54 protein-coding genes and 1 pseudogene (1 of these 55 running past the window's edge) are annotated in these 55,445 nt (G+C 71.3%); 33 read left to right on the forward strand and 22 right to left on the reverse strand.

Features of this window, described 5'->3' with window-relative positions; translation table 11 throughout:
• The 5 genes from ACMGFG_RS14005 to ACMGFG_RS14025 form a co-directional block, all read left to right on the forward strand.
• The coding region (locus tag ACMGFG_RS14005) for a DUF7519 family protein (RefSeq protein ID WP_436930948.1) at positions 1-436 on the forward strand (436 nt) is incomplete at its 5' end.
• A gap of 663 nt (positions 437-1,099) precedes the next feature.
• On the forward strand, positions 1,100-1,363 hold the full coding sequence (locus ACMGFG_RS14010) for an AbrB/MazE/SpoVT family DNA-binding domain-containing protein (protein WP_436930949.1): 264 nt from the start codon (positions 1,100-1,102) through the stop codon (positions 1,361-1,363).
• Positions 1,364-1,816 carry a type II toxin-antitoxin system VapC family toxin gene (locus tag ACMGFG_RS14015; protein ID WP_436930950.1) on the forward strand — a complete coding sequence of 151 codons (453 nt, stop codon included), beginning with the start codon at positions 1,364-1,366 and terminating at the stop codon, positions 1,814-1,816.
• Between the two features lie 55 nt (positions 1,817-1,871).
• Positions 1,872-2,453 (forward strand): hypothetical protein, encoded by a 582-nt coding sequence (locus tag ACMGFG_RS14020; protein WP_436930951.1) that lies wholly within the window; start codon positions 1,872-1,874, stop codon positions 2,451-2,453.
• A 1-nt stretch (position 2,454) separates the two neighbouring features.
• On the forward strand, positions 2,455-3,108 hold the full coding sequence (locus ACMGFG_RS14025) for a DUF2238 domain-containing protein (RefSeq protein WP_436930952.1): 654 nt from the start codon (positions 2,455-2,457) through the stop codon (positions 3,106-3,108).
• A 1-nt stretch (position 3,109) separates the two neighbouring features.
• On the opposite strand, the gene ACMGFG_RS14030 is transcribed toward ACMGFG_RS14025, so the two are convergent.
• Positions 3,110-4,693, reverse strand: a complete 1,584-nt coding sequence (locus tag ACMGFG_RS14030) for a cryptochrome/photolyase family protein (RefSeq protein WP_436930953.1) — start codon at positions 4,691-4,693, stop codon at positions 3,110-3,112.
• A 148-nt stretch (positions 4,694-4,841) separates the two neighbouring features.
• On the opposite strand from ACMGFG_RS14030, the gene ACMGFG_RS14035 reads away from it, so the two are divergent.
• Positions 4,842-5,714: an amidohydrolase family protein gene (locus ACMGFG_RS14035; RefSeq protein WP_436930954.1), complete on the forward strand. Its 873-nt coding sequence runs from the start codon at positions 4,842-4,844 to the stop codon at positions 5,712-5,714.
• 59 nt (positions 5,715-5,773) lie between these two features.
• On the opposite strand, the gene ACMGFG_RS14040 is transcribed toward ACMGFG_RS14035, so the two are convergent.
• Positions 5,774-6,844: a hypothetical protein gene (locus tag ACMGFG_RS14040; RefSeq protein WP_436930955.1), complete on the reverse strand. Its 1,071-nt coding sequence runs from the start codon at positions 6,842-6,844 to the stop codon at positions 5,774-5,776.
• 160 nt (positions 6,845-7,004) lie between these two features.
• Here ACMGFG_RS14040 and ACMGFG_RS14045 point away from each other — a divergent pair, with 160 nt between their 5' ends.
• From ACMGFG_RS14045 to ACMGFG_RS14070, 6 genes are all read left to right on the forward strand, one after another.
• The gene (locus ACMGFG_RS14045) at positions 7,005-9,020 is read left to right on the forward strand and encodes a hydantoinase/oxoprolinase family protein (RefSeq protein WP_436930956.1); all 2,016 of its coding nucleotides are present in this window, start codon (positions 7,005-7,007) and stop codon (positions 9,018-9,020) included.
• A gap of 337 nt (positions 9,021-9,357) precedes the next feature.
• On the forward strand, positions 9,358-10,989 hold the full coding sequence (locus ACMGFG_RS14050; RefSeq protein ID WP_436930957.1) for a hydantoinase B/oxoprolinase family protein: 1,632 nt from the start codon (positions 9,358-9,360) through the stop codon (positions 10,987-10,989).
• A gap of 831 nt (positions 10,990-11,820) precedes the next feature.
• A complete protein-coding gene (locus tag ACMGFG_RS14055; RefSeq protein ID WP_436930958.1) occupies positions 11,821-12,279 on the forward strand; it encodes a DUF7109 family protein in 459 nt (152 codons plus the stop codon).
• A gap of 166 nt (positions 12,280-12,445) precedes the next feature.
• On the forward strand, positions 12,446-13,432 hold the full coding sequence (locus ACMGFG_RS14060) for a nucleoside hydrolase (protein ID WP_436930959.1): 987 nt from the start codon (positions 12,446-12,448) through the stop codon (positions 13,430-13,432).
• Positions 13,433-13,543: 111 nt separating this feature from the next.
• Positions 13,544-14,182: an NUDIX hydrolase gene (locus ACMGFG_RS14065; protein ID WP_436930960.1), complete on the forward strand. Its 639-nt coding sequence runs from the start codon at positions 13,544-13,546 to the stop codon at positions 14,180-14,182.
• A 95-nt stretch (positions 14,183-14,277) separates the two neighbouring features.
• Positions 14,278-14,739, forward strand: a complete 462-nt coding sequence (locus ACMGFG_RS14070) for an MGMT family protein (RefSeq protein ID WP_436930961.1) — start codon at positions 14,278-14,280, stop codon at positions 14,737-14,739.
• Here the strand turns inward: ACMGFG_RS14070 and ACMGFG_RS14075 are convergent, their stop codons facing one another.
• From ACMGFG_RS14075 to lonB, 3 genes are all read right to left on the reverse strand, one after another.
• Entirely contained in the window at positions 14,740-15,156 is a 417-nt protein-coding gene (locus ACMGFG_RS14075; protein WP_436930962.1) for a hypothetical protein, read from the reverse strand.
• Between the two features lie 43 nt (positions 15,157-15,199).
• On the reverse strand, positions 15,200-16,258 hold the full coding sequence (locus ACMGFG_RS14080) for a CPBP family intramembrane glutamic endopeptidase (RefSeq protein WP_436930963.1): 1,059 nt from the start codon (positions 16,256-16,258) through the stop codon (positions 15,200-15,202).
• An 86-nt stretch (positions 16,259-16,344) separates the two neighbouring features.
• Positions 16,345-18,507, reverse strand: a complete 2,163-nt coding sequence (gene lonB, locus ACMGFG_RS14085) for an ATP-dependent protease LonB (protein ID WP_436930964.1) — start codon at positions 18,505-18,507, stop codon at positions 16,345-16,347.
• A gap of 290 nt (positions 18,508-18,797) precedes the next feature.
• On the opposite strand from lonB, the gene ACMGFG_RS14090 reads away from it, so the two are divergent.
• Positions 18,798-19,337, forward strand: coding sequence for a nicotinamide-nucleotide adenylyltransferase (locus ACMGFG_RS14090; protein ID WP_436930965.1), 540 nt, complete (start codon positions 18,798-18,800; stop codon positions 19,335-19,337).
• A gap of 27 nt (positions 19,338-19,364) precedes the next feature.
• Here the strand turns inward: ACMGFG_RS14090 and ACMGFG_RS14095 are convergent, their stop codons facing one another.
• From ACMGFG_RS14095 to ACMGFG_RS14105, 3 genes are all read right to left on the reverse strand, one after another.
• Positions 19,365-20,711 (reverse strand): APC family permease, encoded by a 1,347-nt coding sequence (locus tag ACMGFG_RS14095; RefSeq protein WP_436930966.1) that lies wholly within the window; start codon positions 20,709-20,711, stop codon positions 19,365-19,367.
• Between the two features lie 211 nt (positions 20,712-20,922).
• Positions 20,923-22,479, reverse strand: coding sequence for a thermosome subunit alpha (gene thsA, locus ACMGFG_RS14100; RefSeq protein ID WP_436930967.1), 1,557 nt, complete (start codon positions 22,477-22,479; stop codon positions 20,923-20,925).
• Between the two features lie 233 nt (positions 22,480-22,712).
• Positions 22,713-23,015 (reverse strand): hypothetical protein, encoded by a 303-nt coding sequence (locus ACMGFG_RS14105; protein WP_436930968.1) that lies wholly within the window; start codon positions 23,013-23,015, stop codon positions 22,713-22,715.
• Positions 23,016-23,202: 187 nt separating this feature from the next.
• Here ACMGFG_RS14105 and ACMGFG_RS14110 point away from each other — a divergent pair, with 187 nt between their 5' ends.
• Positions 23,203-24,024 (forward strand): amidohydrolase family protein, encoded by an 822-nt coding sequence (locus ACMGFG_RS14110; RefSeq protein WP_436930969.1) that lies wholly within the window; start codon positions 23,203-23,205, stop codon positions 24,022-24,024.
• A gap of 500 nt (positions 24,025-24,524) precedes the next feature.
• Here ACMGFG_RS14110 and ACMGFG_RS14115 read toward each other — a convergent pair whose 3' ends face one another.
• From ACMGFG_RS14115 to ACMGFG_RS14125, 3 genes are all read right to left on the reverse strand, one after another.
• On the reverse strand, positions 24,525-25,427 hold the full coding sequence (locus ACMGFG_RS14115) for a glycosyltransferase family 2 protein (RefSeq protein ID WP_436930970.1): 903 nt from the start codon (positions 25,425-25,427) through the stop codon (positions 24,525-24,527).
• 81 nt (positions 25,428-25,508) lie between these two features.
• Complete coding sequence (locus ACMGFG_RS14120) at positions 25,509-26,219, reverse strand: class I SAM-dependent methyltransferase (RefSeq protein WP_436930971.1); 711 nt, start codon at positions 26,217-26,219, stop codon at positions 25,509-25,511.
• A 107-nt stretch (positions 26,220-26,326) separates the two neighbouring features.
• Complete coding sequence (locus tag ACMGFG_RS14125) at positions 26,327-26,737, reverse strand: pyridoxamine 5'-phosphate oxidase family protein (protein WP_436930972.1); 411 nt, start codon at positions 26,735-26,737, stop codon at positions 26,327-26,329.
• Between the two features lie 204 nt (positions 26,738-26,941).
• On the opposite strand from ACMGFG_RS14125, the gene ACMGFG_RS14130 reads away from it, so the two are divergent.
• Positions 26,942-27,214, forward strand: coding sequence for a MarR family transcriptional regulator (locus ACMGFG_RS14130; RefSeq protein WP_436909491.1), 273 nt, complete (start codon positions 26,942-26,944; stop codon positions 27,212-27,214).
• A gap of 66 nt (positions 27,215-27,280) precedes the next feature.
• On the opposite strand, the gene psmB is transcribed toward ACMGFG_RS14130, so the two are convergent.
• The 3 genes from psmB to pth2 form a co-directional block, all read right to left on the reverse strand.
• Positions 27,281-28,042, reverse strand: a complete 762-nt coding sequence (psmB, locus tag ACMGFG_RS14135) for an archaeal proteasome endopeptidase complex subunit beta (protein WP_436930973.1) — start codon at positions 28,040-28,042, stop codon at positions 27,281-27,283.
• Entirely contained in the window at positions 28,035-28,781 is a 747-nt protein-coding gene (psmA, locus tag ACMGFG_RS14140; protein WP_436930974.1) for an archaeal proteasome endopeptidase complex subunit alpha, read from the reverse strand. Before psmA ends, psmB begins: the two co-directional genes overlap by 8 nt.
• Before the next feature lie 110 nt (positions 28,782-28,891).
• Positions 28,892-29,230: a peptidyl-tRNA hydrolase Pth2 gene (gene pth2 / locus ACMGFG_RS14145; protein ID WP_436930975.1), complete on the reverse strand. Its 339-nt coding sequence runs from the start codon at positions 29,228-29,230 to the stop codon at positions 28,892-28,894.
• Between the two features lie 108 nt (positions 29,231-29,338).
• Here pth2 and ACMGFG_RS14150 point away from each other — a divergent pair, with 108 nt between their 5' ends.
• From ACMGFG_RS14150 to ACMGFG_RS14170, 5 genes and pseudogenes are all read left to right on the forward strand, one after another.
• A complete protein-coding gene (locus ACMGFG_RS14150) occupies positions 29,339-30,868 on the forward strand; it encodes a glycoside hydrolase family 43 protein (protein WP_436930976.1) in 1,530 nt (509 codons plus the stop codon).
• Positions 30,869-31,000: 132 nt separating this feature from the next.
• Positions 31,001-31,354 (forward strand): annotated as a pseudogene (gene dcd, locus ACMGFG_RS14155) (dCTP deaminase); the annotation flags it as partial.
• Positions 31,343-33,025 (forward strand): dCTP deaminase domain-containing protein, encoded by a 1,683-nt coding sequence (locus tag ACMGFG_RS14160; protein WP_436931112.1) that lies wholly within the window; start codon positions 31,343-31,345, stop codon positions 33,023-33,025. The pseudogene dcd and the gene ACMGFG_RS14160, both read left to right, overlap by 12 nt.
• A gap of 95 nt (positions 33,026-33,120) precedes the next feature.
• Positions 33,121-34,017 (forward strand): thiamine-phosphate synthase family protein, encoded by an 897-nt coding sequence (locus tag ACMGFG_RS14165; RefSeq protein ID WP_436930977.1) that lies wholly within the window; start codon positions 33,121-33,123, stop codon positions 34,015-34,017.
• Entirely contained in the window at positions 34,017-34,679 is a 663-nt protein-coding gene (locus tag ACMGFG_RS14170) for a class I SAM-dependent methyltransferase (RefSeq protein ID WP_436930978.1), read from the forward strand. The genes ACMGFG_RS14165 and ACMGFG_RS14170 overlap by 1 nt, the downstream gene beginning before the upstream one ends.
• Before the next feature lie 10 nt (positions 34,680-34,689).
• On the opposite strand, the gene ACMGFG_RS14175 is transcribed toward ACMGFG_RS14170, so the two are convergent.
• Entirely contained in the window at positions 34,690-35,952 is a 1,263-nt protein-coding gene (locus tag ACMGFG_RS14175) for a glycosyltransferase family 87 protein (protein WP_436930979.1), read from the reverse strand.
• 152 nt (positions 35,953-36,104) lie between these two features.
• On the opposite strand from ACMGFG_RS14175, the gene ACMGFG_RS14180 reads away from it, so the two are divergent.
• On the forward strand, positions 36,105-36,386 hold the full coding sequence (locus ACMGFG_RS14180; RefSeq protein WP_436930980.1) for a hypothetical protein: 282 nt from the start codon (positions 36,105-36,107) through the stop codon (positions 36,384-36,386).
• 81 nt (positions 36,387-36,467) lie between these two features.
• Here the strand turns inward: ACMGFG_RS14180 and ACMGFG_RS14185 are convergent, their stop codons facing one another.
• Together ACMGFG_RS14185 and ACMGFG_RS14190 are read right to left on the reverse strand one after the other, a co-directional pair.
• Positions 36,468-37,058 (reverse strand): hypothetical protein, encoded by a 591-nt coding sequence (locus ACMGFG_RS14185; protein WP_436930981.1) that lies wholly within the window; start codon positions 37,056-37,058, stop codon positions 36,468-36,470.
• A gap of 155 nt (positions 37,059-37,213) precedes the next feature.
• Positions 37,214-37,903, reverse strand: a complete 690-nt coding sequence (locus ACMGFG_RS14190) for a helix-turn-helix transcriptional regulator (RefSeq protein ID WP_436930982.1) — start codon at positions 37,901-37,903, stop codon at positions 37,214-37,216.
• A gap of 148 nt (positions 37,904-38,051) precedes the next feature.
• Here ACMGFG_RS14190 and ACMGFG_RS14195 point away from each other — a divergent pair, with 148 nt between their 5' ends.
• A complete protein-coding gene (locus ACMGFG_RS14195; protein ID WP_436930983.1) occupies positions 38,052-38,720 on the forward strand; it encodes a hypothetical protein in 669 nt (222 codons plus the stop codon).
• A 75-nt stretch (positions 38,721-38,795) separates the two neighbouring features.
• Here ACMGFG_RS14195 and ACMGFG_RS14200 read toward each other — a convergent pair whose 3' ends face one another.
• A complete protein-coding gene (locus ACMGFG_RS14200) occupies positions 38,796-39,578 on the reverse strand; it encodes a DUF7001 family protein (protein ID WP_436930984.1) in 783 nt (260 codons plus the stop codon).
• Between the two features lie 50 nt (positions 39,579-39,628).
• Positions 39,629-39,775, reverse strand: a complete 147-nt coding sequence (locus ACMGFG_RS14205; protein WP_167837336.1) for a hypothetical protein — start codon at positions 39,773-39,775, stop codon at positions 39,629-39,631.
• Between the two features lie 121 nt (positions 39,776-39,896).
• On the opposite strand from ACMGFG_RS14205, the gene ACMGFG_RS14210 reads away from it, so the two are divergent.
• Entirely contained in the window at positions 39,897-40,592 is a 696-nt protein-coding gene (locus ACMGFG_RS14210; RefSeq protein WP_436930985.1) for a class I SAM-dependent methyltransferase, read from the forward strand.
• A gap of 50 nt (positions 40,593-40,642) precedes the next feature.
• On the opposite strand, the gene crtID is transcribed toward ACMGFG_RS14210, so the two are convergent.
• Entirely contained in the window at positions 40,643-42,247 is a 1,605-nt protein-coding gene (gene crtID, locus ACMGFG_RS14215) for a bifunctional phytoene desaturase/3,4-desaturase (protein ID WP_436930986.1), read from the reverse strand.
• A gap of 102 nt (positions 42,248-42,349) precedes the next feature.
• Between crtID and ACMGFG_RS14220 the strand changes: the two genes are divergently transcribed.
• Both ACMGFG_RS14220 and ACMGFG_RS14225 read left to right on the forward strand, forming a co-directional pair.
• Entirely contained in the window at positions 42,350-43,369 is a 1,020-nt protein-coding gene (locus ACMGFG_RS14220) for a Brp/Blh family beta-carotene 15,15'-dioxygenase (protein WP_436930987.1), read from the forward strand.
• A gap of 99 nt (positions 43,370-43,468) precedes the next feature.
• Positions 43,469-45,013, forward strand: coding sequence for a SagB/ThcOx family dehydrogenase (locus ACMGFG_RS14225; RefSeq protein WP_436930988.1), 1,545 nt, complete (start codon positions 43,469-43,471; stop codon positions 45,011-45,013).
• Positions 45,014-45,070: 57 nt separating this feature from the next.
• On the opposite strand, the gene ACMGFG_RS14230 is transcribed toward ACMGFG_RS14225, so the two are convergent.
• Complete coding sequence (locus ACMGFG_RS14230) at positions 45,071-45,826, reverse strand: hypothetical protein (RefSeq protein ID WP_436930989.1); 756 nt, start codon at positions 45,824-45,826, stop codon at positions 45,071-45,073.
• A gap of 422 nt (positions 45,827-46,248) precedes the next feature.
• Here ACMGFG_RS14230 and ACMGFG_RS14235 point away from each other — a divergent pair, with 422 nt between their 5' ends.
• Entirely contained in the window at positions 46,249-46,371 is a 123-nt protein-coding gene (locus ACMGFG_RS14235; RefSeq protein WP_436930990.1) for a hypothetical protein, read from the forward strand.
• A 373-nt stretch (positions 46,372-46,744) separates the two neighbouring features.
• On the opposite strand, the gene ACMGFG_RS14240 is transcribed toward ACMGFG_RS14235, so the two are convergent.
• Positions 46,745-47,677, reverse strand: coding sequence for a sulfide-dependent adenosine diphosphate thiazole synthase (locus ACMGFG_RS14240; protein ID WP_135363983.1), 933 nt, complete (start codon positions 47,675-47,677; stop codon positions 46,745-46,747).
• Positions 47,678-47,830: 153 nt separating this feature from the next.
• Between ACMGFG_RS14240 and ACMGFG_RS14245 the strand changes: the two genes are divergently transcribed.
• The 7 genes from ACMGFG_RS14245 to hutH form a co-directional block, all read left to right on the forward strand.
• Positions 47,831-48,757 (forward strand): thiamine-phosphate synthase family protein, encoded by a 927-nt coding sequence (locus ACMGFG_RS14245; RefSeq protein WP_436930991.1) that lies wholly within the window; start codon positions 47,831-47,833, stop codon positions 48,755-48,757.
• A gap of 119 nt (positions 48,758-48,876) precedes the next feature.
• Entirely contained in the window at positions 48,877-49,230 is a 354-nt protein-coding gene (locus ACMGFG_RS14250) for a hypothetical protein (protein ID WP_436930992.1), read from the forward strand.
• 22 nt (positions 49,231-49,252) lie between these two features.
• Entirely contained in the window at positions 49,253-50,254 is a 1,002-nt protein-coding gene (locus tag ACMGFG_RS14255) for a hypothetical protein (protein WP_436930993.1), read from the forward strand.
• Positions 50,255-50,329: 75 nt separating this feature from the next.
• On the forward strand, positions 50,330-52,120 hold the full coding sequence (hutU, locus tag ACMGFG_RS14260; protein ID WP_436930994.1) for a urocanate hydratase: 1,791 nt from the start codon (positions 50,330-50,332) through the stop codon (positions 52,118-52,120).
• Positions 52,113-53,231 (forward strand): formimidoylglutamase, encoded by a 1,119-nt coding sequence (gene hutG / locus ACMGFG_RS14265; RefSeq protein ID WP_436930995.1) that lies wholly within the window; start codon positions 52,113-52,115, stop codon positions 53,229-53,231. Before hutU ends, hutG begins: the two co-directional genes overlap by 8 nt.
• Positions 53,224-54,519 (forward strand): imidazolonepropionase, encoded by a 1,296-nt coding sequence (gene hutI / locus ACMGFG_RS14270; RefSeq protein ID WP_436930996.1) that lies wholly within the window; start codon positions 53,224-53,226, stop codon positions 54,517-54,519. Before hutG ends, hutI begins: the two co-directional genes overlap by 8 nt.
• On the forward strand, positions 54,516-55,445 hold the 5' portion of the coding sequence (gene hutH / locus ACMGFG_RS14275; protein ID WP_436930997.1) for a histidine ammonia-lyase. The gene runs 672 nt beyond the window's last position; only the first 930 of its 1,602 coding nucleotides appear in the window; it begins with the start codon at positions 54,516-54,518; the stop codon falls past the right edge of the window. Before hutI ends, hutH begins: the two co-directional genes overlap by 4 nt.

Raw genomic sequence — 55,445 nt, forward strand, 5'->3', positions numbered from 1 at the left:
GACGGCGGCGGCGATGGCGCTGGTCGCGAGCGCCGCGGGCGCGGCCGTTGCGGCGCTCGGGACGGCCGTGTTGCTCGCGGGGGTTCGACGGGCGAACCACCGCGCCGTCGACGCCGGTGGGGCCGTCGCGTTCGTCGGCGTCGCGCTCGCGGCGCTGTCGGAGGCGCCCGCGGCCCCGATCCTGTTCGGGACGGTCGCCGCCGTCGTCGCCTGGGACGCCGGCACCAACGCCGTCTCGCTGGGCCGGCAGCTCGGCGCGGAGGCCGACACCGTCCGCGCCGAGAACCTCCACGCGATGGTCGGCGCCGTCGTCGGCCTCGTCACCGCGGCCTTCGGCCTCGTCCTCTTCGCGGTCGGCCCGACCGGCCAGCCCGTCACTACCCTCTTCGTCCTCCTGATCGCCGCGACCTTCCTCGTCGTCGCGCTGAACCGTTGACATCCTCCTCCGCCTGAAGGCGGAGGAATCCCGACCGCGTTTGGGATAATAATCGAACGCCGACGGCGGCCGGCCCACAGCCGCCCCCGGTCGGACCGCGGCCCGGAAGTTATACGCTGAACAGGCGCAATACCACGGCGTTCACGCCGTGGATACGCGCCGTCACTTGGGAGAGAACCCACGTTCGACAGCACTCTGAGTTTCGGGATACCGACGTTTAAGTGACAGGCAACCCTAGTAACGGAGAGGAATCGGTCGGAACGGAGCGGATTCCGAACCGTCCTTCGGAGGTGGCCTGTCCACCCATCTAATGAGACAGTATCCGAAAGGGCAGTCGGTGAACACACATGCTAGAAGCGTGTGCCCGTGCCGACTGCTCAAAGCAAACCAGACGATACCCCCAAGTCCGGTGACGCCTGCTGGCGTCCCCGTGGCAAAAACAACACCGGGACGCCGTACACGGTCGAGGAGAGGGGTAACGGCGGCTTGGCACTGCCAGCAGTCCACCAGTCCGATACCGTGGGACTACCCGTGCCCGAAAGGGCTTGGAGTCCGGTGACTGGACTGCGAACCTGAAACTCCCACCGCTCGGGATTCCTCCGCGGTTACGCGGAGGAGGATGTCAAGGTGATCGAGCGTATCAGATCGAAACGTGGTGATCGAATGAGTTCGACCGACGACGCCGAGGGGGAGGAGTACGGCGAGGCGGAGATCAACGACCGGGGACGGCTGACGATCCCGAAGGAGCTCCGGGAGGACCTCCAGCTCGACGAGGGAACGACGTTCCGCGTGGTCCGTGAGGGCAACGACATCCGACTCGTCCGGCAGTTGCCGGAGTTACAGACGCTCTCGTCGGGGAAGTCCCGGGACGAGTGGGGCGACGAGGCGTTCCGCGACGCGGGCGAGGGGACGTTCGGAGGCCGATAGATGCGCGCCCTCCCGGACCTGAACGCCCTCGCGATCCAGCTGGTCGACGACCATCCGGGCCATCGGTACGTCGCCGAGGAGCTGGTCCCCGTTCTCCAGGGGGAGGACACGCTGTTGCCGTTCGGCTACCTGCCGTTGCGGGTGCAGTGGGTGCTGGAGGACCTGGAGTTCTCGACGGTCGAGGCGCGGAACGCGGTCAGTTCGCTGCTCCGATATCCGATGGAGTCCGTCGACGTGACGCCCGAGACGGTGCTGCACGCCTACGAGGTCAGCGCCGAGAAGAACCACGACGCCTACGACTGCTTCTACGTCGCGCTCGCCCGGGAGGCCGACGCCGACCGGCTCGTCACGACGGATCGGGACTTCGAGACCCTCTGTGCGGACGAGCCGTTCGAGTACGTGAACCCGGTCCCCGACGACGTGCTCTCGGAGTTCCACGACGTCTCGACGTAGGCCGCCCGGCAGGTTCCGGCCGCCGGCTTTTCCCGGCCGGTCACCAACGGTTCGCATGACACGACTCCGGTCGCTCCGTCGCGGCGGGCGGGCCAACGCCGCGCTCGCGTGGCTACTGGCGGGCGCGCTGGCCGCGGTGGCGGTCGCGAGCGCGCTCGCTGGCGACCTCGCGTGGGCGCTGCTCGCGCTCGTGCTCGGGGTGCCGGTCGCGGCGCCCGCGGTCGCCGCCCGCGACCCGACCGCCACGGTCCCGTGGGCACCGGCGCTGGCGGCGGTCGCCGCGGTCGCCGGTCCGTTGGCGGGCCTGCCGACCGAACTCGCGGGGTACCTCGCGGTCGCGGCGTTCGCGACGCTCGCGGTCGTCGACCTGGTCGCGTTCACGAGCGTCCAGTTGAGCCCGCGGTTCGCGGCCGCCTCGGTGGCGCTGACGACGATGGCCGCCCAGGCGGTCTGGGCCGTCGCGCAGTTCTACTCGGACGTGTGGCTCGGGACGGCCTACATCCCCTCGAAGACCGAACTGCAGTGGGACTTCGTCGCCGCGACGGCCGTCGCGGTCGCCGCCGGCGTCGCGTTCCTGTGGTACGCCGGGCGGTTCGAGGACGCGCTGTCGACGAACGGACCGACGGGGGCGACGTGAGATGACCCTGGGCGACGCGCTCGGGCTCTCGGACGGCCAGGAGCGGCTGCTGACGCGGGGGCTACAGGCGGCGCTGGCGGCGCTGGTGGTCTACGGGGCCGCGACGGGCAGCTGGGGGACGGTCGTCAACGGCGCGGCCGCGCTGGCGGCCACGTTCCTCCCGGCGCTGGTCCGCCGGGAGTACGGCTACGCGATGGACCCGGGACTGGTGCTGTGGATCGCCGTCGCCGTCTTCCTCAACGCCCTCGGGTTCGCGGGGCTGTACGAGCAGTACCAGTGGTACGACGAGATCACCCACACCGTCTCGGGGACGATCATCGCCGGGATCGGGTACGCGTCGTTCCGCGCGGTCGAGGAACACTCCGGCGAGGTCGAGGCGCCGCCGGCCTTCCGGGCGGCGTTCGTCGTCGTCTTCGTGCTCGCGGCCGGGGTCGTCTGGGAGCTGCTGGAGTTCGCGTCCGAACAGCTCGCGGCCGCGCTGGGCGCCGCGGCGCCGCTGGTCGTCTACGGCGTCGACGACATCGTGACCGACATGGTATTCAACGGGGTCGGCGGACTGGTCGTCGCGCTGTGGGGCAGCGACTACGTCGGCGGAGTCACCGGCTTCCTCCGGGACCGGCTCGGCGGGGGCGAGGACCCTCCGGCTGACGGGTGAGCTACAGGTCGCCCTCCTCGTCCATCGTCCGGAGTTCGCTGACGCGCTGGTAGACCTCGTCCATCTCGCCGTCCTCGCGCTTGTCGTCGACGTGGCCGTAGACGAGGCCCATGCGGTGGTTGCTCCGCAACTCGTCCTCGTTGCGCGCGAGGAAGTCCCAGTACAGCGCGTTCAGCGGGCAGGCGCCCTTGCCGGTCGTCCGGTCGGGGTCGTAGGCGCAGCCCTCGCAGTAGTCGCTCATGCGGTCGACGTAGTTGGCCGATGAGACGTACGGCTTGGTGGCGAAGACGCCGCTCCCGTACGACCCCATCTCGACGACGTTGGGCGTGGTCACCCAGTGGTAGGCGTCGACGTAGGTGGCGTGGAACCACTCGTTGAGTTCGGCGGGGTCGACGCCCCACAGCGTCGCGACGTTCGCGAGGACCATCAGCCGCTGGATGTGGTGGGAATACCCCCGTTCGTACACGTCGCCGACGCTGCCGGCGACGCAGGCCATGTCGGTGTCGCCCGTCCAGTAAAAGTCGGGGAGCGGCCGGTCGGCACCCAGCCGGTTCGCCTCGGCGAGGGCGGGCATCGTCCGCTCGTAGACGTGGCGCACGAACTCACGCCAGCCGAGGAACTGCCGGACGGCGCCCTCCGCGGAGTTGAGCGGCACGTCCGCCCGGGACTCGTAGGCGTCCTCGATAGCGGTAACCGCCTCCCAGGGGTGGACCAGCCCGAGGTTGACCGCCGGCGAGAGCAGGGCGTGGGCCATCGCGGGGTCGTCGGCCCGCATCGCGTCCTGGTAGGGGCCGAACTCGGGGAGCCGTTCGGCGACGAAGTGGTCGAGCGCGGCCAGCGCGTCCTCGCGGGTGACCGGCCAGGCGAAGCCCTCGGTCGACCCCCAGGTGTCGAACTCGTCGGCGACCCACTCAGCGACCTCCGCCGTGAGGGCGTCCCGTTCGGGCTCGTACACCGGCGGGGCCTCCCAGTCGTCCGGCGGGACCTCGCGGTTGTCCTCGTCGAAGTTCCACTCGCCGCCGACGGGCTCGCCGTCCGCCATCAGGACGCCGCTCTCGCGGCGCATCCACCGGTAGAACTCCTCGTGACGGTACTGGTCACCCTCGCCCCCGCCCCCACCGTCCGCCCACTCGTCGAAGGCCTCGGGAGTAGAGCAGAACAGTTCGTTGGTGACGAGTTCGAGGTCGCCGCCGACGGCGTCGACGAGCTCGCGGAAGCGGTCGCCGCTGCGGTGGCTCGGCGAGCGCATCGCGACGAGGGTGTCGTCGGGGTGGCGGTCGAAGTACGTCGCCAGCCCCTCGCGGAACGTCTCGGTCCGCACGTACTCGACCTCGTAGCCGGCTTCGCGGAGTTCGTCCCGGAAGTGGCGCATCGCGGCGAAGACGAGCGTGAGCTTGTGGTGGTGGTAGGGCTTGCGCCGGGCGAACCCGTGGGCCTCGATCATGCAGACGCGCGACCCCTCCGGAGCGCGGTCGAGCGGACCGACCCCGGGGTGGAGGTGGGTCCCGAGGACCCAGGGGACGCGGGTCGGGTCGTCCAGGTCGTACTCGTCGGGCGTGCCGACGACCGGGCGTGGCTGTGTCATGGCGGAGACGGGGCCGATACCGTGTCTAGCGGGACTCGCACAATAGAGACGGTACCCACACAGTTCGATCGGGGTGCGGGCGAGCGATAGCCGCCGTCCGCCGGTCGTCGGCCGACCGACCTATGGCGCTGGCGTGTGAAGGCGCCCCATGCCGATCGACGTTCTCGACGGGGAGGCTCGCGCCGTCGACACGCACGCCCACCAGCCCACGTCGGTGTTCCTGGAGGACGCGGGCGGACAGCTCATGCGGGACGCCGCCGAGCGGTTCGGGACCGACCTGGAGCCGTGGAGCTACGCGGAGATGGTCGACGAGTACCGCGAGGCGGGCGTGGGACGGGCGGTCCTGCTGGGCTGGGACGCCGAGACCAACACGGGCAACCCACCGGTCCCGAACGAGCACGTCGCGGAGGTGCGCGACGACTACCCCGACTTTTTCGTCGGGTTCGGGAGCGTCGACCCGCACAAGGACGACTGCGTGGCGGAGGCGCGCCGCTGTATCGAGGACCTCGACCTGTCGGGGTTCAAGTTCCAGCAGATCGCACAGGGGTTCGACCCGAGCGACCCCGCCCACGACGAGCTGTGGGCGACCATCGAGGGGCTGGGCGTGCCGGTCGTCTTCCACGGCGGCAACACGACCCTCGGCGCGGGCGCCCCCGGGGGTCGGGGCCTCCGGATCGAGTACGGGGACCCGATGCTGGTCGACGACGTGGCGGCGCGGTACCCCGACCTGCAGATCCTGGTCGCCCACCCCGCGTTTCCGTGGGAGAAAGAGCAGCTCGCGGTCTGCCAGCAGAAGGGCAACGTCTACATGGACCTGTCGGGGTGGCACCCGAAGTACATCGACGACCAGGTGCTCCAGTACGCCCGGACCGTGCTGCAGGACAGGGTGATGTTCGGGACGGACTACCCGATGATCCGGCCCGGCGAGTGGCTCGAGGGGTTCGCCGAGCACTGCGACTTCCCGGCGGAGGTCCAGCGGAAACTCCTCTGGGAGAACGCCGAGGCGTTCCTGGGGCTGTGAGCGGGAGCGCGCTCGCTCGGTGCCGGGTCACGGGGCTACCGCGACGGGTCGGTCGCAGACTACCGCGGCGAATCGGTGGTCGCGACAGTCGCGTCACCGGCGGCGGACCGCGCGGCCACCCCGTCGACGGTGAGCGTGCGGCCGCTCGCCGTCAGGGCGGAGGTGGTGACGGTCGGCGCCGGGCCGGCGTCGGTCGGCGCCAGTGGGGTCCCCGTGGTGGCGTTCGACGACGGGTCGGTGCCGGCGACTGTCGCGTTGGCGTCCGGGGTGTTGACGGCGACGACGTCGGGGCCGGGGACGCAGAACGCGTCCGGACGGCGGACGGCGACGCCGCCGACCTCGGTGACGGTGAACGTATCGATGCTGGTGGTGTTGACGACCCCCTCGATGGTGTCGCGCTGGATCGTCCGCTCGTGGCGGACGTGGCGGACGACCCCGCGGCGGTCGACCAGGACGGTGGACTCGACGGTCATCGCCTCCCCCGAGCCCACGAGGATCTCGATGTCGCGGGCCTCCTCGAAGACGCGCACCTCGGTGCCGTTCCAGGTGCGCGTGCCGACCCGCGTGTAGTTGTACGGACCGATCCGGTCGTCGAGCCAGTTCTCGCCGGTCAGGGCGTCGCGGTACCAGGCCGACCCCGGCGAGTCGGGCCCGTAGGGCCGGCGGTCGACGGCGACGCCGTCCTCGACCTGGCGGAGCCGGTAGACGGTGCCGGCGACGGCGAACACGCGGACCGACCGGAAGCCGAGCGTGACCCCCTCGTAGGTGAACGCGCTGGCGCCGGCGGTGGCCCGCACCCGCGTGCCGTCCATCCGGAGGGCGAAGCTGTAGTTGTCCAGCGCGGCGCCGTGGCTGGCCACGAGGTCCGTGCCGGCGACGATCCCGTCGGTCGTCGGGAGGGGGGCGGGTGTCGCCGGCGTCGGCGGCGGGGTCCGGTCGTCGGCCGCGACCCGTGGGGCGAGACACTCCGTCGGCGTCGGCGTGGCCGTCCGCAGCGACTCCGCGGTCGGCACCTCGGCGGGCGTCAGCGTCGGCGTGTCGGGATCGGCGGTGTCGCCCGCCGGACCGCCGAAGGCGTTGCAGCCGGCGAGGACGACCAGCAGCGCCACGACGACGGTACGTCGGTGCACGCTCGCCACTGAGGATTCGACCCGCAAAAACCTACGCACGGCAGCTCCGGGCGCGCGCTCGCCGGCCGCGACCGCCGGTCCGGCGCCGCCCGGGCTGGACGCGCGTCCACGCGCCGCGGCGACGGGGCAGGCTTATCGGCGCGCCGCCGCAGGGTCCGGTATGGACGCAGCCGACGCCGCCGACGACCGCGACGCCCGCCTGGGCGTCGACGTGGGCGGCACCTTCACCGACGTGGCGCTGGTGGTCGACGGCGAGCTGACGACCGCGAAGGTCCCGACGACCGACGACCAGTCCCGCGGGGTCGTCGCCGGGATCGAGGCGGCCTGCGACGCCGCCGGCGTCGACCCGGGCGAGGTCGCCGGGTTCCGCCACGCCACCACCGCCGCGGTCAACGCCGTGCTCGAAGGGGCGGGCGCCGAGACGGCGCTCGTGACGACCGAGGGGTTCGCCGACGCCGTCGAGATCGGTCGCCAGGACCGCCCGGCGCTGTACGACCTCTCGGCGGGGAAATCCGCGCCGCTCGTCCCGGCCGAGCGCCGCTTCGAGGTGGACGAACGGGCGACCACGCAGGGGATCGAGCGCCCCGTCGACCCGGAGGAGGTCCGGGGCGTCGCGGACGCGCTCGACGGGGACTACGAGAGCGTGGCGGTCGCGTTCCTCCACGCCTACGCCCATCCCGACAACGAGCGGCGGGCGGCCGAGATCCTCCGGGAAGAGCTAGATGTTCCGGTCTCGGCCAGCCACGAGGTGCTCGCGGAGTTCCGCGAGTACGAGCGGACGGCGACGACCGTCGCCGACGCCTACGTGACGCCGGTCGTCGACGACTACCTCGCCCGGCTCGACGAGGGGGCGGCGGGCCTGGGCCTGCCGCCGGTGCGCGTGATGGGCTCGAACGGCGGGATCGCCGACGCCGAGACGGTCCGGGAGCGCGCGGTCACGACGCTTTTGTCGGGGCCGGCGGCGGGCGTCGTCGGCGCCGGGCGCTTCGAGCGGGAGGAGGACGCGGGGCTCGTCACCTTCGACATGGGCGGCACGTCCTCGGACGTGAGCCTCGTCCGGGACGGGCGCGCCGAGCGGACGACCGACGCGGAGATCGGCGGCCACCCCGTCGGCGTCCCGATGGTCGACGTCCACACCGTCGGTGCCGGCGGCGGCTCTATCGCCCGCGTCGACGAGGGCGGGGCGCTCCGGGTGGGTCCCGAGTCCGCGGGCGCCGAGCCCGGTCCGGCCTGCTACGGGAAGGGGGGCGACGAGCCGACCGTCACCGACGCGGCCGTGGTACTTGGGTATCTCGGCGCGGACACGACGCTGGGCGAGGGGCTCGCCCTCGACGCCGACCGCGCGGAGGCGGTCATGGAAGACCTGGCCGACGAAGCGGGGCTCGACACCGTGATCGACGCCGCGCAGGGCGTCTACCGGGTGGCCAACGCGACGATGGCCCGCGCCATCCGCGGCGTGACCGTCGAGCGCGGCCACGACCCGCGGGAGTTCGCACTCGCGGCGTTCGGCGGCGCCGGGCCGATGCACGCCGCGACGCTCGCCGACCGGCTGGGTATCGAGACGGTCCTGGTCCCGCCCGGCAACGGCGTCCTCTCGGCGCTGGGGCTGCTGGCCGCCGACGAGCGCCACGACGCGACCCGGACCTACCGGACCGGGCTCGCCGACGCCGACCCCGAGGCGGTCGAGTCGGTGTTCGAGGGGCTGGCAGCGGACGCCCTCGGGGACGCCAGCGAGCCCGAAGCCGCGACGGTCGAGCGCGAGGCCGAGTGTCGCTACGCGGGCCAGAGCTTCGAACTCGCGGTCGATGCGCCCGCGCCGTTCGACGCGGCGACGGTCCGCGAGCGGTTCCACGACGCACACGAGCGCGCCCGCGGCTACCGCATGGACGAGCCGGTCGACCTGGTGACCTGCCGGGTCACCGCGACGGTCCCGGGCGACCCGCCGGACCTGGCCTACGACCCCGGGGGCGACCCCTTGCTCGGGAAACGGGACGCCTTCTTCGAGTCGGGGTTCTATCGCGCGCCGGTCTACGACCGCGCCCGCGTCCCGGTCGACGTGCCCGTGGAGGGCCCTGCTATCTTCGCCGGCGGCGAGAGCACGGTCGTCCTCCCGCCGCAGTGGACCGCCCGCGCCGACGACCGGGGGACGCTCGTGCTGGAGGCGGGCGAGGAATGACCGTGACTGAAACCTCACCGACCAACCGACCGGCGCGCGCTGGAGCGCGCTCTCGTGCGCGCGACGTAGCCGCGCGAGGGATGAGCGACGACAGGAGCGAATCGGCTGGGGAGGCCCGTGGTTCGCGGTGGCAGTGCGGCCGTGTCGGGTGGACTGAAAGGGGCCGTCCGCTCCGGGAACCCGGGCGACGCAAGCACCGAAGCCGAGCGAAGCGAGGCGAGGCGCGCAGCGAGCCCCGGGACCGGAGCGGACGGGGGCTTTCAGCACTCGTTCCCGTCGGCCGGCTCGCAGCCGCTCGCATCATCAACCGATACGACACCGAAGGAGGCGACGACGAATGGTAGACCTCGACCCGGTCGAACTGGAGATTCTGCGGAACCAGCTGGAGAGCGTCGCAGAGGAGATGGGCCAGACACTGATCCGCGGCGCCTACTCGCCGAACATCACCGAGCGGCGGGACTGTTCGACGGCGGTCTTCGACGCCGACGGGCGGCTGGTCGCCCAGGCAGAGCACATCCCGGTCCACCTCGGGGCGATGCCCGAGGCCGTCGACGCGGTGCTCGACCGCGACCCGCAGCCGGGGGATGTCTTCGCGCTGAACGACCCCTTCGAGGGAGGGACGCACCTCCCCGACGTGACGCTGGTCTCGCCGATCGCGCCCGACCGGGATCCCGGCTCCGATGCCACCGACTCGGAGGGCCCCGATATCCTCGGTTACGCGGTCTCGCGGGCCCACCACGCCGACGTGGGCGGGATGGCGCCGGGGAGCATGCCGGCGGGCGCCCGCGACATCCACCAGGAGGGGCTCCGCATCCCGCCGGTCCGGCTGGTCGAGGGCGGCGAGATCCGCGCGGAAGTCGAGTCGCTGATCCTGGCGAACGTCCGGAATCCCGACGAGCGCCGGGCGGACCTGCGGGCGCAGATCGCCGCCAACGACCGCGCCGAGGAACGGATCGGCGACCTCCTCGACGACCACGGCGACCGCCTGCTCGCCGCCTTCGACGCCGTGATCGACTACTCCCGCGAGCGCGTCGAAGCGGAACTCCGCGAGTTGCCCGACGGCACCTACCGCGCGGCCGACGCCATGGAGGGCGACGGCGTCACCGACGACGACGTGCCCGTCGAGGTGGCGGTCACCGTCGACGGCGCGACCGTCGACGTGGACTTCGCCGGCACCGCCGACCAGGTCGCCGGCAACGTCAACGCCCCCCTCACCGTCGCCAAGAGCGCTGTATACTTTGTGATCAAATGTATTACGGATCCCGAGATACCGCCGAATCAGGGCTGTTACGAGCCCGTCACGGTCGAGGCGCCGGGCGGATCGCTGTTGAACCCCGAGCCGCCGGCGGCGGTGGTCGGCGGGAACGTGGAGACGAGCCAGCGGGTGACCGACGTGGTCTTCGCGGCGCTGGCGGAGGCGGCGCCGGACCGCGTGCCCGCGGGCGGCCAGGGGACGATGAACAACCTCGTCGTCGGCGACGCGGGCTTTGCCTACTACGAGACCGTCGGGGGCGGCGCGGGCGCCACCCCGGACGGCGACGGGCTCTCGGGCGTGCAGGTCGGGATGACGAACACGCTGAACACGCCGGTCGAGGCGCTCGAAGCGGCCTACCCGCTCCGGGTCGAGCGCTACGCGCTCCGCGACAGTAGCGGCGGCGAGGGGCGATACCGCGGCGGCGACGGGCTCGTCCGCTCGGTGCGGGTCGAGACCGACGCGACCGTCTCGCTGTTGACCGAGCGCCGGCGCCACGCCCCCCGCGGCATCGCCGGCGGCGCGGACGGCGAGCCCGGGATCAACCGCATCGACGGCGAGCGCGTCCCGGCGAAGGTGACACGGGAGGTGTCGGCGGGCACGACCGTCACCGTCGAGACTCCCGGCGGCGGCGGTCACGGGCAGCCGGCGAGCGGGTCGGACGACGCCTCCCACGGAGACGGTGCCACCGACGACGGTTCGAACGACTCGGCGTGATCGACCGGTCGCGACTGGTCGGGGTGAGGGCCGGGTTCGAGTGCAAGGGGACTGCCGCGGTGCGGTCGGCGCGCGCTGGAGCGCGCGTTCATGCGCGCGACCGTAGCCGCGCGAGGTCTTCGGGAGCCTGCGACCGAAGGCTCGTCGGAGCGTGCTCCGACGGCGGATTCGCGACTCGCGTGTCGCGAATCGGCTGGGGAGGTGTGAGGCCCGTTGCGGTGCTGTGCGGTCGTGGTGCGGTCGCTGTGTGGTTGCGGTTCCTGGTGTCCGCGCGAACGTGTGAGCGCGGGCTCGGGAGAGCTTGCTCTCCCGGTGGACTGAACGGGCGAGGCGCGCTCGCGCCGATAGTCGCCTGAGCGACCCCTATCCGCGCGGTGCGAGGCGCTGTGCGCCTCGAAGCGAACGGCTGTGCCGTGAGCGGGCGGTGCCGAGAGCACGGATATGTCGCTCAGCGACCGCGAGCGCGGCGAGGGCTTTCATCGCCTGCTGTCCCCTGCAGTACCGACTCCAGCCAGCGAGCGGACCGAGGGCTTTCATCGCCTGCTGTCTCCTGCGGTACCGACTCCAGCCAGCGAGCGGACCGAGGGCTTTCATCGCCTGCTGTCAGTTGCGGTCGCATCCCCTGCGGTACCGACTCCAGCTAGCGCGCCGAGGGCGTTCACCGCTCACCGTCGAATACGGTCGAGAGGAGTACGGTCGAGACGAGTGCGGGCACAGCCGTCCCCATCCTTCCCCCGACAGGTCGACCAGAATCGCCTCCTCGACACACCCGTTCGAGCACACGCGACGAGGAGGCGAACGCTGAAATGGGGCGGCGTCGTGGCCCCGGGTATGAGTCTCGTCGCCGACGAACTGGCGGGCGTGGTCGACCTGTTCGGGGGGTTGACCCGGGCGGAACTCCACCGTGGGCTCGAAGAGCTGGCCTACAAGCGCGGCGAGGAGCCCGACGCCGACGCGGTCGCCGCGGCCGTCGACGCCGCCGTCGAGAGCTACCACCTCGTCCCCGTCGAGCGCGACGACGCGACGCTGCTCGTCGCCGGGCCGACCGCCTTCCCGACGCTGCCCGAGGGCGCAGCGGATCTCCCGCACATCATGGACGTGGAGGCGCGGTCGGTCGACCGCGAGACCGCCGCGGCCGCCGCCCGGGACCGCCTCGACGCCCAGGCGGTCGAGGTCGCCAAGGCGGGCGACGCCGACCGCGCCGACGAACTGGTCGAGGTCTGCTACGACCTGGAGACGTGGGCCGCCGTCGACACCGCCGAACTGCGCGAGCGACTGGACGACGTGTGAGTCCCCGCGAGCGGCCGGGCAACGACGCGATCGGGCACCAACATGACCGGACACCAAAGCGACCGACTCGCCGCCCGTCTCTCGTACCCCGGGCGCTCCCGGGAGCGTCACGTCGCTTCCGCGACCGGAAGGTTCTCCGCGCGGCGCCCCGATCCGAGCGACACTCGTGACGGATCCTGACAGCTACCTCTCGGACGACGGCCCGACCGCCGACGACCCCGCCCCGGTCGTGCTCGCGACCGACATCGGAACGGACGTGGACGACACGTGGGCGCTCGCGCAGCTCCTGCGGACGCCCCAGCTCGACCCCCGGCTCGTGGTGACCGAAACCGGCGACCCGACCTACCGGGCGAGCGTCGCCGCGAAGCTGCTGGAGCGCGCCGGACGGACCGACGTGCCGGTCGGGCTCGCGCCCGACGCCCGCGAGATGGACGCGGGCGAGCGCACCCAGGCGCCGTGGGTCGACGAGTACGACCTCGGCGACTACCCCGGCGAGGTCCGTCGGGACGGGGTCGAGGCGCTCGCGGCGGTAGTCGACGAGGCCGACGAGCCGGTCACCGTCGTCTCGATCGGGCCGACGCCGACGCTCGCGACGGCCGTCGAGCGCCACCCCGGCCTCACGCGCGAGTGTCGCTTCGTCGGGATGCACGGCAGTTTCCACGAGGGCTACGACGGCGGCGAGCCCGACGCCGAGACGAACGTCCGGGTCGACCCGGCGGCGTTCCGGACGGTCTGTGCCGCCCCGTGGCGCGACGTGCTCCTCACGCCGCTGGACACCTGCGGGCGCGTGACTCTCGACGGCGAGCGCTACCACCGGGTCTGGTCGGCCACCGACGACCCGCTCGTCCGCGGCGTCGTCGAGAACAACTGCCTCTTCGCCGCGCGCGTGCCGTGGACCGCCTACGACGACTTCGCGCGCCGCTCGTCGACGCTGTTCGACTGCGTCGCCGTCTACCTGGCTCACGACGAGTCGCTCGTCGAGACGGAGCCGGTCCGCTTCGACGTGACCGACGACGGGTTCACCGAACCCGACCCCGAGGGGGAGTTCTCCGCCCGCGTCGCTCTTGAGTGGGCCGACCGCGACACCTTCGAGGCGTACCTGACCGAGCGGCTGCTGACAACGGAGCCGTCCCCGGACTCGACGCATCGCTGACGCCGGACGGCTCGCGGGCGACGGACGCCTCGACGCGGTCGGCGGCGACCCGACGGCCGTTCCTTCGAGGGTAACCCGCCAGTTAAGACCACCCGGACCGTTCGGCCGGACATGGACCTGTCGCGGGTGCGCGAGCGCGACCCGGTCGAGCTGGCCGCCGGGGAGTCGCGAGCGGAGGGGAGCGACCGTCTCACCGGCGAGGAGCGCGAGGCGGCGGTCCTGGCGCCGGTCGTCGCCCGCGACGGCGCCGACCACGTCCTGTTCACGAAACGCGCCGACCACCTCAGCGACCACCCCGGACAGATGAGCTTCCCCGGCGGGGGCCGCGAACCCGAGGACGCGGACCTGCTCGCGACCGCGCTCCGGGAGGCCGGCGAGGAGATCGGGCTCCGCCCCGAGGAGGCCGAGGTCGTCGGCCGCCTCGACGACATCCGGACGATCACCGACTACCTCGTCCGGCCGTTCGTCGCCCGCATCGCCGACCGGGAGTACCGACCCAGCGACGACGAGGTCGCGGAGGTGGCGGTCCTCCCGGTCGCCGGGCTCGTCGACCCCGACAACTACGAGAGCGAGCGCCGCGACCACCCCCACTACGGCGAGATCCGGCTGCACTTCTTCCACGTCGACGGGTTCACCGTCTGGGGCGCCACCGCCAACATGCTCGTCCAGCTGCTCGAACTGGCGACCGACTGGGAACTGCCGCCCGAACCCGACCGGACCGTCGACGCCGACGCCGACCTGCCCGGATAGCGGACACCGGTCCGAAGCCGCCCGGCGCCGCCGGTTCGAGACGGCCCGGACGCGCGGAACAAATCTTCAAGTTCCGACCGGACGGACGGACAAGTATGAACGAGGAGGCGGGGATCTACGCGCGCGAGTCGTCGTATCTCGACCGGCACGTCCAGTTCGGGGCGGCGCAGGGCCGGGTGCTCTCGGTGAGCTTCCCGGAGAGCCCCGACGACGAGGCGGTCGACGACCACGCATTGCTCGACCGGATCGAGGAGTACCTCACGGGCGCCGAGGACGACTTCGCCGACGTGACCGTCGCGCTGACGGTCCCGACCGACCGCCGCGCGGTGCTGGAGGCGGTCCGGGAGATCCCCTACGGCGAACAGGTGAGCGTCGACCAGCTCGTCCGGATGACGCCCGACGGCGACCCGGACGACGAGGAGGACGTGCGCACCGCACGGAGCGCGCTGGCCGACAACCCCGCGCCGCTGCTGATCCCGGACCACCGCGTCCGCGACGGCCCCAGCGCCGCCCCCGCGGCGGTCGAGCAGCGCCTGCGCTCGCTCGAAGGCCTGTAGTCAGGCCGCCGCCCCGTCCGCGTCCTCAACCCCGTCCGCGTCGTCCGCCCCGTCCGAGAGGATCAGCAACATCGCGGCGAAGATGGCGAGGTCCGCCAGCAGCGAGAGCGTCCCCGTCCCGACCGGAGACCACCCGACGCCGACGGGTACCGGCCCGGCGACGACCGCCGACAGCACGAGCGCGGTCCCGCCGACGGCGAGCAGTCCGCCGGCGAGCAGGCGCGCCTGCGCGTCCGTCCCCGCGACGACGACCGCGCCGACGCCCCCGAGGACGAGCGCCAGCCCGACCGCGAGGTCGGCCGGCGGGAACGCGGGGCCGCCCGTCGAGTCGGTCACCGCTACCGCGAGCCACGCCAGCGCGAGCAGCACCCACCCCGCGAGCGTCGCTCGGCGGACGAGCGCGTCGTCGACGTTCACGCGCGACCGTTCGACCGGTTGTCACTAAACGGTAGCGCTCCGCTCACGACCAGACGGGGTCGGGCAGGCCGAGGCCCTCGTGGACGAGAAACTCCAGGGCGTTGACGAGGTAGTGGGCGACGACCACGGCGAGGAGACTCCCGGTCAGGACGAACCCGGCCGCGAGCGCGAAGCCCAGGCCCCCGGTGACGAGGACGCCCACGCGACCCTGGGCGCCGTGGCCGAGCGCGAACGCGGCCGACGAGACGACCGCGAGGACCCACGGCGAGGCGCCCAGCGCGGGCGTCACCGCGCCGACGACCGCCGCGCGGAAGATGAACTCCTCGACGACCGCGATGGTCGGCAGCGTCGCCCCAAGCAACAGCCCCCAGCCGCGGACGCCCTCGGGCGCGAGCAACTCCCGTAGCCCCTCGTCGTAGTCGGCGCCCGAGGCCGCCGCCAGCCCGGAGGCGAGCTCGTTGCCGACCCAGAGGACGACCCCGAACGCCACGCCGACGGCCACCGCCGGGAGGCCGGTCGAGAGAGGGGTGTCGCTGACGCCCAGCACGTCGAGCGGGACGCCGAAGTACCAGGCCCCGCCCGCGAGGATGGCGCCGAACAGCCCCTGCGTGAGCGCCACGTTCAACAGCAGGAGGCCGGGCGACATCGCCGGACCCTCCCGGGCGTCGTGCGCGACCGCTGGTTCGAGCGGCTCCCGCACCCGGTCCGCCTCGGCGGCGTCGTGCCGGTCCGCGTCCCCGGTCGGGCCCACCGCCCCGTCGGGCGCCAGGGGGTGTGCGACCGGCGACGACTCCGGTGGGTCCCCGTCTTCGTCGGACTCGATGTCGCCTGCCGTGTCCCGTCCGGTCGCGTTCGGGTTCCGAGCGGCCGCGCCCGCATCGCGCCCGTCGGGACCCGACACCTCCCCGGAGCGCGGCCGCTCGGAACCCGTTTCTCCGTCCGACTCCATCGCTCCGTCGTCCCCGTCGCCGTCGACGACGCCCTGCGAGAGCCGCGCGAGGATTAGAAAGCCCGCGAGGACGACGGCGACGAGCCAGGCGAACCCCGCCAGATCCGTCTCGGGGGCGGGCAGGGTCTGCGCGACGGCGAGCGCGGGACTCACACACGGAGTTGGGACTCGGCGGTCGAAAGTCGTTTCGAAGAAAGCGGGTTCGCGGGTCCGGTGGGCGGTCGGGCCGCCGAGTGCGGTTACTGCGGGCTCGGCGAGCCGCCGGTCTGGCCGACCTCGCGCTGTTCGAGCGCCTTGCCCGTGATGGACTTCAGGCGGTCGACCAGCGAGTCCTTCTCGGGCTCGCCGGCCAGCGCGACCTCCAGCACCTCGGAGATGTGCTGGACGGGGACGATCTCGATCTCGTCTTTGAACTCGTCCTCGATCATCACGTCCTGCTCGTTGGCCTTCGGGATGATGACCGTGTCGAGGCCGGACTTCGCCGCGGCCTCGATCTTGTGGGTGACGCCGCCGACCGGGAGCACGTCGCCCCGGACGGACAGCGAGCCGGTCATCGCGAGGTTCTGCTCGACGGGCACGTCCTCCAGCGCGGAGATGACCGCCGTGGCGACGGTGATAGAGGCGGAGTCGCCGTCGACGCCGCCCTCACCCGCCTGCACGAACTGGATGTGGACGTCTTTCTCGGAGATGTCCTCGTCGCTGAACTTCTTGATGATGGCCGAGACGTTCTGGACCGCCTCCTCGGCCATCTCCTGAAGCTGCCCCGTGGCGATCACTTCGCCGGGGCCCTGCGAGGGCGTGACCTCGGCCATGACGGGGAGGACGATCCCGCTGTCCTCGCCCATGACCGCGAGGCCGTTGACGCGGCCGACCACGTCGCCCTCGTTGACGGTGAGCTCGTAGTCCTTGCGCCGTTCGATGTAGTTGTCCGCGAGCTGCTGCTCGATCGAGCGGGAGCGCCGTTTCGCCTGGAGCACGTCGCCCCGCTCGGTGAACTCCTTGTCCTCGGCGCGAGCGATGTCGCCCGCGACGCGGACCAGCCCACCGAGGTCACGCAGCTTCAGCGAGAGGTGGCCCTTGCGGCCGGAACGCCGGCGGGCCTCGAGGATGACCTCCTCGACGGCCTCCTCGTCGAAGTGGGGCAGGCGGCCGTCCTTCTCGACCTCCTGGGCGACGAAGCGGGCGTACTTGCGCCGCATCTCGGCGTCGTCCTCGATGGTGTCGTCCATGTACACCTCGTACCCGTAGCCTTTGATACGCGAGCGCAGGGCCGGGTGCATGTTCTCCATGGCGTCGAGGTTGCCGGCCGCGACCATGATGAAGTCGGTCGGGACGGGCTCGGTCTGGACCATCGCGCCCGAGGAGCGCTCGGACTGGCCCGTGATGGAGAACTCGCCCTCCTGGATGGCCGTCATCAGCTTCTGCTGGCTGCGGATGTCGAGCGTGTTGATCTCGTCGACGAACAGCACGCCCTTGTTGGCCTTGTGGATGGCGCCGGCCTCGACGCGGTCGTGGCTCGGCGTCTCCATGCCGCCGGACTGGAACGGGTCGTGGCGCACGTCGCCCAGCAGCGCGCCGGCGTGGGCGCCGGTGGCGTCCTCGAAGGGGGCGGTCTGCTGGTTGGCGTTGTTGACCAGCAGGTTCGGGATCATCGCGTCGTTGCCCCGCGAGCCGTAGCGGAAGGCGAGATAGACGACGCCGGCCGCGAGGATGCCCAGGAGCACGGAGCCCTGGATGAGCAGCGCGTACCCGATGATGATCGCGATGATGATCCACATCAGGAACGACCGCATCTGGTTGCGCTTGCGCGCCTCCTCCTTGTGCGCGTCGACGATCTGTTCGCCCTTCCCCGCCGGCACGGTGCGGATCTTCGGCTCGTTGCCGTCGTCGGGGTTGTGGTAGACGAGCACGTCCTGCAGCTCCTCCTTGGGGAGCAGCTGGCTCATCGCCTTCGCCAGCATCGACTTGCCCGTCCCGGGCGAGCCGATCATCATCACGTGGCGGCGCTGCTTGGCCGCCTTCAGCACCACGTCGCGGGCGTGGTCCTGTCCGATGACCTGGTCGACCAGCCGGTCGGGCACCTCGATGTCGGCGGTGGTCTCGACGTCGAGCCCCCCGAGCAGGTCCTCGTCGGCGTTCTCGACGACGGCCTCGTCGGCGTCGATCTCGACGGCGCTGCCGAGGTCGTCGTCCCCGGCCTCGTCGTCCTCGACCTGGACCGTCCCGCCGGTCCCGGACTCGTCGGCGGCAGGCTCGTCGCCGCCCTCGGCGTCGCCCGGCGACCCCGGCTCCTCCCCTCGCTCGTCGGGGGCGGAGTCCGGCGCCTCGTCGGCCACGCCGACCTCCTCGGTCTCGTCCGCCTCCTCGGCGGACGGATCGTCGGTGTCGATATTCTCACTCATATAAACGATTCTGACATCAGAAGCCAAGGGCTGTTTATTGATATACTTTCTCCCCTCGACCGTCCCGATAACGCCCTCAAACCGCCGGACGTGAGCGGTATCGGCCGCTTCGGGGTACACGCCACCTACCGGTCGGACTCAATAAATCAGGGCGTGTCTAGCGGTGGCACACGCCGGGGTCGCGCTCGTCGGCCGGTGCTCGTCGGCCGGTGTCGTCCGGGCGGGTCGGCACGCGCGGGTCGGCCGGCGAGACACGGGGGTTAATGTGGTCGCTCCGCACACCGTGGGGTATGACGCGCGGGTTCTACATCGGGCGCTTCCAGCCGTTTCACAACGGCCACCGGGCGATGGTCGAGCACATCGTCGACGAAGTGGACGAACTCGTCCTCGGCATCGGCAGCGCGGACGCCTCCCACACGGTCCGCAACCCCTTCACCGCGGGCGAGCGCGTGATGATGGTGAGCAAGGCCGTCCAGGACGTGGACGTGCCGACCTACGTCGTCCCCATCGAGGACATCGACCGCAACGCCGTCTGGGTCAGCCACATCCAGAGCATGTCGCCGAGCTTCGACGTGGCCTACTCGAACAACCCCCTCGTCGTCCAGCTGTTCGAGGAGCGGGGGATCGAGGTGCGCCAGTCGCCGATGTTCGACCGCGAGCGCCTGGAGGGCAGCGACATCCGCGCGCGGATGCTCGCCGACGACACCTGGACCGACCGCGTCCCCGACGTGGTCGCCGGCGTGATCGACGAGTTCAGCGGCGTCCAGCGGCTCCAGACCGTGGCCAAGGACGACGTGTCCGAGCGGTGGGAAGCCGACGAGGACGACTGATCCGTATGAGCGGTCACGTCCCCGCGCTCAGACGATGTCGGGGCCGACCGACTCGACCTCCTCCTCGATGGCGTCGCGCTCGAAGTAGAGCAACTCGACGGTGACGACGACGACCGCGAGGACGACAACGACGTAGAACGTGTGGCGCTGGTTCGTGTAGAGGTGCCAGAACAGCAGCGGCAGGAACGCGGCGGTGCCGACCAGGCCGATCGCTGGCAGGGCGGGGTTGACCCGGTCGCGGTCCCGTTCCCGGAGCGCGAGGTAGCTCATCGACCCGAAGACGACGAGGAAGGCGACCGAGGCGAAGGCGGTGATCCCGCCGAGGCTCCCGACCGCCGCGAACGCCGCGGTGACGACGCCCAGGAGCAGCAGCGTCCGGGTCGGGATCCCCTGGGCGGCCGAGTCGCCGATCCGGTCGGGCAGCAGGTCGTCGGAGAGCATCCCCTTCGCGAAGTGACCCGTCGAGAACAGCGTCGCGTTGATGGCCGACCCCGTCGAGAACAGCGCCGACAGCGAGATGGCGAGCATCCCCGCCCGGCGCAGCCCGAGCGGCTCGGCGATCGCGCCGGCGGCGTCGACCAGCGCTGTGTGGGGATGGGAGCGCAGCGCCTCGGGCGCCAGCGCGATGGTGACGACCGCGACCAGCGCGTAGATGGCCACCGCGACCGGGACGGAGACGTACACCGCCTTCCTGATCGTCTCGACCGGGTCCTCGATGCGCTCCTGGTCGTAGAACAGGAGCTGCCACCCCTGGAAGGCGACGAACGAGACCGCTGCCGCGACGACCGGCCCGAAGGAGGTGAGTTCGGCGGCACCCAGCGAGAGCGCCGCGCCGCCCGCCCCGGTGGCGACGTAGGCGACGCCGCCGACGCCGAACGCGACGAGCACGCCCACCTTCGCCGCGACGAGGACGTTCTCGGCGCCCCCGGTCGCGCGGGCGCCCAGCAGGTTCAGCCCGACGAACCCCGCGACGGCGAGCACGGAGACGACCGGTCGCAGCGGGACCGCCGCGACCGAGTCGGGGACCCCACGGAGCGCGACCGTGAACTCGCCGAACGCGAAGGCGTACATCGCCATCGACCCGACGTAGCCAAAGAGGAGCGTCCAGCCGACCATCCCCGCCAGCGTCGAGTTGCCGACGAACGACTGGACGAACGAGACCGACCCGCCCTGGTTGTCGTCGTCGATGTCGTTCAGGGCGTTGTAGGAGTAACCCGCACAGCCGGCGACCAGGCCCGCCAGCGCGAACGACACCCACGTCGCGGGGCCGGTGATGCCGGTGACGACGCCCAGCACGGCGTAGATGCCGCCGCCGATCATCCCGCCCAGCGCCATCGAGACGCTCTCTTTCAGCCCGAGTTGTGCTCCGGACACGACTGGGTCCGTGTTCGAGTCTCAGTCGGTTGAAGGTGGCGCCGGTGGTCCCGGGCGGGGGACGGGAACGGCGAGCGGCCGCGCCGCTATCCGGTCGGGCGGCGAAAGAATTCGCGGATCGGGAAACTGGACGGCGAGCGACGGAGGCTCGCGTCTCTAGCTCGCCTCGAATCTCGGCGAGTTATGCGCTCGCGACGAGATGCTCGCGTGGCTAACTCGCCGAGATGACGTCGTCGATACGGACGATCATCGTCGCGGCCTCGGCGGCGGACTCGACGGCCTCGTGCTTGACCGCGACGGGGTCGAGGACGCCCAGCTCGACGGGGTCGTCGATGACGCCGGTCTGGCCCTCGGAGATGATGCCGGCGATGCCCTCGCTCTCGTACTCGGAGCGCAGGTCGACCAGCGCGTCGATGGGGTCCATGCCAGTGTTCTCCGCGAGCGTGCGCGGGAGCACGTCGACGGCGTCGGCGAAGGCCTCGACGGCGAGCTGCTTGCGGCCCTCGACGCTGGCGGCCTCGCTGCGGATGTGGTCGGCGATCGCGATCTCCGCGGCGCCGGCGCCGGGGACGACGCCGCCCTGGTCGAGCGCGGCGGTCACCACGTCCAGCGCGTCGCCGAGGACGCGCTCGAGCTCGTCGGTGACGTGCTCGGTGCCGCCGCGGGCGAAGACGGTGACCGACTGGCCGGCCGCGCCGTCCTCGACGAAGGTGACGTACTCGTCGCCGAACTTCTCGACGCCGACGGAGCCGGCCGAGCCGAGGTCGTCGGCCTCAAGCTCCTGGACGCCGGCGGCCCGCGAGAGGCCGCTCGCGTGGGCGAGCTCCTCGCCCTCGTCGTCGCCGACCTCGAAGGCGGCGATGTCGTTCTTCGCGAGGATGGCGGCGACCTGGTCGGCCACGTCGCCGTCGACGAACAGCACGTCGACGCCGAGGTCGATGATGTGCTCGGCGTAGCCGCGGAGTTCGTTCTCCTCGGCCTCGATGGCCGTGTTGAGGTCGTCGACGCTGGAGACGTTGTACTCGGCGTCGATGGAGGCCTCGCGGACCTCGATGTCGTCGTTGACGAAGGCGATCTGCGGCTCGCTGAAGCTGCGGGGCATGTTGTCGTGGACCGGCTCCTCGTCGACGAGGACGCCGTCGACCAGGCGGGTGGCCGACGAGGACGAGCCCGTCTGCGTGTAGACGGTGACGTTGTCGCGGACGACGCCGCCGTCGCTCTCGACGCGGCGGACGGCGTCGACGACGACCTCGGCGAGCCGTTCGGCGGAGACGTCGCCGGTGCCCTTGCCGGTCATGCTGGACTTGGCGACCGTCTCCAGCAGGTCGTCGTCGAGCTCCTCGTCGAGCTTGATCTCGTCGATGGCCTCGTGGGCCATCGAGAGGGCCGCGTAGTACCCCTCGACGATAGTCGTCGGGTGTACGTCGTCGTCGAGCAGGTCCTCGGCCTGGCTCAGCAGTTCGCCGGCGAGCACCGCCGCGGTGGTGGTGCCGTCGCCGACCTCGGACTCCTGGGTCTCGGCGACCTCGGAGATCATCTGGGCGGCCGGGTGCTCGATGTCCATCTCGTCCAGGATGGTCGCGCCGTCGTTCGTGATGACGACGTCGCCGCTGTCCGAGACGAGCATCTTGTCCATGCCGCGCGGACCGAGTGTGGTCCGGACGGACTCGCTGACGGCCTTCCCGGCCGTGATGTTGGAGCTCTGGGCGTCTTTTCCTTGCGTGCGTTCACTGTCCTCGTTGAGGATGAACATCGGCTGTCCACCCATGCGTCGCTGGCCGGATGACATGGTTGAGGTTCATCTATTCATCGTTAGCGGTTCTATATAAAGGTTTCCAAGCCCGTCCCGCAACCACCGCCAGCGGTGTGTGAGGAGTCACCACTCGCCCGCCCGGGAAGCGTTTATATATGACGGTCCGGACGATGTCCCGTCGCCGGGTCGGACGCGGGCGCGAGCGCCGCGGTGGGCGCCCGTCTCCGCCGGTCCGGCGCGACGGGCTGTCACCCGTCGCCGTCGGCGTCCGGTCCGCTGATCCCGCGGTAGTCGGGCACCTCGGGAAATCCGTCGTAGGGTTCGACCCCCTCGTGACAGCAGTTCCAGGCCCGCATCGACGCCACGTACCGGAGTTCCTCCTCCCCGACACGGGACGCCATCTCCTCGAACGACGCCGCGTGGTAGGTGCCACACGTCGAACAGAGCGCCTGACACCTGCTGGGCTTTGGTTCGTCCAGGTAGCGGTTTATCTCACGGTCGTACTCGAACCGGACCTTCGTCACCACGGCGGAGAACTGCAGGTCGGTCATCCGTCCCGGTGTCTCGCCACCTCGGATTAAAATTTGTGCACGTCGGGGCGGACGGTTCGAGCGCGGTACGCGCCCGGACGGCGCCGAGTCGGCCGCCGACCGGCCCAGTCGCTCCCGGATCCGAGCGAGTCCGACGGCTCTCGCGCTCCGACAACCGTTTTAACCAGGTCCACACATGGTAGGGTGAATGCTGGAGCTGGAGCACGGGTTCCGGGTGGTCGACGTACACGCGCGGCTGGAGCCGGACGAGGACCGGCGCCAGCGGGAGGGGCTGGGCGACCCCGAGCGGCTAGAGCGGGAGATGCACCAGGCCGGCGTCGTGCGGTCGCTGGTGTTCCCGAGCGCACGCGAGGGCAACTACCTGCCGGCGAACAACGCCGTCGCGCGGATGAGCGTCGGCCGGCCGTTCGTCGCCGTCGCCCGGATCAACGGCGCCCGCGACCCCGCGGACACGACCGCCGCGAAACTCCGGAACCTCACCGCGAGCCGCCGCGACCACCACACCTCCCCCGGCGACGTGGAGCAGTACGCCTACGACGACCGGTTCGTCGGTTTCAAACTCCACCCCGCCCGCGACGGCCTCCCCGACGAGGAGGTGCTGGAGCAACTCGACGAGGTGGGCCTGCCGACGGTCGTCCACGGCGGCCGCGGGTTCCCGCCGGAGGCCGTCGAGGCCACCCTCCTCGAATACGACTTCCCGGTCGTGCTCGCGCACTTCGGGGGCCACCCGCTGGACCGGGAGCTGATGGAGCGCAGCATCGACCTGCTGGACGCCGCCTCGTCGCTGTACCTCGACACGAGCTTCGTCCGCTACCGCGACCCGCTCGAGCGGGCGATCATGGAACACCCCGACCGCGTCTGCTTCGGCAGCGGCTCGCCCGCGGCCCACCCCAACGTCGCCGTCATGGAAGTGCTGACCCTCGACGTGCCCGAGGACGCCATGACCAAGGTCTTCTCGAACAACCCCGGCCGCGTCTTCGACGCGCTCGCGCCCGCCGGCGACGGATAGCGAGTTTGCTGACACGGTATCGCGGACGGACCCGGTGGCGTGTCCATCGTGATACTTCCAGTCGGGAGTGAACGGTGACCGCTCCGGTCGCGCTCGCTAGCTGTCGCGTCTACCGCACTCGACGGTGAGCGCCGAACGCCCTCGACGCGCTCGCGGTCGCTGAGGCGGGATATCCGCGCTCTCCGCACCGCCCGCGCGGATAGTGCCCGCTCAGGCGACTCTCGGCGCGAGCGCGCCTCGCCCGTTCAGTCCGCCAGGGACCGCAACAGCACGGCACGACACCGCAACCGCCCCGCACAGCACCGCAGACGGCCACGAGCCTCCCCAGCCGATTCGCGACACGCGAGTCGCGAATCCCTCGCGCGGCTACGGTCGCGCGCACGAGAGCGCGCTCCAGCGCGCGCCGACCGCGCCGCACCCGCTGTTCACACGGAGTTCGTCACGAGTGGCTGTCGAGTGGTTCGACGGGTCTCGCTCTCCGGAGTTCGGCGAGGAATCGGTCAGCGGCGGTCGTAGACGGCGACGGCTCGCTCGGAGCGGGCGGAGCGGCCGTAGGGGTTGCGGCGGGGGGAACGGTCGAGCAGGCGCGCCCAGGCGCCGTCCTTGGCGCCGACGGCCAGCCCGGAGAGCACGTCGCGGCCGGTGGTGAGCCAGCTCGAGGGCGTGCCGTCGCCGCGGGCCACGTCCCGCAGCGAGTCGAGGGCGTCGCGGCCGGCGTGGGCCACCATCCGCGCGGCTACGCGCGGGCGGACGCCGTAGTTCTTGACGAGGCGGTAGGAAAGCGAGCGGTACTTCCAGCCGGGGTCGCTGGTCGGCCCGCCGCCGTCGGCGCCGACCTCGCGGGCGACGCCCATCCCGGACTGCCAGGAGACCGTGTAATCGAGGTTGGCGAGCCGGTGGGCGCCGTCGCGGGCGCTGCCGATCTCCAGGTACTCGTCGAAGCCGTCCAGGGCGTCCAGGGCCGCCCGCGAGAAGGCGACGTTGCCGCCGTTGAAGTAGGTGACCTCGCGGCCGGCGAGCGCGTCGGACTCGACCTCCTCGGTGGTCATTCCGCCGCGCAGCCGCTCGTGGACCGGGCCGGAGACCACGTCGGCCCCGTCGAGGCCGGCGACGAGTGCGTCGTGCCACTCGTCGGTGACGGCCAGTCCCTGGTCGACCAGCGCGACGATATCGCCGGTGGCCTGCTCGATGCCGGCGTTGCGCGCGGCGGTGACGGTGCGGTCGGCGACCTCGACGAGCACGTCCACGTCGTCGCGCTCGCGGACCATCCCGGTCGTCCCGTCGGTCGACGGCCCGTTGACGACCACCACCTCGGCCGCGGGGACGTGCGCGACCAGCGCGTCGAGCGTCCGGGCGAGTTGCTCCCGGCCGTCGAGCGTCGGAACCACCACCGAGAGCTGCATACAGTCCGTAGCAGCCTCGACGCGTATAAAAGTCGTGGGACGAGCGGACCCTGCGACGGCGAACCACGGTGCCCGGGCGCGCTACTCGACGGTGGCGTCCCAGTAGGAGATCGAGGCGAGGCTGTCGCCCAGCGGCGTGCGGTCGACGGCCTCCTCGACGCTGCGGAAGGCCTTCGCGACGCCGCCGGGGAGCTTGCGGTAGAGGCCGAACGGGACGACGAACTCGTGGGTCTCGTCGGTCAGCCGCAGGTCGGCGGCCGCGAGCATGCCGTCGACCTCACGGCGGGAGTAGAGCCGCGACCCCATCGGGAGTGCCCAGTTGTACAGCGACCGGCCGGAGAAGCGGTTGTACGTCTCGAAGACGACCTGGTCGCTGGAGACGCGAGCCAGCTCGCGGAGGTACTCGGCGGGCTCGTCGACGAGGTGGAAAAAGCGGATGGCGAACACGGAGTCGAAGTGGTCGTCGGGGAACGGGAGCCGGGCGGCGTCCCCGCGCAGGAACTCCAGATGGTCGTCGACGCCGGCCTGGCGGGCCTTCCGGCGGCCCTCGCCGAGCATCGGCGCCGAGATGTCGAGCCCGACCACGTCCGCGCCCTGCTGGGCGAGCATCACCGAGAACCGGCCGGTGCCGCAGGCGATCTCGAGTATCTTCCTGTCCTCGACGGGCGCGAGCGCCTCGCCGACCGCTTCCTTCTCCAGCCGGTCGGTGAGCCGACCCCCGCCGCGGGAGAAGCGCTTGTCCTCGTAGGACTCGACGACAGTTTCCTGCTGGTACCACTCCTGACCCTTCACGATACCGAAATTAGCCCCCTCGGGGGGCAAAAGAGTACTGAAAGCGGTCGGGGGGCCACGCGCCGGCGGGCGTCGGTCGCCGGCCGCCGGTGCTCACCTCGGGGTCGCTACGAAACGTCGGACGCGAACACCTCGTCCGGTCGGATCTCGAGGATCACTCTCGGGCCGGGGTCGTCGTCGTAGCTGGGGTAGGTGTCCACGCCCAGGTATCGGGCCGCGAGTTCGTCGATGTGGTCCTCGGCACCCGCCTCGGTCAGCGCCGTCACCTCGCCGGTCACCGACAGGTAGCGGTACGCGTCGTCGGGGTCGACCATGCTGACGCCGACGCGGGGGTCCTCGCGCACGTTGCGTTCCTTCCGCCGGCTCCGCGCCGTGTTGACCAGGACCCGGTCGGCCTCGGGGTCGTAGTCGACCCAGACGGGGGTGACGTGCGGGAACCCCTCCGGCGTCAGCGTCGCGAAGTGGGCGTACGTCTCCTTGTCGAACAGTTCGTGATACGACTCCGGGATCGACGCCATACCGGACCGTCGGCCCACAGCGACGAAAACGTGTGGCCCGCGGCGACCGGGTCCGCTTTTTCCGCGTCGAATTCGTCCGAAACCGCCGCCTACCGGCGATACGTTCGACGGACGGGCAGAAATAATAGGTTACCTTATATGGTTTGGACTGTATGGTCACCCATATAGCCAACTTTTACCAGTACCCTCGCGAGACGAGGAGACATGAGCACGACGATAGACGAGGCCGCAGCGGAGGAGGCGCTGGGTGAGGCGGAGTTCCGCGAGCGGCTCCGCGAGCTCCCCCCGAGCGCGAAGCTAGTGGCGAAGGTACTGGAGACGGACGCCCCGCTCTCGCAGGGCCAGCTGGCCGAGGAGTCGCTGCTGCCCGACCGGACCGTCCGCTACGCACTCAACCGTCTCGAAGAGTCCGGCCTCGTGGGCTCGCGGTACAGCTTCCACGACGCCCGAAAACAGGTCTACTTCCTCAACAACTAGACCGCCGCGGCCGCTCGCGTCCGTTTCGAAAACGGGTGGGTCGCGGGGCCGGCGCGTTCACGCTCGCTACTCGGCCAGCGCCGCCTCGGTTTCGTCGAACCCCTCGATGTCGACGCCCTCGGCGGTGACTTCGGCGACGTAGACGCCGTTGCCCGAGCCGGTGTCGCGCTCGCTGGCGGCCTCGACGGCCCGCACTGCCAGGTCGCGGGCCTCGGCCATGCTCATCGCCTCGTCGTACTCGCCCTCGATGGCCCCGTGTGCGAGTTGCATCCCCGAGCCGGTGACCGTGTAGTCGTCGGCCATGACCCCGCCGGCGGGGTCGATGCTGTAGACGTGGCTGCCCTCGTCGTCGACGCCGGCGAGGATCGGGTTGATCGCGAACCACGGGCCGCCGCGGGCGAAGTTGCCCGCCAGCGTCGCCAGCGCGTGGATCCCGATCGGCTCGCCCTCGCGGACCTCGTAGAGGTCGGCCTCCGAGCGCAGCGTCCGGATGAACGACTGGGCGCCGCCGACGCTGCCGACGAGCGTCAGCACGCCCGTCGGGTGGATCTGCTCGACCTTCTGGACGGACTTGTTCGAGACGAACCGCCCGCCCAGCGAGGCGCGCCTGTCCGTCGCGACGACGACGCCGTCCTCGGTCGCGATGCCGACCGTGGTCGTCCCCGTCTTGTTGACCGACTCCTCGTCGCGGGCCCGGGCGTTCCCGGTGCCGTCCCCGGCTCCGCTTCCGCCGCCGGAGTGGCCGCTGCCGAACCCGTCGGCGAGTTCGGGCGCGGTCGGGTCGCCGACGGCGTCGGCGCCGGTCAACGGGTCGGTGAATCTACTCATCGACCTCACCTCCCAGGTCCAGCTCGGCGAGGTGGCTCTCGATCGCCTCGGGGTCGAGCGAGCGCACCCGGTGGGTCTCGGTGTCGACCACGGTCACCTCGACCGCCTCGGAGTCGACCGTCCGGTCCTCGTCGCCCTCCCCGATCGCCTCCAGCGCGAGGGCGACCCCCGCGTCGAGGTCCATCCCCTCGCGGTACTCGTCTTCGAGGAAGCCCATGAGCCGCTCGCGGTTCCCGCCGATGGCGGTCGCCTGCCACTCGTAGGGCGTCCCGGAGGGGTCGGTCTCGAAGAGCTTCGGCGTCCCGTCGGGGTCGACGCCGCCGATGGCGAGCGCCACCCCGAACGGGCGGACGCCGCCGCTCTGGGTGTAGCGCTGGATGTAGTCGGTGACCTCCTTCGCGAGCGACTCCACGCCGATCGGTTCGTCGTAGCGCAGCCGGTTGACCTGCGCCTGCTCGCGCGCGTAGTCGACGAGCTGGCGCGCGTCGGCGACGTGGCCCGCGCTCGCGACCGCGATGTGGTCGTCGACGCGGTGGAGTTTCTCGATGCTCCCCTTCTCGACGAGCGGCGACCGGACCTGCCTGTCCGCGGCGAGCACCACGCCGTCGGCGGTGCGAACCCCGACGCTGGCGGTGCCGCGCTTGATCGCTTCCCGAGCGTACTCGACCTGGTAGAGGCGTCCGTCCGGCGAGAAGATCGAGGTCCCGCGGTCGTACGCCTGCTGGTTCTGATCCTGCATAGTGCGTCACTGAGTCGTCGTGACTAACTCGAGGTTAGGGGTTGTTATATAAAAAAACTCGCCGGTTGTGCGTGGAAGATAACCGACCGCGACGCCGTAGTCGCGTGGTTTCAGTACAGCGAGAGGTCGCCGGTCACCTTGTCGACGAGGTCGTCGCGGGCGGGGCCGACGGCCAGGGCGCTGGCGGTCCCCGGTTCGAGTTGCGTGTGGCCGGCGTCGCGGACGACGGCGTGGGGCAGCCCCTCGCGTTCGGCCTTGTCGGCGAGTTCGAACAGCTGGGACTCGCCGTCGGCCTGGAGGACGACCTTCTTCTGGCCGCTGCCCTTCCACTCGCTGGCGGCCCCCCGGTCGGCGTCCTCGTAGGCCATGAGCGAGGCGTGGGCGACCTGCGCGGCGAGTTTCCCCTCGCCCATCCCCAGGTCGGCGCGGGCGACGATGGCCTGCTTCATGGTCTCCTCGAGGCAGGGGGCGCGTAACTGCCTTTCCATCCCGCACCGACTCCCCGGGCGGTGCGAGGGTCCGCAGGAGTTACCACCCCCGCCGCCGAGCGGTGGGGTATGCCGACCACCCCCGTCCTGCCCGGCTTCCACCCCGACCCGTCGGTCTGCCGGGTCGGCGAGACGTTCTACCTGGCGACGAGTTCCTTCGAGTACTTCCCCGGCCTGCCGCTCTACCGGAGCGAGAACCTGGTCGACTGGGAACCGATCGGTCACGCGCTCACGCGCGAGTCGCAACTGGACACCCGCGATGCCCGGGTTTCGGGCGGGATCTTCGCGCCGACGATCCGCGAACACGACGGCACTTTCTACCTCACCTCGACGAACACCAGCGGCGGCGGCCACTTCGTCGTCACCGCCGACGACCCCGCCGGCGACTGGTCCGACCCCGTCTCCGTCGACGCGCCCGGCATCGACCCGGACCTCTTCTGGGACGGTGACACCGCCTACTTCACCTACTTCACGACCGACACCGACCGCGGGATCGAACAGGCCGAGATCGACCTCGAAACCGGCGAACTGGGTGAGCCCCGGACCGTCTGGACCGGCCACGAGGACCCCCACGCCGAGGCGCCCCACCTCTACGAGCGGGCGGGGAGCTACTACCTCGTCGCCGCGGAGGGCGGCACCCACACCGGCCACTCCGTGATGGTCGGCCGGAGCGACGACCCGACGGGACCGTTCGATCCCCACCCCGGGAACCCGGTCCTCACCCACCGCGACGACTTCTACCGCGACGTACACGCGACCGGCCACGCCGACTTCGTGACCGACCCGGAGGGGAACTGGTGGCTGGTCTGTCTGGGCATCCGCCCTCGCGGCGGTTTCCCCGGCTGGCACCACCTCGGCCGCGAGACGTTCCTCGCACCCGTCGCCTGGGAGGACGGGTGGCCGGTCGTCGCCGGCGAGGAGGTGCCGGCGGAGATCGACGCCGGGGATCTGCCGGGTGACGCTACCCCTGTGAACGCCGGCCCAGGTCCCATCGAATACACGGACACCGACTTCTCCGAGGGTCGGAGCCACGAGTGGGTCTACCGGCGGACGCCCGACCGCGACCGCTACGACTTCACCGACGACGGCCTCGTCCTCCGGGGCGGCCCCGAGACCCTCGACGAGAAGGGGACGACCTTCCTCGCGCGCCGGCAGACGAACTTCGACTGTCGGGTCCGCGCCGACCTCGCCTTCGACCCCGACCCCGGCGAGGAGGCGGGGCTGGCGCTCGTCATGGACGAGGAGCACCACTACGAGGTCGGGGTCGTGGCGAGTAGCGGCGGTGGCTCCGACGGCCTGACCGGTGACGGCGACGCCGAGGCCGTCGTCCGGGTCACCGTCGGCGACGCGACCGACGTGCTCGCGCGCGAACCGGTCGACGAGCGGGTGACGCTCGGTGTCGACGCCGCCGCCGAGTCCTACGAGTTCCGCGTCGACGGCGAACCGATCGCCGAGGCGCGGCCGAAGTACCTCGCGACTGAGGTCGCGGGCGGGTTCACCGGCGTCGTGGTCGGACCCTACGCCGTCGCCGGCGACGGGCCGACCGGGGCGACACCCGCCCGGGTCGAGCGGTTCGTCTACGAGCCCGTCGAGCGGTAGCCGATACTGTCTCGCTCGCCCACCGAGGAGCAGCCCGCGGCGACGACGAACGCGGCCGGCGTCGCCACCACGGTGTGGATCCGGGCCGGCGGCAACCGTGAGATTTTCACGCCAGCGGGGAGAGACACCTGTATGATACTGTCGGACGCCGATATTCTGCGGCGCCTTGAGGCGGGCGAGTTGGTCGTCGAACCCCTCGACGACCCGGACATCCAGATCCAGCCCGCCAGCGTCGACCTGCGGCTCGGCCGGGAGTTCCTGGAGTTCCAGCACGCCAACATCCCCTGTATCCACCCCAACAGCGAGCAGGAGACGGAGGACTACACCGACCGCGTCGAGGTCCCCGAGGACGGCGAGTACATCCTCCACCCCGGCGACTTCGTGCTCGGGACGACCCGCGAGCGCGTCGAGATCCCCGACGACCTCATCGCCCACGTCGAGGGGCGGTCCTCGCTGGGCCGGCTCGCCATCGTGGTGCATGCGTCGCTCCCGTACGACGAGGAAGTGTTTCTCTGGACACCGAAAGATGGGTTCGGATTCTACGAGATCGGTAACGTAGTCGAGAACGAGATCGACGCCTATGCAGTCTCGTTCGATCCGAAGACACTTCGAGTCGGGACTCATCGGGTAACCGACTACATAACGAACCCAACGAAACGGATCTTCCGCGTAACGCTCGACTCCGGACGACAAGTCCATGTGACGAAGGATCACAACCTCTTCACGCTTGACGAGGACGGAGGAGTAACTCGGATTGCGAGCGAAGACGCCGAGGGGACTCACGTGATGGTCCCGAAACAGCTCCCGGGTTCACCAAGCGAGCGACGCTCGCTGGATCTGTTGGACTACGTAGAACCGACCGAGACGACCCTCTACGCGACTGACGGGCTCGGACAGATGGATCGATCCGGCATGCCGAGCGGTTCCGAGCGGTTCTACGAGGACAACGGGAGTGCACCGATGGAGGCGGTATCACGGGGCTCGATGCCTGACGAAGTGGCGGTCGCCTTCCGACAGAGCGATCTCAAACTACCCAGGGAAATACCACTGACCGAGGAGTTCGGATGGGTACTGGGATTCTATATCGCCGAGGGATCCGGACGGCGGAAACACCTCCAAGTGGCGAACACGAACGACCAGTATCTAGATCGGTTTGCCTCGTTCTTCGAAGAGTATGACACCCCGATCTCGTGGGACGAACAGGAGCGTATTACCAGACTGACGGTCTGTTCCGCGCTTTGGTCGAAGGTGATCCGTAGCCTCGCCGGATCTGCCGATGGAAAGACGATCCCGGATGAGGCCTTCGAGTGGCCGAGGCACGTGCTGGAAGGGCTGCTTGACGGGCTACTTGACGGAGACGCGTGTCGTCGAGAACATCAAGCAACCTTCTACACCGCCAGAGCGGACCTCGCGAACAGAGTCATGTACTTGGCGTCACGGCTCGGGCGTATTAGCTCCACATACAATCGTGAACGCGAGAATCACATCCCGATGAGCGATGTGGACTGGGAAGGCGAGATGTGGTCTGTCGATGTCAGTGGGGAGCGTTACAAGCGAGGTCAGTATGTTCCCACTCCGCACAAGCTGCTCAGAAATATGCGGAATGCGGCAGATATGCGGATGAAGGATGCCGCAGACGCGATGGGATACTCGTCGAAATCGAGCATATCCAACGTCGAAAACGAAGAGTACGATACGGTCAAGCGGGACACTCTCAGGCGATTCCGCGATGCATATGCGGAGGCGGGGGTAGACACGACCCGACTCGATCAGATTCTGGACGGCGACGTCAGGTTCGAAAAAGTCGTTTCAGTCGAGGAAACCGACCGAGTCGAACCGACCTACGATCTCGAAGTACAGCCCAACGGCGAGACGATAGAGAACTTCCTCGGTGGTCGCGGAGGTGTGTTCCTCTCGAACACCGCAGGCCTGTGTGATCCGGGGTATCAGGGCCAGATCACGCTCGAACTCTCGAATCTCGGAACCGCGCCCGTCGCGCTAACGCCGGGGATGCGCATCTCCCAGCTGACATTCACGGAGCTGAAGACTCCTGCCGACCGGCCCTACGGCGAGGAACGCGGCTCGAAGTACCAGGACCAGTCCGGGCCGCAGGCCTCGAAGATCCAGGGCGACCGCGAGTTCGGAGGCGACCAGTGACGACCGCTTCGCGTGTCGGCACGGTGTCGGCGAGAAACGAGATGGCGTTCGGAGGCGACCAGTGACATGCTGGCGAGAACGGCGGTGACCGGCCGATGAAGTTCGTCGAGGAGGTCGTCGTCGACGAGTTCCTGCCGACGTTCAGGTCGATGCTCGCCGAGGCGCTGCGCGAGCGCGACCTCACCCAGAGCGAGGTCGCGGAACTGCTGGGGATCAGCCAGAGCGCCGTTTCGAAGTACGTCCACGGCGAGGTCGAGCGCAACGAGCGCCTGCTGGCCGACCGGCGGATGGACGAACTGGTCGAACGGCTCGCCGAGGGGCTGGCCAGCGGCGAGATGAGCCCGGTCCAGGCGCTCGTCGAGGCGGAGGTGTTCGTCCGCCGGCTGGAGCGGGGCGACCTGCTCGCCCAGCTCCACGAGGCGGAGATGCCCGGCCTCGCCGAGTACGGCGACGACCGCTTCGCCATCCACGACCCCGACAGCACCGTCCGCGCGGCCGAGCAGGTGCTCGCGTCGCTCCGGCGGGGCGTCCGCATCTTGGAGAACACCGACGACTTCCCCGAACTGGTGCCCGCGGTCGGCTCCAACCTCGTCGAGTGCCTGCCCGACGCCGACGGCATCGAGGACGTGGCCGCGGTGCCGGGCCGGATCCTCGACCTGGAGGGGACGACGGCGATCCCGGCGGACCCGGAGTTCGGCGTCAGCGAGCACGTCGCGAGCGTGCTGCTGGCAGCACGGGCCGGCGGCAGCGACGCCCGCGCGGCCCTGAACGTCCGCTACGACCCCGAACTCGTCGAGGCGCTGGAGGCGGCGGGGTACACCGCCGTCGAGTTCGACGCCGACCGCGACCCGACCGCCGCCGTCGCCGACGCGCTGGCGGAGTCGCCCGACGCCGACGTGCTCTACCAGACCGGCGGGTTCGGCGTCGAACCGATCGTCTACGTGCTGGCCGACGAGGCGCCGGCCGCCGCCCGCGCCGTCAGGGAGCTGTAATGGCCGACGACACCCGGGCGACCCAGGCGTTCTACGGCCGCTGGGCGAACGCCTACGACTGGCTGGCGACCGCGCCGGGCGTCGAATCCTGGCGCGACCGCGCGGCCGACCGGCTCGACCTCGACGCCGGCGACACGGTCGTCGAGGTGGGCTGTGGCACCGGCGCGAACTTCGCCCAGTTACGCGAGCGGGTCGGCCCCGAGGGACGGGTCGTCGGGATCGACGTGACCCGGGGGATGTTGCGGCGGGCCGGCGAGCGCGTCGACCGCGCCGGCTGGGAGAACGTCCACCTGCTGCAGGCCGACGCCCGTCGACCGCCGGTCGACGGTCCCGTCGACGCCGTCCTCGCCACGTTCGTCGTCGGGATGTTCGCCGACCCGCGTCCGGCCGTCGAACGGTGGATCGAGACGCTCGGTCCGGGCGGGCGGATCGTCCTGCTCAACGCCGGCCGCTCCGAGCGGCGGGTCGCCGCGCCGCTGAACCTGGGCTTCCGCGCGTTCGTGCGCCTGGCCGCCCCCGGGGACGGCCGCGTCTCGCCGACAGAGAGCCTGGAGCGGCGGGTCGCGACCGCCCGCGATGCCGTCTACTCGAACTGTCCCGACCACGGGTTCGAGGAGTTCGGGCTCGGCTACCTGGGGCTGGCCTGGGGCGAGCGGGCGTGAACGAGTTCGGTCAGGCGTCACCGTCGCCGAGAACGTCGCGGAGCGGCGCGGGGACCGACAGCGCCCCCGACTCGACGCGGTAGACGAGACAGCCCGCGAGCGTGAGCAGGCTACCCCAGAGCACGGGCGTCCCGAGACGGAGCACCGGGAGCGCGGCGTCGAGTATCGCCTGTCTGGTAGCGGGACCGACCGGGAGCGCCCAGAGGGTCTCCCGGAGGTTGCCGTAGGACAGCGAGACGTTCGCCAGCAGGGCGCCGGCGACGAACAGCCGGCGACCGCGGCCCGCGGGGAGGTCGTAGAGGAGGACCACGAGCGAGAACGCGGTGTAGGCGTAGTACAGCAGCAGCGACGGGAAGGCGAGGACCATCGCGACCAGCGTCCCGTGGACGGCGACGTGGCGGTCGGTGACGGTCCGGGGGCGGTAGTACAGCGCGGCGAGGACGGGCGCCAGCAGCGCGGCCGCGCCGACGGCGTACCAGACCGGGTCGACGTTCGGGAACAGCACCGACAGCGGCCGGCGGAGCGTCACGAAGCTCTTGCCCGGCGGCAGTCCGCCGACGAAGTCGGCCGTCTCGCGCTGGGGGAGCAGGGCGTCGGTGACGTACGTCCGGGTGGTGTCGACGCCGAAGACGAGCAGTCCGAGGCCGAACAGGCTCGCTGCGGTCCCGACGGCCGCCCCGATGGCACGCCAGGCGCGCCGCCGGAGCAGCCAGAGGCCGACCGCGGCGGGGAAGACCTTCACGAACGCGGGGATCGCGAGCGCGACGCCCGCCCGGGTCTCCCGGTCGCGGGCGAGCCGGACGAACCCGGCGACGAGCGCGAGGGTGAGGACGTGGTTCACCTGGCCGTAGCCCAGCGAGGGCGCCGAGTGGGCCGACGCGAGCAGGAAGGCGAACAGGAGCGCCCGTTCGAGGCGGCCCACGTCGTAGCCGAGCGACTCGACGTAGTCGACGAGCAGGCGGGCGGCGACGGCGCTGGCGGCGACGGAGACGGCGGTGATGGCGATGAAACCCGGGACCCAGCCCTCGGCGAGCGCCGAGGGGAGGAACGCGAGGACGGCGGCGGGCGGGTAGACGTAGTGGTAGCCGCTGTCCGGCGGCGTGACGGCGTAGAAGTCCCCGCCGGCCAGCGCGGCCTCGGCGGCGACGTGGTAGACGCGGTAGTTGAGGCCGAAGGTGCCGGGCCGGTTGACGGCGTAGTTGCCCAGGATCGCGACGCCCAGCAAGGCGCCCGTGGCGAACACCGCCAGCGCGTCGCGGCTCCGGTCGGTCACGCTCGCCGGTCCGCGGGCGCCCCTCTTGTGCGTGCCGGATCGGGGCCGGCGTGAGCGGTCCACGCCGACGCCGCCGTCGTCTCCGGGCGCGGGCGTGCCGCGGACGCTCCTGCGCCGCCGGATTTTTCGGAACCGCGCGGAGATTCTAGACGATGCCCTCCAACAGAGCAACAGGCGCAGCGCCGATAGCGACCGGCGTCTTCCTCGCCGGAACGGCCGCGCGAGAAGTCACACAGCACGGATTCGAACGCTGGACGACGCTGGCGCTCGTCGGCGGCCTCTCGGCGGTTGCCGTCGGGGTCGGCGTCCTGACCGGCCGCGGCGGGTTCGACGCCGACGACTCCGACGACCGGCGCGACCGGACGACGACGGTCGCACTCGCCGGCCTCGCGCTGGCGAGTCTCGCCGTCGGCGCCGCAGTCGCGCTGGCGTAGCGCCGTTCGCTGGTTACCCGCCCGTTGTCGGTCGTCGGGCGGAAGTGACGGCAGGCGGATCGTAGTGTGCGGTCCGCCCGGTCACCGTTCGGGGGTCGACGCGTTCGCCACCGTGTACTCGCTCTCGTTCAGCGATAGCTGGACGAACGCGTCGCTGTCGGTCGTCAGCCGCGTCGCGTTCGTCCCGCTCGGCGCGGCGGTGCCGCCGGAGTCGACCCGGACCGTCCCGTTGCCGACCCGTTCGATCTCGATCTTGTCCCGTTCGAACTCGTCGGCGGTCACGACGACGGGTTCGCGGACGTCGACGACCGAGCCGTCAGACACGTCGGCGACGACACGGGTCGGCGCCGTCTCGTTGCGCGCGACCCAGACCGACACCGGGTCGCCGTCGTCGACCGGCGCCCACACCTCGAAGCGGACGCGCTCGCCGTCGACGGCGTCGCGGACGCTCTCGTTCGCCCACGCCGTCCGCCAGGCGTCCTCGACCGTCGCCGCGTCGAGTTCGTCGTCGGGGTCGACCGTCTCGACCGTGTAGTTCTCGGGCGGTTCGACTGGCGCCGGCGTCCCCGTCGCGGGGGCGGCCGGCGAGTCCGTCGCGGTCGCGGCCACCACGCTGCCCGTCCCGAGGACGAGCACCGCGGCGGCCGCGAGTGCGAATAGTTTCCGTCGCATCGTCTCACTGGGGCGGTCGCCCCGGCGACACCTTCGGAGAAAGCCCTCAAAGTCGTTGATTGGAAAGGGGACGGAAGCGGTTCGAAACGCCCGAAATCCGCCGTTTCGTGGGTGGGGTGAGCGTGCCGAGCGGGTCGGGCGAGCGTGACGAACTATCAGATGAGGGTGACGAGGTTCCCCATGCCGCGGCGCTTGCGCTCGAGGAGGTCGCGGTGTTCGAGCGCGTCGAGCGTCCGGCTGACCGTCGCCTTCGACAGGTCGGTCTCCTCGACGATCTCCCGCTGGGGGAGCTCGCCACCGGCGTCGAGGACGAGCCTGAACACGGTCTCCTCGTTGCCGGTCAGCCGCTCCGCGGCCGCTTCCCACTCCTCGCGGCGGGACTCCGGGTCGGCCGCGTCCGCTGCCCTGGGATCGGCCGCGGTCGCCCGCCCGGAGTCGTCGCCGGCCGCCCCCTCGGCGCGTTCGGGCGCGGCGGTCGCCGCGCGGGTCGCGCCGTCCGCGACGGGCTGTGTCGCGCCGGCGTCGGCGGATCGGACCGGGTCGCCGGCACGGTCGTCCGGCCGGTCGGGGTCGCCATCGGACTGGTGGGGGTCAGTACCGGACTGGTCGGGGCCGCCAACCAGCAGGTACGTGCCGGCCGCGCCGAGGAGCGCCGCCGAGACGCCGACCACCGCCACGTCGCCGTACGTGAAGTACTGCCCGATCCGGGTGGTCTGAGCGCCGTCGCCACCCATCGAGACGACGACCGGGGACGGCGAGATCAGCTGGACGGCGAGCACGAGCGCCGCGGCGACGACGGCGACCGCGGCGAGGAGGTGTCGCGGGTGGAGGGCGCGGGGGTCCATGGCCGACGCTAGCCGGGGACACCCCCAAATGCGTATCGCTCTCAACCCGTCGTACGAGGGCTGAAACGCCCGTGGAACGCGTTTCCAACGCGTTCGGAACGCGTTTCATCGACGGGTTGATTGGCTCTTCCGACCGACCGATCACGGGATGGCGACCGACGACCGCACGCGGACGACCGACTCTCGGGCTCGGGCGGCTCTGCTCGTCGGGCTAGTAGCGCTCGGCGTCGGACTCGGGGCGGCCGGGGCTGCGCTGTTCCCGGGCGGACCCGCGGGCGCCGGCGAGCCCGGCGCGGCGTTCGTGGTCTCGGAGCGGAACGTGAGCGTCGCCGACGCCGACCGCGACCCGACGGTGGTCGCGAACGTCTCCTCGGCGAGCCGGGTCGAGATCGAACGGGTCGACAGCGGCCGGTTCAGAGTCAGCACCGACACGCCGCTGACCGACCGCGAGCGCCGACGCGCGAAGTCGATCACCCGGTCGAACGAAACCGTGCAGCGGGCGCTCGCCGCGATGGACGGGCACGAGTTGGCGGTCGAACCGATACGGAAACTCACCGTCGGGTCCGCGACCCGGGTGAACGCGACCGTCCAGTCGACGAACGGCTCCGGCGGGGTCCGGACGTTCCGGGTCGAGAACGTCACCGGCGGGTCGGACGGGTCTGTCGTCGTCGAGCGGTCGCGCGACTACGTCGACGGCGCGGCGAGCGTCGAGATCCGTCGCTCCCCGTCCGGCGAACTCGCCTACACGGCGCGGGTGGACCTGACGAACGGGACGGTGACCGGCGTCACCGACTGGGCGGCGGTCCGGGACGGCTGACGGACGGGCCGACGCACTCGGCGGGAAAGAAAACAGGGTCCGGAGTCGGTCGGTCGCCGCGCGCTCCCAGTGGAACTACACCCGGTATCGCTCCGCGTGTTCGGGACAGAACTCCGGGTCCCGAAGCTGTGCCCGAACGACGCCGGGCTGGCGGTGGGGATTCGTCAGCCGACAGTCCTCGTCGTCGCAGAAGCCCTCGCCGGTCTCCAGGTAGTGGTAGCACTGGAGGACGTAGCCCCGAACGGCCTCGGTCGTCCGGGGGTCGTCCTCGACGAGGAACTCCCCCTCGACCTCGTTCTCCAGGACCTCCCGCGGCGGCGCGCCGCCGGAGACCAGGGCGTGTTTCTGCTGTTCCTTGTAGTACTGTTCGGGCTTGGCCGGCGCCTCGTAGAGGCCCGGCACCGACACGACGCCCGGCTGGCCGAGGACGTTCACCCGCTTGTGCCAGCGGCCGTCGTGGTCGCCCCAGGTCCCCACCACGCGGTCCAGCAGCGGGACGTGCAGGTGGTCGAGCCCGCGTTCCTCGTCCGGAAGCAGGCCGTTCAGAATCTCCTGGACCTGCAGCCCGTCGTAGATGACGCCGCCGCCGCGCTCGGGGTTCTCGATCGCCCGCTCCTCGTAGCGGACGATGCCGACCATCGTGTTGCCGGTCTCGCGCTCGTACGGCGAGAGCACCCGCGCCTCGGCGAACGACTCCGCGAGGTCCTGGTCGTCGTCACCGTCCTCGTCGCCGTATACGGAGAGAAACCGGTCGCGCACCGCCACGTCGGCGTCGACGCGCTCGCGGAGCCACTCGGCGACCGCGTCGGCGTCGGCCGCCGTCGTCGGCGCGCGGTAGAGCGTGACCTCGTCGACCATACGAATCGGTGGTACCACCGGGTAAAACGCGTTGCGGCTCGGGACGAGCGCTAGATCTCACTGCCGTCGAAGCGTTCGTGGCGCTGGTCGTCCAGCTCCGCGAGGTGTTCCCTGATGACGCTGCGCCTGTCCTTCCGGTTGCACGCCGGCGCCGGGCAGCCGACGTACTCCCGCTCTCTGGTCGCCGTCTCGGGCATACGTCGTGCTACGAACTCACACACTATATTCGGACCGGTCACTCAGTTGCCGAGTACCTGCGGGTTCCTGACTCGCAAATACTATACATCGATGTACAGATAGAAACATCAGGCTACAATTATGAACAATAAGAAGTTCGAAGTCGAGGCCGACTTCCTGACGATCGGTCGGACGTTCGCGGAGTACCGGCGGATGTTCGACCTGCGGGCCGGGGACATCGCGGGGCGGGAGCTACTGGACTGCGGCGGGGGCGCGGGGGCGTTCACGGCGACGGCGGCGGAACTGGCCGAGCGGGCGGTCGCGGTCGACCCCCTGTTCGGTCCGCCGCCCGACGCCCTCGAACCGGAACTCACCGATGCAATCGAGTACAACGTCGCCCAGCTCCGCGAGAAGCGGGATCTCTTCGTCTGGGACTTCTACGGCGGCGTGGACGCCCGGGAGTGGTACCTCCGCGCGGCGGCCGAGCGGTTTCTCGCTGACTACGCGACCCATCCCGAGCGCTACGTCACGGGCGCGCTCCCGGCCCTCCCCGTCGCGGACGACGCGGTCGACCTCGCGCTGGTCTCGAACCTGCTTTTCACCTACGACGACCGGCTGGACCGGGCGTTCCACGAAGCCGCGGTCCGGGACCTCGCTCGCGTCGCCCGCGAGGAGGTCCGCGTCTTCCCGCTGCACTCGCTGGATCGGGCGCGTTCGGCGTTCGTCGAGCCCGTCGCCGACGCGCTCCGGGCGGACGGCCACGCCGTCGAGTACCGCGAGGTGCCCTACGAGTTCCAGCCCGGCGCGACCGAGATGCTGGTCGTCGAGCCAGCGTGAGGCCGACGACGAGCGGGAGTCGACGGTCGCCCGAACGGCGGCATCCGCCGTCACCACAGCGGGGGCATCCGGCGATCCGCTTCGGCGTCCTCGCGGACGGCCGCGGCGGTGTGCTCGGCGCTGATGAGACACATCGGGACGCCGATGCCTGGCGTCGTGTAGCCGCCGACGTAGTAGAGCCCGTCGGGCTCGCCGCGGTGTGACGGCCGCAGCGGTCCGGTCTGGAACAGCGTGTGGGCCAGCCCGAGCGCGGTCCCCTGCGGGGCGTTGACCCACTCGGCGAACTCGGAGACGCAGGCCTCCCGCTCGACGGCGATCCGGTCGCGCAGGTCGACGCCCGCGTGGGCCGCGATGTCGTCGAGCACCTGTCCGCGGAACCGCTCGCGGCGCTCGGGCGAGTCGTCCAGTCCGGGCGCGATAGGAACGAGGACGACCACCGTCTCGTGGCCGTCGGGAGCCACCGTGTCGTCGGTCCGCGAGGGGACGTTCACGTAGTACGCCGGGTCCTCGGGCCAGGCCGGGTCGTCGAAGATCCGCTCGAAGTGGCCGTCCCAGTCGGTCGGCAGGACGAGCGTGTGGTGTTCCAGCTCCGGCAGGTTACCCTCGACGCCGAGGTACAGCATGTACGCCGACGGGGCGTACGTGCGGTCGGCCCAGTAGTCGTCGCCGCGGCCGTACTCGGGTCCGAGGAGTTCGCGCTGGACGTGGGCCGGGTTGGCGTTGCAGACCACGCGGTCCGCGCGGTGGCGGTCGGTCGCCGCGGCGTCTCCCTCGTCGCTCGGTCGGGTCGAGACCGCCAGTCCGCGCGGTCGGTCTTCGATGGCCGTCACCGTCGTCTCGGTCCGGTAGTCGACGCCGCGCTCGCGGCCCAGTTCGACCAGCGCCTCGACGACGCTGTAGATCCCGCCCCGGGGGTAGAAGACGCCGAGTTCGAAGTCGACGTGGGCCATGAGGTTGTAGAGCGCGGGAGTGTTGTGGGGGGCGCCGCCGAGGAAGACGAGCGTGTACTGGACGAGCTGGCGGAGCTTCGGGTCCTCGAAGTAGCCGGCGGCGTGGTCGGCCATCGACCCCAGCAGGGCGATCCCGCGGGCCGACCGCGCCACGTCGGGGTCCGCGAAGTCCCGGAGTCGCGGGCGGTCCTCGTAGACGAACCGGTCCATGCCGACCTCGTAGGTGAACTCCGCCTCGTCGAGGTACTCGCGGAAGGCCTCGCCCGCGCCGTCCTCGTAGGACTCGAAGATGTCGGCAACCGCGGCGGGGTCGTCCGGCACGTCGACGCGGTCGCCGTCCTTCCAGAAGATCCGGTAGTGCGGGTCGAGCCGGTCGAGGTCGTAGTAGTCGGCGGGCTCGCGGTCGAGGCAGTCGAAGTACCGCTCGAAGACGCCGGGCATCAGGTACCACGACGGCCCGGTGTCGAAGGTGAAGCCGCCGGCCTCGATGCGGTTGGCGACGCCGCCGACTCGCTCGTTCTTCTCGAGGACGGTCACGTCGGCGCCGAGTTCGGCCAGCATGGGAGCGGTCGCGAGCCCACCGAACCCGCCGCCGACGACGGTCACCCGCTCGCCCGCCAGGGGGTCGCCCGACAGGTCCGGCCCCTCGGGCGTCGTCTCCCGCGTCGGCGGAGCGGTCGGATCCTCTGTCGATTCGCGTGCCATACCGGAGGGGGAGGACTCGCCGCCTATCACCCACGGGTCGCGTTCCCAGCGGGCTGGAACGCCGGTCGGTTTTTAAGCCATGTCAGTCCTCCACATCCACCGATGGCGCACGCAGACCCCGAACTCTCGCTGCCGGGAGCCGAGCGGGCGGGACCGACCGGGCGCCTGCTGCGGGCGTCGCGAGCCGTCTTCCTGTGGCTGACGGTCGCGTTCGCGGTCGCCACCTACGCCGGCGTGACCCTCCCGCTGGACGCGCAGGCGGCGGTGTACCTGGGCCTGATGGGGACGGTCAGCCTCTACCACGGCGGGTTCGAGCACGTCGCCAACCTCCGCGGTCGCGGCGAGTCGCTCCAACTTCGCTACCTCGCGGCCTACGTCGGGCTGTTGGGCGCGGCGCTGGCGCTGTTCGTCGTCGCGCCGGTCGCAGGGCTGGTCGTCGCCGTCGGGATCACCGTCCTCAAGGCGGGCCACGGCGGGATCGCGGTCCGGCAGCGGGTGCGCTCGGGCGAGGGCCTGGGCACCTGGCGGGCGCGGTTCGTCGGCGCGGCGGTGCGGGGCGGCGCGGTGATGGTCGTCCCGTACCTGGCCGCGCCGGGCGTGTTCAGCGCCGTCGCCTACGCGATGGCGGGGCTGTTCGCGAGCGACCCGGCGGTCGGCTGGCTGTTCGACCCCGTCCGCCGGGCGTTCGTCGGCGGCTGCTACGCCGGCCTCCTCCTCGGCTACCTCGCAGCCACGCGGGGGACCGCCGACCCGTCGGCCTGGCGCGCGGAGGCCGCCGAGGTTGGCCTGCTGGTCGCCTTCTTCGCCGTCGTCCCGCCCATCGTCGCCGTCGGCGTGTACTTCCCCTGCTGGTACGCGACCCGGCAGGTCGCCCGCATGACCGACGGGTCGCCCGACGCGACGCTGGCCGACGCCGTCCGGCGCGTCCTCCGCGACGGCGCGCTCCCCTGGGTCGGTGCCCTGGCCGTCCTCGCCGGACTGGTCGTCTGGCTCCCGCGACCCCCGACCAGCGCCGTCGGCTGGGTCGCCGTCTACAGCGTCTTCGTCGCCTGCGTGGCCGTCCCCCACGTCGTCGTCGGCAGCTGGCTCGACCGCACCCGCGGGATCTGGTCGGTCCACTGAGCGCTCCTCTCGCCGGCCCGCCAGTTCGCGGTGGCGGTGGCCTGTCGCCCGGTCGCACATCACCCCAAGCGGTTAGGTCCGGCCGGTCGAACCGCCGGCATGGTCGACGCCCGCGAGTACCACGAGCGGACGAACCACTCGCCGGAGCGACTCCGCGAGCTGTCCTTCGAACTCGACGAGTCCAACCGGCCCCGCCCGTACAAGGTCTACGAGGACCTGCCCCGCCTGTCGCCCGACGGCGACCCGGACCCGCCCGAGACGCCCGCGCTGGCCGCCGTCGCGACCGACGGCGCGGACCCGCCGGCCGCCGCGCCCGACGCCGGCGGCGACCCGGACATCACGACGCTCTGTCACTACGCCGCCGGGGTCACGAAGGAACTGGAGATCGGCGGCCGGGAGATGCGGTTCCGCGCCGCGGCCTGCACGGGGAAGCTCTACCACGTCGACCTGTACGCCGTCACCGGCGACTGCGGGGAGTTCGACCCGGGCGTCTACCACTTCGACCCCGAGGGCGGCGAGTTCGACGTGCTCCGGGAGGGCGACTACCGGGGCGTCCTGGCGGCGGCCAGCGGCGACCACGCCGGGGTCGCCGACGCGCCCGTGACCGTCGTCGCCGCGTCGGAGTGGTGGCGCAACGCCTGGAAGTACCGCGAGCGCACCTACCGCCACGCCTTCTGGGACTCGGGGACGATCCTCGCGAACCTGCTCGCGGTCGCCCACGGCGGCGGCCACCGCGCGGAAGTCGTCGCGGGCTTCGCGGACGACCCCGTGGCGGAGTTGCTCGGGGTCGACCCCGACGACGAGGCGCCGCTGGCGCTCGTCCCCGTCGGCTCGGGGACGCCGGCCCCCGAGAGCGCCGAGATGCCCGAAATGAACCCTATCGACCCCGCGGAACGGCCGCTCTCGGAGGACCCAGTGGACTATCCGCTGGTCGCGGACGCCTGGCGCCAGAGCCGGCTGGAGAGCGGGGCGGCCGCCGAGTCGTGGCGCGACGCCGTCGCCCACGAGGTCGCGGACACCTCGCTGGGCGAGCGCGCGGACGACGCGGAGTGGATCGCTCTCGACCCCGTCGACAGCGAGACCGCCTCGGCGCGACCGGTCGGGGCGACCATCGAGCGCCGCGGATCCTGCCGCGAGTACAGTCACGAGTCGATCAGCGCCCGGAAATTCGCGACGGTGATGGACCGCGCCATGCGCGGCGTACCCGCCGACGCCTTCGCCGGCGACCTGCGCGGGCTCGTGGACTGCTACTGTCTCGTCCACGCGGTCGAGGGGATCGACCCGGGCGTCTACGAGTACCACCCCGGGACGGACGAACTGGAGTGGGTCCGCGAGACCGACCGCGAGACCGCCGGCCACCTCGCGCTCGGGCAGTCGGTCGTGGGCGACGCGGCGGTGAACGTCTACCTGATGGCGGACGTGGACGCCGTCGTCTCGGAGTTCGGGAATCGCGGCTACCGGCTCGCGCAACTGGAGGCGGGGATCGCGCTCGGGCGGCTCTACCTGGCGACCTACGCGCACCTCGGGCTGGGCGGCCGCGGGTTCACCTTCTTCGACACCGAGGTGGCGGAGTCCCTCTCGCCCCACGCCGGCGGGCAGACGCCGATGACGCTCTTTGCGTTCGGCAAGCCGGCAGAGGAGTGAGCGAGTGGACCGCCGGCGCCCGCCGGGGGTCCTGCTTTCCGTGGAGCGACCGAGCGGTCACTCGCTGTCGGCGATCGAGTCGATAGCGTCGGCGGCCGCCGCGGCCAGTTCCTCGTTGGCCGTGTGTTCCTCGGCGTACCGGAGCGCGTCGAGCCCCTCGGGATCGCCGAGCTTTCCGAGCAGTTCGACCTGTGTCTCCCGGGGCGCGACGGTGAGAGAGAGGCCGCTCCCGAGCTCCCCGTCGGTCTCGGCCTCCTCCTCGACGCTCGACCGGAGCGTCCGCGCGATCGGTTCGACGAGCGCCGTCCTCGGAACGTCGACCGCGCGGTCCTCGGCGGCGACGCGTGCGAGCGCGAACAGCGTGTGGGGTTCCAGTCTGCCGTCGGCAGCCATCAACGCCGCCAGGTCGTCGACGACGGGCGAGAGGTGGTCGGGGTCGGCCTCGGCGAGTTCGAGCAGCACCGACCCCGCGAGCAGATCGTTCATGAAGGCCCTGTCGGCCTCGCCGAGCGTCGTCTCCCCCCACTCCTCGGCTGGCCGGTTCGACAGGGTCTCGACGACCTCCGGCGCGAGGGTCGCGGCGCTGCTGGGGCGCTCCTCCGCCAGCGACGCCGCGGCGCCGAGGGCGAGCCCGACGACCGCCTCGTCGTCGCGCCCCAGCAGCGCCGCGATGTCGTCGACATCGTCTTCGTCGACCTCTCCGGGCGACTCGTCCGCTTTCGCTTCGAGTCGCTCGGCCAGTTCCTCGTCCGACGGCCCGGTCACGGTCCGCCGGATCCGGCCAACTATCGAATCGGTTCCGTCGTCCGTCATACGTCAGGGAACCGTCCGGCGGACAATAAGTGTGGGCAGCGACTGGCGGTCGCGGGATCGGTCTCTGCGCGTGTTCCGCGGTCGGATCTGGGTCACTTCGTCGGGCCGACACCCACGACGCGGTTCGCGGTCGGCGGGCCGACTGCGGTGTGAATGGGCGGGTTAGCTCGGGTCTGTCGGCTCGCTCGTCGCGTGATGGGGTCCGACTGGCCCGTGCTCGGGACAGGTGCCCGCGATGGGCGTCGCGTTGAGACAGCACTGCCGGCTGTCCGTCGCCGCGAGGTCTTTCTGGAGCTTTTGGCCGCAGAGTCGGCAGTACTCGGGCTCGTCTGTCACTATTCGTGTGTTGAGGGGTCATCAGGGAAGGTCTGTCGATGGTGGCCGGCGGAGGGCCTACAATCGCACTGGAGGCCGATAACGATGTGAGGGGGTTCGCTGTCACGACGGCGGGACCGCCCCGGAGCGCCGTGGCCATCCTCGTCCTGCTGTTCGCGCTCTACTTTGTGAAGCAACTCTACGAGTGGGGGAAGGCCGGGTTTCTCTGAATCTGTTCGTGGCGAGTTCGAGTGGCTGCGAGCGACAGCAGAGGTTGAAAGCCCTCGGCGCGCTCGCTAGCAGCCATTGCGACCGCAGGAGACAGCAAGTGGTGAAAGCCCTCGGCGCGCTCGCGGTCGCTGAGCGACATATCCGCGCTCTCCGCACCGCCCGCGCGGATAGGGGTCGCTCAGACGACTAGACGAGCGCGAGCGCGCCTCGCCCTTTCAGTCCGCCAGGAACAGCACAGCACCGCAGACGGCCACGAACCTCCCCAACCGATTGCGATGCTCGCAGGCTGCGCTTCTCATCCCTCGCGCGGCTCCGTCGCGCGCATGAAAGCGCGCGACAGCACGCGCCAAAACGAGTGTTCAGTTGGCTACGCTAATCGTCGGCCGGGGCCGCGGCGTCGCGGCTCGTCAGGTCGACCGGGTCGGCGTCGACTTCGAGTTCGTCGAGCGCGACCTGGGCGGCGCGCTTGCCGGAGACGAGCATGGCGCCGAAGGTCGGGCCCATGCGCGGCAGGCCGTAGGTCGTCGCGGTGGCCATGCCGGTGACGACGAGGCCGTCGTGGGCGAGACCGGTGTGCTCGACGACGGCGTCCTCGCTCTCGCCGACCCACATCGAGTCGTGGCCGGGCGAGTCGTGGCCGGGGGCGCCGTAGGTGTCGTCGTCGGTCTGGTCCATGCCGCTGGCTTCCTCTTCGAGGCCCGGCGCGTTCAGGACGCCGCGCTCGTCGAGCTTCTTGACGGCCATCGCGTCGTGGCCGGTCGCGTCGATGACCAGATCGGCCTCGACGGCGATGGGGTCGACGCAGGTAATCTCGCGGGGCAGCGCGTGGACCGGCGTCCAGTTCATGACGATGCCGCCGACGCGGTGGTCCTCGCGGATGACGATGTCGGTGAACTCCGTCATGTTCTGCATCTTCGCGCCCGCGTCGCAGGCGGCCTTGATGAGGCCCGAACACGCTTCGGGCCCGTTGGCGACGTACAGCCCCTCGCTGTCCTTGGACTGCTTGTGGTCCACGTCGAGTTCGTCGAGGACCTGCTGGGCCGGATCGCGGACGGTGACCTTGTTCATCAGGAACCCGCCGAGCCAGAACCCGCCGCCGAGGTAGTTGTTCTTCTCGACGACCATCGTCTGGACGCCCCGCTCGGAGAGCTCCTTCGCCGCCATCAGCCCCGAGGGGCCGCCGCCGACGATGATCACGTCGCTGTCCGAGAAGTCCATGAACTCCTCGGTCCACTCCTGGCCGATCGCTCGGGTGACTTCCGCCTCGCCGACGTCGCTGAACTTGTCGAAGCCTTCCTGGCTCATATCACTTGGTGTTACCAGCCAGTGGTAAAACACCTTTCGTTATAACTCGCTTGTACAACCGACTGAATACGAGCGCGATAGCGGGGGTCGAACCGGGAGGGCAGCGGGGTCGTTGTACAACGCGCTTATACGGCGGCCGGAGCAAGCAGTGGTATGGCACTGCGGTTGCCCAGCGAGATCGTGGTCGAGCGGTTCCTCCCGACCGCGCGGGCGATGCTGGCGACGGAGTTGCACGACCGCGGGTTCACGCAGAAGGAGATCGCCGAGCGCCTCGGACTCACGCAGGCGGCGGTGAGCAAGTACCTCCGGGGCGACGTGACCGTCGAGGAGCGGTTCGCCGACGACGAGCGGATGGTCGCGACCGTCGAGACGGTCGCCGAGGGGTTCGCCGACGGCTCGATGGACGGCTACGAGGCGCTCGCGGAGTTGCTCGACCTCGTCCGCGCCTTCGAGGACCGCGGTCCAATCTGTGCCGTCCACGAGGAGGAGATGCCCGCGCTGGAGGGGCTGGGCTGTGACCTGTGCGTCCGCGGGACCGACGACGCGGTCCTCGCCGAGCGGGAGGCGCTGGCGGCCGTCCGCCGCGGGGCCCGCCGGGTCGCGAACGAACCGGCGATGGCCGAGCACGTCCCGAACGTGGGCACGAACGTCGGTACGGCGGTCCCCGACGCCGCCGACGCGACCGACGTGGCCGCCGTCCCCGGGCGCCTCCAGGCGGTCAACGGCCGGATCATGGTCCCCGCGGACCCGGAGTTCGGCGCCTCCCAGCGCGTCGCCGAGACGATCCGGGCGGCGATGGCCGTCGACTCCGACGTGCGGGGGGCCCTGAACCTCGCCACCTCCGAGGTGCTGCTCGACGCCGCCCGCGAGCGCGGGATCGACCCCTTCGAGTTCGACGCCGACTACGACGACCGCGGCGAGCGCCTGCGCGCGGGCTTCCGCGAGCGCGGCGGCGTCCCCCGCGTCATCTACCACGAGGGCGCGTTCGGCATCGAACCCGTGACCTACGTCTTCGGCGAGACGGCGACCGAGGCGGCCGCCCTGGCAGTCGACCTCGCCGAGTCGGCGCGAACGGAGTGACAACCGGAGCCGTTTCACCGACCGGAAGTATTTATTGAGTGACAGCCCCAGGTCGGGACGATGGGTCCCCGCCGCTCGACAGCGACCGTCCTCCTCGCTGCACTGCTCGTCCTCGCCGGGTGCTCGACGCTCCTCGGCGGCGGTTCGACACCCGGGTCGACCGACGGAGCGACGCCCCCGCCGACGACTACCGGCGGGTCGACCGGACCGACCGCGACCTCCACCTCCCCGCCGACTCCCACGGTCACCCCGAACCCTGTGGCGACGCGGACACCCGGGACGGCGACGCCATCGCCGACGCCGAGTCCCACCGCGACGGCGACATCTACCCCGACCGCGACAGCGACGCCGACCCCGACCCCGACCGCGACCTCCTCACCCACGCCGACGGCGACACCGACGGCCGTTCCGCCGAGTGGGAACTCCTTCGAGGGAGTCGGCGAGAGCGACCCCGTCGTCGTCCGCGGCGGTGACCTCCCGGTCAACGCGACCGCCGTGTACCAGCGGGTCGAGCGGGTGATGGACGCCGACGCGCCCGCGCCGACGGTGCAGGTGAGTGACGACGGCCCGATCAACTTCTCGGCGGCGTCGCTCTCCCCGCTCCAGGAGGCGCTGGGCTACCGCCGCGGTGCCGAGTCAGTCGCGAAGTGCGGACGGTTCTACCCCGCCTTCGCGACCGACGACACCGTCACGGTCGCTCCGGGGAACCTCTCGGCCGGCGCGGTCGAGCTGATCCTCGCCCACGAGTACGTCCACATCCTCCAGGACGGCGTCGAGGGGTACGACCGGGTCAGTGACGTCGAGAGCTTCGCGGTCAGGCGCTCGCTCTCGGAGGGGAGCGCCGTCTACGTCGCCGACCGGTACGCCGACCGCTACGACAGGCGCTGGAACGGGACGACACCGCTGGGCATCCGCGAGTGCATCTATCACCGTATCGGCGACGCCAACCGGGGGCTCGCCGGCCGCTACTACTTTGGCGCGCGCCACTTCGCACAGCGGGTCGACTCGCCGGCGGATCTCTCGGCGGTGTACCGCTCGCCGCCCCGGACGACCGAACAGCTGATCCACGGGCTCGGCCCCGACGAGGAGCGGGTCGCGAACCTCTCGGTGTCGGTCCGCCAGCGCGGTCGGTGGATCGGCGACACCCGCCAGCGGGCGGGCGAGCTGCGACTCCGGTCGTGGCTCCGGACCGGCCTCGACGCCGACCGCGCCGGCACCGCCGCGACGGGCTGGGGCGCCGACGAGCGGCTCACGTTCGACCGCGGCGAGCGGACCGGCGTCGCCTGGGTGCTCCGTATGGACTCGCCCGGCGACGCCGACGAACTCGCCGCGGCCCTCGACGATCTCGAAGCGACGCTGGAGTCGCGTGACGCGACGAGCGTCGAAACGGCGCGCGTCGGCGACGGGACGGTCGTCGCCTTCGCCGGCCCCGAGTCGTTCGTGGCGGGCGCGGAGGCCACCGGCTCTGCGGGCGACGTAACCGTCACCGTTCCGTAGCCGAGTCGTCCCCTACCGGACCGCCCCGACGCCCGCCGGCATCGCGCTTTTGTCCGTCTCGCTCCAAGCTACCGTATGCCACAGCAGGAGCCCGACGACGCCGCGGTCGGCGAACCGAGCGACCGGTGGCGCGCCGACCCGGGGGCGTCGACGGGGACCGACATCGAGTGCGAGGGCTGGCGTCAGGAGGCCGCCCTCCGGATGCTCGACAACAACCTCGACCCCGAAGTCGCCGAGCGACCCGAGGACCTGGTCGTCTACGGCGGGACCGGCCGCGCCGCCCGCTCGTGGGATGCCTACGACACCATCGTCGCGGAACTGCGCGACCTCGGCGAGACCGAGACGCTGCTCGTCCAGTCGGGCAAGCCCGTGGGTCGCTTCGAGACACACGAACGGGCCCCTCGCGTCCTCATCGCCAACTCGAACCTCGTCGGCCGCTGGGACACGTGGGAGCACTTCCACGAACTCGAAGCGAAGGGCCTGATCATGTACGGCCAGATGACCGCCGGGTCGTGGGCCTACATCGGCACCCAGGGCATCGTCCAGGGGACCTACGAGACGCTCGCCGAAGCGGGCCGCCAGCACTTCGGCGGATCCCTCGAAGGTAACGTCGTCGTCACGGGCGGGCTCGGCGGGATGGGCGGCGCACAGCCGCTCGCGGTGACGATGAACGGCGGGGTCTGCATCGCCGCGGAGGTCGACGAGGCCCGCATCGACCGCCGCATCGAGACGGGCTACTGCGAGGCGAAGACCGACGACCTCGACGCGGCCATCGAGCGCGCCGAGGCCGCGGCCGAGGCGGGCGAGCGCTACTCCGTCGGCGTCCACACGAACGCCGCTGACATGCTCGAAGCGATGCTCGACCGCGATTTCGTCCCCGACATCGTCACCGACCAGACGGCCGCCCACGACGCCCTGGAGGGGTATTACCCGTCGGGCTTCACGGTGGCGGAGGCCGACGAGTTGCGCAAGCGCGACCCCGGGCGCTACGAGCGGGAGAGCCTGGCGACGATGGAACGGCACGTCGACGCCATCCTGGAGATGCAGGAGCGCGGCGCCGTGGCCGTCGAGTACGGCAACAACATCCGCGGGCAGGTCGCCGACCATCGCGACGAACGGGCGAACGGCGACGGCGACCCGCCGTGGCCGCTGTCGGGAGCCACCGACCGCGAACGGGACGCCTTCGACTTCCCGGGGTTCGTCCCCGCCTACGTCCGCCCGCTGTTCTGCGAGGGCAAGGGTCCGTTCCGCTGGGTGGCGCTGTCGGGAGACCCCGCCGACATCCACCGTACGGACGAGGCTGTCAAGGAACTGTTCCCGGAGAAAGACGCCCTCAACCGCTGGATCGACCTCGCCCAGGAGCAGGTGTCGTTCCAGGGGTTGCCCGCGCGGGTCTGCTGGCTGGGCGCGGACACGGATCCGGAGGGACTGACCGAACGGGCTCGCTTCGCCCTGCGTATCAACGACCTCGTCGCGGACGGGGAGATCCGGGCGCCCGTGGTCGTCACGCGGGACCACCTCGACGCCGGCAGCGTCGCCTCGCCCAACCGCGAGACCGAGGACATGAAGGACGGCTCCGACGCGGTCGCGGACTGGCCGATCCTCAACGCCCTGCTCAACTGCGCGGCGGGCGCGGACATCGTGAGCGTCCACGACGGCGGCGGGGTCGGCATCGGTAACGCCCTCCACACAAACAACCACGTCGTCCTCGACGGCTCCGACCTGGCCGCCGAGACGGCCAGGCGCGTGTTCACCACCGACCCCGGGATGGGCGTGGTCCGCCACGCCGACGCCGGCTACGAGTCGGCGCTCGAACAGGCCCGCGAATCGGGCATCGCCGTCCCGATGGAGGACCGGGATGAGTGACGACCGCGACGGGGGAGGCGCGGCGGTCGACGGGTTGGCGGAATCGTTCGCGCCCCCACCGGAGTGGACCGGTCCCTCCGCGGATCCCAACGACGAGCAGTTCGGCGACGTGGTGGAGTCGGCCACGCTCGACGCTTTCGACGAGTACGGCGCGGTGTTCGTCGGCGAACCGTACGACGGCGCGGTCATCGGCCGCCGCGGTGCGGCCGAGGGCCCGGCCGCGATCCGCGAGTCGCTCGCCGCGGCGAAGACCCACCACGTCGACCTGGGACCGATCTCCGTCGCGGGCGACCCCGCCGACGAGGACGGCGAGAACGTCCCGAACGAGCGGGTCCACGGACCGACTGGTCCGGGCGTCGGCTTGGGAGACCTGGGGGACGTGGCGGCGCTTCGCAACGATGACGACGACGGCGCCGACGGTGACGAACCGCCGGTCGCGGCCGTTCAGGAGCGCGTCCGGGCGGTGACCGAGCACCTCTACGGCCGGGGCGTCGTCCCGGTCTTCCTCGGCGGCGACAACTCGCTGACCTACCCGAACGCCGCGCCGCTGCTGGACCGGGGATCGCTCGGCGTCGTCAGCTTCGACGCCCACCTCGACTGCCGGCAGATCCGCGACCGGGCTGGGCCCACCAGCGGCACGCCCTACCGACAGCTGTTCGCCGACGGGCTCGACGAACTCGCTGTCGTCGGCGCGCGGAACTTCGAGACCGCCACCGCCTACCACGACTTCCTCCACGAACAGGGCGGGCGGGTGTTCACGCCCGCCGACGTGGCCGACGACCCCGTCGACGCGATGGACGACGCCATCGCTTCGCTCGGTGACGTGGACGCCATCTACGTCAGCGTCGACGTGGACGTACTCGACGCGGCGGCCGCGCCGGGCGTCAGCGCGCCGACGCCGGGCGGGCTCTCCACGCGGGAGCTGTACCGGCTGCTCGAACACGTCGCGACCCACGGCCGCGTCGCGGGGTTCGAGGTCGTCGAGTGCGCGCCGCCGCTGGACGGGAGCGGCCGCACCGCCGACGCCGCCGCCCGCGCCGTCGCGCATTTCCTCGCCAGCCTCGCCGCGCCGAAGGGTCGCCACTCCCGCAGGGGGGGCCTCGATGGCTGACCTCACTGCTGTCGTCCACGGTGCCGCCGAACTCGCCACCGCGACCGGCGAACTCGGCGGCGACGACCCCGCTGGCATCCACTCCGGCGCCGCGGTCGCGGTCGTCGACGGCGAGGTCGCGGCGGTCGGCCCGACCGACGAGGTGACCCGCGAGTATCCGCCCGAGAACGCCGCGCACGACGTGGACGCCACTGGTCGCGCAGTGATCCCCGGCTACGTCGACTCCCACACCCACGCCTGCTTCGCGGGGGATCGGTCCGACGAGTTCGAGGCGAAACTGCGGGGGACGACCTACGGCGAACTGCTCGCGAGCGGCGGGGGGATCCACCGAACCGTCCGCGCGACGCGGGCGGCGAGCGACGAGGAACTGGTGGACAACCTGCTCGACCAACTGGACGTGATGGTCGCCCACGGCACCACCACCGTCGAGGTGAAGTCGGGGTACGGCCTCGACACCGAGACGGAGTTGCGGATGCTCGATGTCATCGACCGCGCCGACCGGCGCCACCCCGTCGACGTGGTCCCGACGTTCATGGGCGCCCACGCGGTTCCCCGGGACTACGAGGGGAGCAGCGACCCCGTCGACGCCGACGACTACGTCGACCGCGTGGTGGACGAACAGCTCCCCGCGGTCGAAAAGCAGGGGATCGCGGAGTTCTGCGACGTGTTCTGCGACGAGGGTGCGTTCACCGTCGACCAGTCCCGGCGCGTCCTCGAAGCCGGTGCCGGGCGCGGCCTGACGCCGAAGGTCCACGCGGAGGAACTCGCCCACCGCGGCGGGGCGAAACTGGGCGCCGAAGTCGGTGCCGCCAGCGCCGACCACCTCCTGCACGCCACCGACGAGGACGTGGCGGCGCTCGTCGAGGCGGACGTGACCCCGGTGCTCCTGCCGGGCACCGCCTTCGGCCTCGGCGCCGACTACGCCGACGGCCGGGCGATGGTCGATACGGGCGCGCCCGTCGCCGTCGCCACCGATTTCAACCCCAACTGCCACTCCCAGAGTATGGGCTTCGCCGCCGCGCTGGCCTGCGTCGAGATGGGGCTCACACCGGCGGAGGCGCTCGTGGCGACCACCCGCAACGGCGCCCGCGCGCTCGACCGTCCCGACCTGGGCGTCGTCCGGGAGGGCGCGCCCGCCGACCTCGCGGTGCTGGACGCGCCCTCGCACGTCCACGTCCCCTACAGCTACGGCGTCAACCGCGTCGCCACCGTCCTCAAGGACGGCCGGCCGGTCGTCGGGCCCGAGTGGACCGGCGAGCGCGACACCGATTCGGAGGGCGGGCGATGAGCGATATCGTCCTCGACGGCGAGTCGCTGACTCCGGCGGACGTGGTCGCGGTCGCCCGCGAGGGGGCCGAAGTCGTCGTCGCCGACGGAGCGCGGGAGGCCGTCCGCGCCGCCCGCGAGCGTATCGAGGACGTGGTCGAGAGCGACGAGGCCGTCTACGGCGTCAACACGGGCTTCGGCGAACTCGTCGACGAGCGGATCCCCCGAGAGGAGGTCGCGCGGCTCCAGACCAACCTCCTCAGGAGCCACAGCGCGGGTAGCGGCGAGGCACTGCCCACCGAAGCGGTCCGCGCGATGCTGGTCGCCCGGGTCAACGCGCTCGTCAAAGGGTACTCCGGCGTCCGCGAGCTCGTCGTCGACCACCTCACGGCGTTGCTGAACGAGGGGGTCCACCCCGTCGTCCCGCGGACGGGGAGCCTCGGCGCCAGCGGCGACCTGGCGCCACTCGCTCACGCGACCGTCGTCCTCCTGGGCGAGGGCGAGGCCGAAATCGAGGGCGAGCGCCTCGACGGCGAGGCGGCGCTGGCCCGCGCGGGGCTGGAGCCGCTGACGCTGGGCGCCAAGGAGGGGCTGGCGCTCATCAACGGCACGCAGCTGACGGTCGGTCTCGCCGCCCTGCTGGTCGTCGACACGGAGCGACTCGTGCGGGCGGCAGACACAGCGGGCGCGCTCACGACCGAGGTCACGATGAGTTCGACGGTGCCGAGCCACCCGGCGATCCAGGCGGTCCGCCCGCACGAGGGGCAGGCCGCCAGCGCCGCGAACCTCCGGCGGCTGACCGCCGATTCGGGGATCGTCGACTCACACCGCAACTGCGACCGCGTGCAGGACGCCTACTCGACGCGCTGTCTCCCCCAGGTCCACGGCGCCGTCCGCGACGCCGTCGCCCACCTCCGCGAGGCGGTCGAGACGGAGCTCAACAGCGCC

Source organism: Halosimplex halobium (assembly GCF_051414055.1).
Classification (GTDB): domain Archaea; phylum Halobacteriota; class Halobacteria; order Halobacteriales; family Haloarculaceae; genus Halosimplex; species Halosimplex halobium.

What these genes read in the sequence shown, in the direction of transcription:
- ACMGFG_RS14105 (WP_436930968.1), bottom strand. Translation starts at nt 23,015, where the DNA reads ATGACCGACCTGCAGTTCTCCGCCGTGGTGACGAAGGTCCGGTTCGAG.
- hutG (WP_436930995.1), top strand. Translation starts at nt 52,113, where the DNA reads ATGAGTGACGACCGCGACGGGGGAGGCGCGGCGGTCGACGGGTTGGCG.
- ACMGFG_RS14115 (WP_436930970.1), bottom strand. Translation starts at nt 25,427, where the DNA reads ATGCAGCTCTCGGTGGTGGTTCCGACGCTCGACGGCCGGGAGCAACTC.
- ACMGFG_RS14170 (WP_436930978.1), top strand. Translation starts at nt 34,017, where the DNA reads ATGGCCGACGACACCCGGGCGACCCAGGCGTTCTACGGCCGCTGGGCG.
- pth2 (WP_436930975.1), bottom strand. Translation starts at nt 29,230, where the DNA reads ATGAAGCAGGCCATCGTCGCCCGCGCCGACCTGGGGATGGGCGAGGGG.
- ACMGFG_RS14015 (WP_436930950.1), top strand. Translation starts at nt 1,364, where the DNA reads ATGCGCGCCCTCCCGGACCTGAACGCCCTCGCGATCCAGCTGGTCGAC.
- ACMGFG_RS14035 (WP_436930954.1), top strand. Translation starts at nt 4,842, where the DNA reads ATGCCGATCGACGTTCTCGACGGGGAGGCTCGCGCCGTCGACACGCAC.
- ACMGFG_RS14130 (WP_436909491.1), top strand. Translation starts at nt 26,942, where the DNA reads ATGAGCACGACGATAGACGAGGCCGCAGCGGAGGAGGCGCTGGGTGAG.
- hutU (WP_436930994.1), top strand. Translation starts at nt 50,330, where the DNA reads ATGCCACAGCAGGAGCCCGACGACGCCGCGGTCGGCGAACCGAGCGAC.
- ACMGFG_RS14010 (WP_436930949.1), top strand. Translation starts at nt 1,100, where the DNA reads ATGAGTTCGACCGACGACGCCGAGGGGGAGGAGTACGGCGAGGCGGAG.
- ACMGFG_RS14050 (WP_436930957.1), top strand. Translation starts at nt 9,358, where the DNA reads ATGGTAGACCTCGACCCGGTCGAACTGGAGATTCTGCGGAACCAGCTG.
- ACMGFG_RS14045 (WP_436930956.1), top strand. Translation starts at nt 7,005, where the DNA reads ATGGACGCAGCCGACGCCGCCGACGACCGCGACGCCCGCCTGGGCGTC.
- ACMGFG_RS14055 (WP_436930958.1), top strand. Translation starts at nt 11,821, where the DNA reads ATGAGTCTCGTCGCCGACGAACTGGCGGGCGTGGTCGACCTGTTCGGG.
- ACMGFG_RS14025 (WP_436930952.1), top strand. Translation starts at nt 2,455, where the DNA reads ATGACCCTGGGCGACGCGCTCGGGCTCTCGGACGGCCAGGAGCGGCTG.
- ACMGFG_RS14200 (WP_436930984.1), bottom strand. Translation starts at nt 39,578, where the DNA reads ATGGTCGACGAGGTCACGCTCTACCGCGCGCCGACGACGGCGGCCGAC.
- ACMGFG_RS14065 (WP_436930960.1), top strand. Translation starts at nt 13,544, where the DNA reads ATGGACCTGTCGCGGGTGCGCGAGCGCGACCCGGTCGAGCTGGCCGCC.
- hutI (WP_436930996.1), top strand. Translation starts at nt 53,224, where the DNA reads ATGGCTGACCTCACTGCTGTCGTCCACGGTGCCGCCGAACTCGCCACC.
- ACMGFG_RS14125 (WP_436930972.1), bottom strand. Translation starts at nt 26,737, where the DNA reads ATGGCGTCGATCCCGGAGTCGTATCACGAACTGTTCGACAAGGAGACG.
- ACMGFG_RS14210 (WP_436930985.1), top strand. Translation starts at nt 39,897, where the DNA reads ATGAACAATAAGAAGTTCGAAGTCGAGGCCGACTTCCTGACGATCGGT.
- ACMGFG_RS14090 (WP_436930965.1), top strand. Translation starts at nt 18,798, where the DNA reads ATGACGCGCGGGTTCTACATCGGGCGCTTCCAGCCGTTTCACAACGGC.
- thsA (WP_436930967.1), bottom strand. Translation starts at nt 22,479, where the DNA reads ATGGGTGGACAGCCGATGTTCATCCTCAACGAGGACAGTGAACGCACG.
- ACMGFG_RS14185 (WP_436930981.1), bottom strand. Translation starts at nt 37,058, where the DNA reads ATGCGACGGAAACTATTCGCACTCGCGGCCGCCGCGGTGCTCGTCCTC.
- ACMGFG_RS14180 (WP_436930980.1), top strand. Translation starts at nt 36,105, where the DNA reads ATGCCCTCCAACAGAGCAACAGGCGCAGCGCCGATAGCGACCGGCGTC.
- ACMGFG_RS14220 (WP_436930987.1), top strand. Translation starts at nt 42,350, where the DNA reads ATGGCGCACGCAGACCCCGAACTCTCGCTGCCGGGAGCCGAGCGGGCG.
- ACMGFG_RS14240 (WP_135363983.1), bottom strand. Translation starts at nt 47,677, where the DNA reads ATGAGCCAGGAAGGCTTCGACAAGTTCAGCGACGTCGGCGAGGCGGAA.
- psmA (WP_436930974.1), bottom strand. Translation starts at nt 28,781, where the DNA reads ATGCAGGATCAGAACCAGCAGGCGTACGACCGCGGGACCTCGATCTTC.
- ACMGFG_RS14190 (WP_436930982.1), bottom strand. Translation starts at nt 37,903, where the DNA reads ATGGACCCCCGCGCCCTCCACCCGCGACACCTCCTCGCCGCGGTCGCC.
- crtID (WP_436930986.1), bottom strand. Translation starts at nt 42,247, where the DNA reads ATGGCACGCGAATCGACAGAGGATCCGACCGCTCCGCCGACGCGGGAG.
- ACMGFG_RS14195 (WP_436930983.1), top strand. Translation starts at nt 38,052, where the DNA reads ATGGCGACCGACGACCGCACGCGGACGACCGACTCTCGGGCTCGGGCG.
- ACMGFG_RS14165 (WP_436930977.1), top strand. Translation starts at nt 33,121, where the DNA reads ATGAAGTTCGTCGAGGAGGTCGTCGTCGACGAGTTCCTGCCGACGTTC.
- ACMGFG_RS14150 (WP_436930976.1), top strand. Translation starts at nt 29,339, where the DNA reads ATGCCGACCACCCCCGTCCTGCCCGGCTTCCACCCCGACCCGTCGGTC.
- ACMGFG_RS14030 (WP_436930953.1), bottom strand. Translation starts at nt 4,693, where the DNA reads ATGACACAGCCACGCCCGGTCGTCGGCACGCCCGACGAGTACGACCTG.
- lonB (WP_436930964.1), bottom strand. Translation starts at nt 18,507, where the DNA reads ATGAGTGAGAATATCGACACCGACGATCCGTCCGCCGAGGAGGCGGAC.
- ACMGFG_RS14225 (WP_436930988.1), top strand. Translation starts at nt 43,469, where the DNA reads ATGGTCGACGCCCGCGAGTACCACGAGCGGACGAACCACTCGCCGGAG.
- ACMGFG_RS14070 (WP_436930961.1), top strand. Translation starts at nt 14,278, where the DNA reads ATGAACGAGGAGGCGGGGATCTACGCGCGCGAGTCGTCGTATCTCGAC.
- ACMGFG_RS14245 (WP_436930991.1), top strand. Translation starts at nt 47,831, where the DNA reads ATGGCACTGCGGTTGCCCAGCGAGATCGTGGTCGAGCGGTTCCTCCCG.
- ACMGFG_RS14020 (WP_436930951.1), top strand. Translation starts at nt 1,872, where the DNA reads ATGACACGACTCCGGTCGCTCCGTCGCGGCGGGCGGGCCAACGCCGCG.
- ACMGFG_RS14205 (WP_167837336.1), bottom strand. Translation starts at nt 39,775, where the DNA reads ATGCCCGAGACGGCGACCAGAGAGCGGGAGTACGTCGGCTGCCCGGCG.
- ACMGFG_RS14110 (WP_436930969.1), top strand. Translation starts at nt 23,203, where the DNA reads ATGCTGGAGCTGGAGCACGGGTTCCGGGTGGTCGACGTACACGCGCGG.
- ACMGFG_RS14230 (WP_436930989.1), bottom strand. Translation starts at nt 45,826, where the DNA reads ATGACGGACGACGGAACCGATTCGATAGTTGGCCGGATCCGGCGGACC.
- psmB (WP_436930973.1), bottom strand. Translation starts at nt 28,042, where the DNA reads ATGAGTAGATTCACCGACCCGTTGACCGGCGCCGACGCCGTCGGCGAC.